At 53.7% G+C, this 57,308-nt stretch carries 51 protein-coding genes, 3 tRNA genes and 3 pseudogenes (2 of these 57 running past the window's edge); 30 read left to right on the plus strand and 27 right to left on the minus strand.

The genetic code is table 11. The features are described 5' to 3' along the window. From pheT to QZ516_RS07755, 10 genes are all read left to right on the plus strand, one after another. A protein-coding gene (gene pheT / locus QZ516_RS07710; RefSeq protein WP_297188156.1) for a phenylalanine--tRNA ligase subunit beta crosses the window boundary here: on the plus strand, nt 1-933 show its 3' end. 1,449 nt of this gene lie to the left of the window's left edge; the window shows 933 of its 2,382 coding nt (coding positions 1,450-2,382); its start codon lies off the left edge, out of view; its stop codon occupies nt 931-933. A gap of 7 nt (nt 934-940) precedes the next feature. Then, complete coding sequence (ihfA, locus tag QZ516_RS07715) at nt 941-1,243, plus strand: integration host factor subunit alpha (protein WP_036860585.1); 303 nt, start codon at nt 941-943, stop codon at nt 1,241-1,243. After that, nucleotides 1,224-1,580, plus strand: a complete 357-nt coding sequence (locus QZ516_RS07720) for a MerR family transcriptional regulator (RefSeq protein WP_036860584.1) — start codon at nt 1,224-1,226, stop codon at nt 1,578-1,580. The genes ihfA and QZ516_RS07720 overlap by 20 nt, the downstream gene beginning before the upstream one ends. A 51-nt stretch (nt 1,581-1,631) precedes the next feature. Continuing rightward, nucleotides 1,632-1,708 (plus strand) — tRNA-Pro (locus QZ516_RS07725). Nucleotides 1,709-2,584: 876 nt separating this feature from the next. Beyond that, complete coding sequence (locus QZ516_RS07730) at nt 2,585-3,412, plus strand: hypothetical protein (RefSeq protein WP_297188159.1); 828 nt, start codon at nt 2,585-2,587, stop codon at nt 3,410-3,412. Then, nucleotides 3,399-4,253 carry a hypothetical protein gene (locus QZ516_RS07735; RefSeq protein ID WP_297188160.1) on the plus strand — a complete coding sequence of 285 codons (855 nt, stop codon included), beginning with the start codon at nt 3,399-3,401 and terminating at the stop codon, nt 4,251-4,253. Before QZ516_RS07730 ends, QZ516_RS07735 begins: the two co-directional genes overlap by 14 nt. Continuing rightward, entirely contained in the window at nt 4,243-5,562 is a 1,320-nt protein-coding gene (gene mgtE / locus QZ516_RS07740) for a magnesium transporter (RefSeq protein WP_297188162.1), read from the plus strand. Before QZ516_RS07735 ends, mgtE begins: the two co-directional genes overlap by 11 nt. Before the next feature lie 218 nt (nt 5,563-5,780). Beyond that, on the plus strand, nt 5,781-6,713 hold the full coding sequence (gene galU, locus QZ516_RS07745; RefSeq protein WP_297188163.1) for a UTP--glucose-1-phosphate uridylyltransferase GalU: 933 nt from the start codon (nt 5,781-5,783) through the stop codon (nt 6,711-6,713). A gap of 59 nt (nt 6,714-6,772) precedes the next feature. Next, a complete protein-coding gene (locus QZ516_RS07750) occupies nt 6,773-8,125 on the plus strand; it encodes a phosphomannomutase CpsG (RefSeq protein ID WP_297188165.1) in 1,353 nt (450 codons plus the stop codon). Between the two features lie 78 nt (nt 8,126-8,203). Then, nucleotides 8,204-9,106, plus strand: coding sequence for a TIGR01777 family oxidoreductase (locus QZ516_RS07755; protein WP_297188167.1), 903 nt, complete (start codon nt 8,204-8,206; stop codon nt 9,104-9,106). On the opposite strand, the gene thpR is transcribed toward QZ516_RS07755, so the two are convergent. Together thpR and queD are read right to left on the minus strand one after the other, a co-directional pair. After that, a complete protein-coding gene (gene thpR, locus QZ516_RS07760; protein ID WP_297188168.1) occupies nt 9,103-9,621 on the minus strand; it encodes an RNA 2',3'-cyclic phosphodiesterase in 519 nt (172 codons plus the stop codon). The two genes, QZ516_RS07755 and thpR, sit on opposite strands and share 4 nt — an antisense overlap. 12 nt (nt 9,622-9,633) lie before the next feature. Continuing rightward, a complete protein-coding gene (queD, locus tag QZ516_RS07765; RefSeq protein ID WP_297188373.1) occupies nt 9,634-9,996 on the minus strand; it encodes a 6-carboxytetrahydropterin synthase QueD in 363 nt (120 codons plus the stop codon). 118 nt (nt 9,997-10,114) lie between these two features. On the opposite strand from queD, the gene QZ516_RS07770 reads away from it, so the two are divergent. Continuing rightward, nucleotides 10,115-10,190: transfer RNA gene (locus QZ516_RS07770), tRNA-Val, on the plus strand. A 20-nt stretch (nt 10,191-10,210) separates the two neighbouring features. Continuing rightward, nucleotides 10,211-10,287 (plus strand) — tRNA-Asp (locus QZ516_RS07775). 423 nt (nt 10,288-10,710) lie between these two features. On the opposite strand, the gene QZ516_RS12770 is transcribed toward QZ516_RS07775, so the two are convergent. The 6 genes and pseudogenes from QZ516_RS12770 to QZ516_RS07800 form a co-directional block, all read right to left on the minus strand. Continuing rightward, nucleotides 10,711-10,878 (minus strand): carbon storage regulator, encoded by a 168-nt coding sequence (locus QZ516_RS12770; RefSeq protein ID WP_365333264.1) that lies wholly within the window; start codon nt 10,876-10,878, stop codon nt 10,711-10,713. 48 nt (nt 10,879-10,926) lie between these two features. Then, nucleotides 10,927-11,298, minus strand: a complete 372-nt coding sequence (locus QZ516_RS07780; protein ID WP_297188169.1) for a hypothetical protein — start codon at nt 11,296-11,298, stop codon at nt 10,927-10,929. Between the two features lie 9 nt (nt 11,299-11,307). After that, complete coding sequence (locus QZ516_RS07785) at nt 11,308-11,955, minus strand: DUF4202 domain-containing protein (protein WP_297188171.1); 648 nt, start codon at nt 11,953-11,955, stop codon at nt 11,308-11,310. A gap of 447 nt (nt 11,956-12,402) precedes the next feature. Beyond that, nucleotides 12,403-12,627, minus strand: a pseudogene (locus QZ516_RS07790) (transposase); the annotation flags it as partial. Nucleotides 12,628-12,823: 196 nt separating this feature from the next. Further along, nucleotides 12,824-14,497, minus strand: a complete 1,674-nt coding sequence (ilvD, locus tag QZ516_RS07795) for a dihydroxy-acid dehydratase (RefSeq protein WP_297188173.1) — start codon at nt 14,495-14,497, stop codon at nt 12,824-12,826. Nucleotides 14,498-14,963: 466 nt separating this feature from the next. After that, entirely contained in the window at nt 14,964-15,734 is a 771-nt protein-coding gene (locus QZ516_RS07800; protein WP_297188175.1) for a ferredoxin--NADP reductase, read from the minus strand. 117 nt (nt 15,735-15,851) lie between these two features. Here QZ516_RS07800 and QZ516_RS07805 point away from each other — a divergent pair, with 117 nt between their 5' ends. After that, nucleotides 15,852-16,721, plus strand: a complete 870-nt coding sequence (locus QZ516_RS07805) for a LysR family transcriptional regulator (protein ID WP_297188176.1) — start codon at nt 15,852-15,854, stop codon at nt 16,719-16,721. Nucleotides 16,722-16,899: 178 nt separating this feature from the next. Here the strand turns inward: QZ516_RS07805 and QZ516_RS07810 are convergent. Continuing rightward, a pseudogene (locus QZ516_RS07810) lies at nt 16,900-17,329 on the minus strand (ATP-binding cassette domain-containing protein); the annotation flags it as partial. A gap of 85 nt (nt 17,330-17,414) precedes the next feature. On the opposite strand from QZ516_RS07810, the pseudogene QZ516_RS07815 reads away from it, so the two are divergent. Beyond that, nucleotides 17,415-17,519: pseudogene (locus tag QZ516_RS07815) on the plus strand (transposase); the annotation flags it as partial. A gap of 97 nt (nt 17,520-17,616) precedes the next feature. On the opposite strand, the gene QZ516_RS07820 reads toward QZ516_RS07815, so the two are convergent. Together QZ516_RS07820 and QZ516_RS07825 are read right to left on the minus strand one after the other, a co-directional pair. Further along, nucleotides 17,617-19,371, minus strand: coding sequence for a protein adenylyltransferase SelO family protein (locus QZ516_RS07820; protein ID WP_297188178.1), 1,755 nt, complete (start codon nt 19,369-19,371; stop codon nt 17,617-17,619). 606 nt (nt 19,372-19,977) lie between these two features. Next, a complete protein-coding gene (locus tag QZ516_RS07825; protein ID WP_297188180.1) occupies nt 19,978-20,220 on the minus strand; it encodes a hypothetical protein in 243 nt (80 codons plus the stop codon). 250 nt (nt 20,221-20,470) lie between these two features. Between QZ516_RS07825 and QZ516_RS07830 the strand changes: the two genes are divergently transcribed. The 6 genes from QZ516_RS07830 (at nt 20,471) to pepN (ending at nt 27,221) form a co-directional block, all read left to right on the plus strand. Beyond that, nucleotides 20,471-21,202: a helicase associated domain-containing protein gene (locus tag QZ516_RS07830; RefSeq protein WP_297188182.1), complete on the plus strand. Its 732-nt coding sequence runs from the start codon at nt 20,471-20,473 to the stop codon at nt 21,200-21,202. Between the two features lie 402 nt (nt 21,203-21,604). Next, nucleotides 21,605-22,525, plus strand: a complete 921-nt coding sequence (locus QZ516_RS07835) for an NAD(+) kinase (protein WP_297188184.1) — start codon at nt 21,605-21,607, stop codon at nt 22,523-22,525. A gap of 5 nt (nt 22,526-22,530) precedes the next feature. After that, nucleotides 22,531-23,394 (plus strand): rhomboid family intramembrane serine protease, encoded by an 864-nt coding sequence (locus QZ516_RS07840; RefSeq protein WP_297188186.1) that lies wholly within the window; start codon nt 22,531-22,533, stop codon nt 23,392-23,394. A gap of 81 nt (nt 23,395-23,475) precedes the next feature. Then, entirely contained in the window at nt 23,476-23,748 is a 273-nt protein-coding gene (locus QZ516_RS07845; RefSeq protein ID WP_297188188.1) for a DUF1315 family protein, read from the plus strand. A 3-nt stretch (nt 23,749-23,751) separates the two neighbouring features. After that, nucleotides 23,752-24,579, plus strand: coding sequence for a DUF2797 domain-containing protein (locus QZ516_RS07850; RefSeq protein ID WP_297188190.1), 828 nt, complete (start codon nt 23,752-23,754; stop codon nt 24,577-24,579). Nucleotides 24,580-24,587: 8 nt separating this feature from the next. Further along, nucleotides 24,588-27,221 carry an aminopeptidase N gene (pepN, locus tag QZ516_RS07855; RefSeq protein WP_297188375.1) on the plus strand — a complete coding sequence of 878 codons (2,634 nt, stop codon included), beginning with the start codon at nt 24,588-24,590 and terminating at the stop codon, nt 27,219-27,221. A 218-nt stretch (nt 27,222-27,439) separates the two neighbouring features. On the opposite strand, the gene QZ516_RS07860 is transcribed toward pepN, so the two are convergent. The 7 genes from QZ516_RS07860 to QZ516_RS07890 form a co-directional block, all read right to left on the minus strand. Continuing rightward, nucleotides 27,440-28,234: a ParA family protein gene (locus QZ516_RS07860; RefSeq protein WP_297188192.1), complete on the minus strand. Its 795-nt coding sequence runs from the start codon at nt 28,232-28,234 to the stop codon at nt 27,440-27,442. Nucleotides 28,235-28,504: 270 nt separating this feature from the next. Further along, complete coding sequence (locus QZ516_RS07865) at nt 28,505-30,217, minus strand: BatD family protein (RefSeq protein WP_297188194.1); 1,713 nt, start codon at nt 30,215-30,217, stop codon at nt 28,505-28,507. Between the two features lie 6 nt (nt 30,218-30,223). Beyond that, nucleotides 30,224-32,095: a VWA domain-containing protein gene (locus QZ516_RS07870; RefSeq protein WP_297188197.1), complete on the minus strand. Its 1,872-nt coding sequence runs from the start codon at nt 32,093-32,095 to the stop codon at nt 30,224-30,226. Then, a complete protein-coding gene (locus QZ516_RS07875; RefSeq protein WP_297188199.1) occupies nt 32,095-33,084 on the minus strand; it encodes a VWA domain-containing protein in 990 nt (329 codons plus the stop codon). Before QZ516_RS07875 ends, QZ516_RS07870 begins: the two co-directional genes overlap by 1 nt. Continuing rightward, the gene (locus tag QZ516_RS07880) at nt 33,078-33,569 is read right to left on the minus strand and encodes a DUF4381 domain-containing protein (protein WP_297188201.1); all 492 of its coding nucleotides are present in this window, start codon (nt 33,567-33,569) and stop codon (nt 33,078-33,080) included. Before QZ516_RS07880 ends, QZ516_RS07875 begins: the two co-directional genes overlap by 7 nt. Then, on the minus strand, nt 33,566-34,501 hold the full coding sequence (locus tag QZ516_RS07885; protein ID WP_297188203.1) for a DUF58 domain-containing protein: 936 nt from the start codon (nt 34,499-34,501) through the stop codon (nt 33,566-33,568). Before QZ516_RS07885 ends, QZ516_RS07880 begins: the two co-directional genes overlap by 4 nt. 3 nt (nt 34,502-34,504) lie before the next feature. Next, nucleotides 34,505-35,464, minus strand: coding sequence for a MoxR family ATPase (locus QZ516_RS07890; protein ID WP_297188205.1), 960 nt, complete (start codon nt 35,462-35,464; stop codon nt 34,505-34,507). Between the two features lie 199 nt (nt 35,465-35,663). Here QZ516_RS07890 and QZ516_RS07895 point away from each other — a divergent pair, with 199 nt between their 5' ends. Beyond that, nucleotides 35,664-40,532: an NAD-glutamate dehydrogenase gene (locus QZ516_RS07895; protein ID WP_297188206.1), complete on the plus strand. Its 4,869-nt coding sequence runs from the start codon at nt 35,664-35,666 to the stop codon at nt 40,530-40,532. A gap of 132 nt (nt 40,533-40,664) precedes the next feature. On the opposite strand, the gene QZ516_RS07900 is transcribed toward QZ516_RS07895, so the two are convergent. Beyond that, a complete protein-coding gene (locus QZ516_RS07900) occupies nt 40,665-40,871 on the minus strand; it encodes a ribosome modulation factor (protein ID WP_036860551.1) in 207 nt (68 codons plus the stop codon). Nucleotides 40,872-41,090: 219 nt separating this feature from the next. On the opposite strand from QZ516_RS07900, the gene rlmKL reads away from it, so the two are divergent. From rlmKL to QZ516_RS07915, 3 genes are all read left to right on the plus strand, one after another. After that, nucleotides 41,091-43,250, plus strand: coding sequence for a bifunctional 23S rRNA (guanine(2069)-N(7))-methyltransferase RlmK/23S rRNA (guanine(2445)-N(2))-methyltransferase RlmL (rlmKL, locus tag QZ516_RS07905; RefSeq protein WP_297188209.1), 2,160 nt, complete (start codon nt 41,091-41,093; stop codon nt 43,248-43,250). Next, nucleotides 43,247-43,489 carry a glutaredoxin family protein gene (locus QZ516_RS07910; protein ID WP_297188210.1) on the plus strand — a complete coding sequence of 81 codons (243 nt, stop codon included), beginning with the start codon at nt 43,247-43,249 and terminating at the stop codon, nt 43,487-43,489. Before rlmKL ends, QZ516_RS07910 begins: the two co-directional genes overlap by 4 nt. A gap of 84 nt (nt 43,490-43,573) precedes the next feature. Further along, nucleotides 43,574-45,220 carry a SulP family inorganic anion transporter gene (locus QZ516_RS07915; protein WP_297188212.1) on the plus strand — a complete coding sequence of 549 codons (1,647 nt, stop codon included), beginning with the start codon at nt 43,574-43,576 and terminating at the stop codon, nt 45,218-45,220. 90 nt (nt 45,221-45,310) lie between these two features. On the opposite strand, the gene QZ516_RS07920 is transcribed toward QZ516_RS07915, so the two are convergent. The 6 genes from QZ516_RS07920 to QZ516_RS07945 all read right to left on the minus strand — a co-directional run bounded on the left by QZ516_RS07920 (nt 45,311) and on the right by QZ516_RS07945 (nt 50,805). Continuing rightward, nucleotides 45,311-45,775, minus strand: a complete 465-nt coding sequence (locus QZ516_RS07920; protein ID WP_297188214.1) for a hypothetical protein — start codon at nt 45,773-45,775, stop codon at nt 45,311-45,313. A gap of 31 nt (nt 45,776-45,806) precedes the next feature. Beyond that, entirely contained in the window at nt 45,807-46,769 is a 963-nt protein-coding gene (dmeF, locus tag QZ516_RS07925) for a CDF family Co(II)/Ni(II) efflux transporter DmeF (protein WP_297188216.1), read from the minus strand. Nucleotides 46,770-46,799: 30 nt separating this feature from the next. After that, nucleotides 46,800-47,318: a DUF3365 domain-containing protein gene (locus QZ516_RS07930; protein WP_297188218.1), complete on the minus strand. Its 519-nt coding sequence runs from the start codon at nt 47,316-47,318 to the stop codon at nt 46,800-46,802. 163 nt (nt 47,319-47,481) lie between these two features. Next, nucleotides 47,482-48,303: a TatD family hydrolase gene (locus QZ516_RS07935; RefSeq protein ID WP_297188220.1), complete on the minus strand. Its 822-nt coding sequence runs from the start codon at nt 48,301-48,303 to the stop codon at nt 47,482-47,484. Further along, nucleotides 48,300-50,267: a transglycosylase SLT domain-containing protein gene (locus QZ516_RS07940; RefSeq protein ID WP_297188221.1), complete on the minus strand. Its 1,968-nt coding sequence runs from the start codon at nt 50,265-50,267 to the stop codon at nt 48,300-48,302. The genes QZ516_RS07935 and QZ516_RS07940 overlap by 4 nt, the downstream gene beginning before the upstream one ends. A gap of 109 nt (nt 50,268-50,376) precedes the next feature. Then, nucleotides 50,377-50,805, minus strand: coding sequence for a universal stress protein (locus QZ516_RS07945; RefSeq protein WP_297188223.1), 429 nt, complete (start codon nt 50,803-50,805; stop codon nt 50,377-50,379). 61 nt (nt 50,806-50,866) lie between these two features. On the opposite strand from QZ516_RS07945, the gene QZ516_RS07950 reads away from it, so the two are divergent. From QZ516_RS07950 to QZ516_RS07965, 4 genes are all read left to right on the plus strand, one after another. Next, nucleotides 50,867-51,391 carry a hypothetical protein gene (locus tag QZ516_RS07950; protein ID WP_297188225.1) on the plus strand — a complete coding sequence of 175 codons (525 nt, stop codon included), beginning with the start codon at nt 50,867-50,869 and terminating at the stop codon, nt 51,389-51,391. Nucleotides 51,392-51,506: 115 nt separating this feature from the next. Then, nucleotides 51,507-54,140, plus strand: coding sequence for a type I DNA topoisomerase (gene topA / locus QZ516_RS07955; RefSeq protein ID WP_297188227.1), 2,634 nt, complete (start codon nt 51,507-51,509; stop codon nt 54,138-54,140). Between the two features lie 12 nt (nt 54,141-54,152). After that, nucleotides 54,153-54,665: a DUF6586 family protein gene (locus QZ516_RS07960; RefSeq protein WP_297188229.1), complete on the plus strand. Its 513-nt coding sequence runs from the start codon at nt 54,153-54,155 to the stop codon at nt 54,663-54,665. Between the two features lie 112 nt (nt 54,666-54,777). After that, the gene (locus QZ516_RS07965) at nt 54,778-55,026 is read left to right on the plus strand and encodes a hypothetical protein (RefSeq protein ID WP_297188231.1); all 249 of its coding nucleotides are present in this window, start codon (nt 54,778-54,780) and stop codon (nt 55,024-55,026) included. Between the two features lie 75 nt (nt 55,027-55,101). Here QZ516_RS07965 and lexA read toward each other — a convergent pair whose 3' ends face one another. Continuing rightward, nucleotides 55,102-55,719, minus strand: a complete 618-nt coding sequence (lexA, locus tag QZ516_RS07970) for a transcriptional repressor LexA (protein WP_297188233.1) — start codon at nt 55,717-55,719, stop codon at nt 55,102-55,104. A 225-nt stretch (nt 55,720-55,944) separates the two neighbouring features. On the opposite strand from lexA, the gene QZ516_RS07975 reads away from it, so the two are divergent. Then, on the plus strand, nt 55,945-56,601 hold the full coding sequence (locus QZ516_RS07975; RefSeq protein ID WP_297188235.1) for a TIGR00730 family Rossman fold protein: 657 nt from the start codon (nt 55,945-55,947) through the stop codon (nt 56,599-56,601). Nucleotides 56,602-56,630: 29 nt separating this feature from the next. On the opposite strand, the gene QZ516_RS07980 is transcribed toward QZ516_RS07975, so the two are convergent. Continuing rightward, nucleotides 56,631-56,948: a DUF6763 family protein gene (locus QZ516_RS07980; protein WP_297188237.1), complete on the minus strand. Its 318-nt coding sequence runs from the start codon at nt 56,946-56,948 to the stop codon at nt 56,631-56,633. Between the two features lie 321 nt (nt 56,949-57,269). Here QZ516_RS07980 and nagZ point away from each other — a divergent pair, with 321 nt between their 5' ends. Then, on the plus strand, nt 57,270-57,308 hold the 5' portion of the coding sequence (gene nagZ / locus QZ516_RS07985; RefSeq protein WP_297188239.1) for a beta-N-acetylhexosaminidase. Its footprint extends 978 nt past the window's final position; the window shows 39 of its 1,017 coding nt (coding positions 1-39); its start codon is at nt 57,270-57,272; the stop codon falls past the right edge of the window.

A 57,308-nucleotide genomic window follows, 5' to 3' on the forward strand; every position in this document is an offset into this window, starting at 1 on the left:
CTGCCGATTGAGGTTTGTCGCGAAACCCGCACCGGTTTGCCTTTGTTGCGCCAGCAGTTGGTTGCCCGGGGCTACCGCGAAGCCATTACCTACTGTTTTGTCGATCCCGATGTCCAGAAACACCTGCTGCCAGAGATAGAGGGTGTCGCACTGGCCAACCCCATCGCCAGTGATATGTCGGTGATGAGAACCACCCTCTGGTCCGGCCTGCTGCCGGCGATACGCCGCAACCTCAATCGCCAGCAATCCCGTGTCAGGATTTTTGAGTCCGGGTTGAGCTTCATGCCCGAGGCGGGTGGCGTGAAGCAGGAATCCATGATTGCCGGTGCCGTCACCGGCACTCGTTTGCCTGAACGTTGGTCAAACCCGCGTGATCTGGTGGATTTTTTTGATATCAAGTCCGATGTGGAAGCGCTCCTCAAGCAGAACCATGTGTTTGATCAGTATCGCTTTGTACCTGCTGCACATCCCGCGCTGCACCCCGGACAATGTGCCGCCATTGAGCGAAACGGTGAGCCAGTGGGTTATATCGGTTTGCTGCACCCGCGTGTTCAGAAGCTGCTGGATATATCCCAGCCGGTGTACGTTTTTGAGCTTGCCCTCGGTGCTGTGGTCGAAGGTGAGCTACCCGCTTTTCGGGGTGTCAGCCGGTTCCCGGAAGTTCGCCGTGACCTGGCGGTGATTGTGGATCGGGACCTTTCCGCCAGTACGCTCTGTGAAACCATTCGAGAGGCGGCGGGCCGTTACCTCGTCGACTTAAAGATATTTGACGTCTACCAAGGGAAAGGTGTTGAAATCAATAGAAAAAGTATCGCGGTTGGCTTGACCTTTAGAGAGAGTTCGCGCACTCTTACCGAAGAAGAAATCACAGCGGCTGTCGACCGGGTGGTCAGCACCATAAAAGAACAACATTCAGCGAGTCTCAGGGGTTAAGCGAGTTATGTCAGCACTTACCAAAGCCGACCTTGCAGAAATGCTTTTCGAAGACCTGGGTTTGAATAAACGCGAGGCCAAGGAAATCGTCGAATCGTTTTTTGAAGAGATCCGCACGGCCCTTGAGAAAAATGAACAGGTCAAACTATCAGGTTTTGGTAACTTTGAACTGCGCGACAAAAAAACCCGCCCCGGTCGCAATCCAAAAACCGGTGAAGAGATCCCCATTTCTGCCAGACGAGTAGTGACGTTCAAACCCGGACAAAAACTTAAAGCGAGAGTAGAAAGCTATGCTGGAACCGAGCAATAACGATCAGTTGCCGGCCATTCCCGGCAAGCGTTACTTCACCATCGGTGAAGTCAGTGAGCTCTGCGATGTCAAACCCCATGTGCTTCGCTACTGGGAGCAGGAGTTTCCCACCCTCAGCCCGGTAAAACGCCGTGGTAATCGCCGCTACTACCAGCGCCAGGATGTCATCCTGATCCGGCAGATTCGTTCATTGCTCTATGAGCAGGGTTTTACCATTGGCGGTGCCCGTCAGCGCATGACCGGTGAGGATGCCAAGGAAGAGGCCACGCAGGTCAGGCAGCTGATCGACCAGACAGTCGGCGAGCTGGAAGACCTGTTGCAGGTACTGAAGGGCTGATTTTATTCTTGAATTGTGGGGTGCATCCGGTATTATGTGCGCCTTCCTATTCGGGGCGTAGCGCAGTCTGGTAGCGCACTACACTGGGGGTGTAGTGGTCACAGGTTCAAATCCTGTCGTCCCGACCAAAATTGAATGAATTAGCCGCTTACAGCCTAGCTTGAGCGGCTTTTTTGTGCCCGTTCGTGCCATCCAGCAAGCGGGACTTTTGTGATTAGGTGATCAGGCAGGGCGGATATTAGCCGGACTTCTTTATCTTTTTTGAATGGGAGCCAAAAGCACCGACGAATGGTATTAATGGTATTATTGTAGTGTCACTAAATATGGACGTTTAGTTATTCGCTAATAGCTATATCGGAGAACGTCCATGAAAAAGTTTTTCCTACTCATTTCAATTGTAGTTTTTTCGTCAGCGGTTCTAGCTCACAGTGGGGGTTGCCGCAAAGATAGTCCTCCAGGGCTATGTTGCCATGCAGGTTCAAAGCCATATCACTGTCACTAGCAATCAAAAGCGCAAGATTTTGGTAGTCGCGCTCCATAACGTGTGATAAGTCGAACCAGGTACAACTTTCTTCTGGAGCGTCTTACTGGCTTCGCCATAGCAGTTCTGTTCGGTTTTCTTGATCATCATAGGCGGCAAAGGCCACGTTCCCCCGGGGCATATCGCCTAAGCATTAACTTGTTATAGCCCTCTCTGTTTCCGCTATCTGCGGCGTCCACAACCTCCTTAAGCTATTTCGAAAAACAGGATAGGTGGCAATACCGACAGGCTATTTTCCAGCTCCAGCGGGGGGTAAATTCATCACAGAAGCAGTCAATGGTCATATCTCTTGTGATATCTTCGGCTTGCTAGGGTATTTCCATTGGTCATATAAACAGTGCTAGTCTCATATCAGGTTTAAGGTGCCTGTTGACGGTGGTTCCGGGTTGGTGGGTGTCGGGTCAGTTTTGACACAGGCAGATTGGTTTCAACAGGCAGATTGAATCTGACAAAGGGGCTTTCCATGCTCGAATCAATCCAGCAACAAATTCTGGATGTTTTAACTTCGGTGATCGTTCATATTCCCAATCTGGTGGGTGGATTACTGTTATTGCTGGCCGGTTGGCTGCTGGCCCGGTTTTTACATCTGCTGGTTACCCGCTTTATCCGCACCCTCAATCATCTGCTGGATCGCCAGTTACAAAACTTAAACCTTCACTTTGTGCGGATACCGGCTGCCACGGAAAGGTTGATTGGTTTTGTGGTGTACTGGGCCACTATTCTGATATTTGCCATTGTCGCAATTCGGGTGGTGGGTGTTGCCGGGGCGACTGTCTGGCTCGACCGTTTAATGGTGTATCTGCCCTCCCTGATGGCGGGTGGCCTGATTATTATCAGCGGCTATATTCTCGGCAGTGTAGTGCGCCATCTGATCACCCACGCGGCGGCCTCAGCGGATATTGCCCAGGCAGTGCTGCTCGGCCAGATTGCACAGATCTCCTTTTTTATTGTCGGCGTGGTCATGGGTCTTGGCCAGGTGGGCGTCGATGTCAGTTTCCTGGTCATTCTGTTTGGCATTGGTTTTGCGGCCGTTTTGACAGGGTTTTCCCTGGCCTTTGGCCTCGGTGCCAGACCGCTGGTGGAAAACCTCATTGCAACGCGTCATCTCAAGGAATTTGTCCGCCCCGGGCAGATTGTCGAGACCGGCAATGAGCGGGGCAGGGTATTGGAGTTCACTGCCACCGGAATGGTGGTGGAAACAGCTGATGGCCGAAAACTGATTCCGGCCCGGCTCTGTATGCAGCAGTCTTTCAGTGTGATTACCCGGGAGTCGATGGATGACAAACTCTAATCCCCTGAGTCTGGATTTTCTTATCAGTAAGCCCGAGGCCGCAGCCCAGGTGTTGCAGTCGCTGGAGGATCAAGAGGCGGCAATGTACCTGCAGGAAGTGCCGGTCCGGATTGTTGCCCCGGTGCTGCAGGAAATGCAGGTGTGGCCGGCATCGCGTATTCTGGACCAGTTATCGCTGGAGCAGAACGCTGCTATTTTTGCCCAGCTCCCATACCAGACAGTCGCTGCGTTATTGCGATTGCAGCAGCGCGAACGGCGCACCGAGCTGCTGGCGGTGCTGCCCGCCAAGCTTGCCCGGTCTTTGAGTATGTCGCTGATTTATCAGGAAAATACGGTCGGTGCCTGGATGGATATGTCCACGCCGGGCTTTTTCCCCGAGCTCACGGCCGCTGAGTGTTTGGCGTTACTGAAAAAGTCTGCGGATTCATTTGGTACCAGCTTGGTGATTATCAATCAGTCGCATCAGGTGATTGGCATGGTGGGCCTGGATAAGTTGCTGGCCAGCCCCGATGAGAAAATATTGGGTCAATTGATGGATGCGGCGCAGCAACCGCTGGCCGCAGAGATGAGCATCCAGATGGCTGTCAATCTGTCTGATTGGCATTGTTACCCGTTGCTGCCGGTCCGCAATTCGAGTGGTGTTTACCTCGGAACAGTGACGCGTTCGGTATTGCGCACGGCACTGAAAAAGGCTCCCTCGGCGGATGCCTCACTGGGCGATTCACTGTTGTCCCATCTTGCCCGTGCCATGATTGTCACTGCGACCGGGATGGTGCAAATGGCACCGGACAGTCACGCGTCCTGGTTGTCTGACACAGGAGGGTCATACCATGACGACTAATGCCTCCCCGGATCCCCGTACGGTTGATATGGCGCTGACCCGCAAATTTCTGCTGGATTACCCCAGGGATGCAGCCCTGAAAATTGAGGCTCTGGCTCCCCGGGATGTGGCCGCAGTGCTGAGCCTGCAGCCCGTACATGTGCTTTTATTTCTGTGGCGGTATTTGACGCCCAATGTCGCCGCTGAGATTCTGGTTTGTTTGCCAGAAGAGCACAGTCGTCAACTGCTCAGCGAACTGCCACCTCTGGATTCAGTGCGGATGATCGGTCAGCTGGATGACGAATCGCGGGATGCCCTGCTGAAGAACCTGGATGCATCGATCCGCAGGGAGTTGGCGGAACTGATGAGCTACCCGGAGAGCAGTGCCGGGCGATTGATGGATACCCGTGCTCTGGTATTTCGGGACAGCATGACTATTTCCGAGACGCTGGAGATTCTCCGCAAGCGCCAACTGAAGACGGCGCGCAGTGTCTTTCTGGTTGATACCGAGGGTCGCCTGAGCGCCAAGGTTCACTTGCAGGACATCGCCATTGCCGATCCCGGCACGTCTCTGGGGGAAATTGCCAAGCCGGTTACGGCGGTGGTTGCCGGTACCGCGGGAAAAGAAGAAATCTCCGAGTTGTTCGAAAAACATCAACTGCTCGATTTGCCGGTGGTTGAGATTGATCAGCGTTTGTTGGGCATCATCCATCACAGCAGTCTGGTTCAGGTTTCCCAGGAGGATATGTCATCCGATGTGTTGGCCATGGTGGGTGCCAGCCGTGAAGAACGTGCCCTGTCGAAACCACTGTTTGCCGTGAAAAAGCGCATGCCCTGGTTACAGGTCAATCTGCTCACGGCTTTTTTGGCCGCTTCCGTGGTGGGAATATTCGAAAGTACGATTGCCAGTTTTACGGCTCTGGCCGTGCTGCTGCCGGTGGTCGCCGGTCAATCGGGCAATGCCGGGGCCCAGGCCCTGGCGGTTACCATGCGAGGTCTGGCATTGCGTGAGATCACGGTCCGCCACTGGTTCAGGGTGATGTTCAAGGAAGTGCGGGTGGGCCTGATAAATGGTATTGGTATTGCGGTCACCTGCGGCATCGGCGTGTTCGTCTGGAGCCAGTCAATAGGGCTGGTGCTGGTGATCTGTTCGGCGATGGTGCTGGCGATGATTGCGGCGGGGTTTGCCGGTGCGGTGGTACCGATTGTGCTGGTGCGGCTGGGTCAGGACCCGGCGCAGGCATCTTCCATTATTCTTACCACGGTCACCGATATCATCGGCTTTTTTGCCTTTCTGGGGATCGCGGCACTGCTGTCGGGGCTGCTGTAGAAACTTATCCGGTAAAGCGGGAGGGTAGTAAGCTTCTGCCGAGGTCAGTCGTCGCTGATAATCAGGTTGGCTTTTGCGGCCCTGGCGCCTGCAAAGAGTGGCCTACTGCGGCATAATAGCCGCCGATGGGTGCTGCCAACTGCCGGTGCTCGACTCATCAATACGGTGTCTGCGATGGTGCAGCACCTTTAATTACCCAAAAATGGATTTCTCCCGATATGACCCTAACTGTACGCAAAGCTGTTATTCCTGTCGCCGGGCTGGGCACTCGTATGTTGCCGGCCACCAAGGCTATTCCAAAAGAAATGTTGCCGGTGGTGGACAAGCCGCTTATCCAGTACGTCGTTAATGAAGCTATTGCGGCGGGCATTACCGAAATCGTGCTGGTCACCCACGCCAGTAAGAATTCCATTGAGAACCACTTCGACACCAGTTTTGAACTGGAGGCGCAGCTGGAAAAGCGGGTCAAGCGTCAGCTACTTGACGATGTCCGCTCGATCGTGCCCCAGGAGGTGACCATCATTTCGGTCAGACAGCCCTATGCAAAGGGTCTTGGGCATGCAATCAGCTGTGCGAGGCCGGTGGTAGGTGATCAGCCTTTTGCCATTCTGTTGCCGGATGTTTTGGTGGACAAGTATCGGGCAGACTCGAAAAAAGACAATTTATCGTCCATGGTGAAAAACTTTACCGCCACGGGTCACAGCCAGATTATGGTGGAGGCGGTTCCCTGGGAAGAGGTTAACAAATACGGCGTTGTCGATTGTCAGGGCGTTGAGCTGATGGCCGGCGGTGTGGCGAGAATCCACAGCATGGTCGAAAAGCCGAAACCGGAGAATGCTCCGTCCAACATGGCTGTTGTGGGACGTTACGTGGTGTCACCGACCATTTGGGATCTGCTGGAAAAAACGCCACTCGGGGTGGGTGGTGAGGTCCAGTTAACCGATGCCCTGGAAGAACTGCTCAAGCAGGAGGTGGTCGAGGCCTACCGGATCGTAGGTTGCAGCCATGATTGCGGCAGTAAACTCGGCTACCTACAGGCCAATATTGCCTATGCCCTGCAGCACGATGAAATTGGTGAAGGGGTGAAAGACTACCTCAAAAACAATCGCCATGTTGACGCTGCAGCCACATTCGAAAAACCGCGCCGATAACCTGCCCTTTGTGATGACCCATACCGGTTTTGGGTGGGTGTCCCTGTGATGTGAGTACTATGAAAATTACCTGCTTTAAGGCATATGACATTCGGGGCAGGCTCGGTTCCGAGCTGTCCGTAGAGATTGCATACCGTATTGGCCGGGCCTATGCCCGCTGGTTGAAACCTGAAACTGTGGTGGTTGGCGGGGATATTCGCACCTCCAGCCCGACGTTGAAAAGTGCGCTGGCCTCGGGGTTGCGCGATGAAGGCGTCGATGTGCTGGATATTGGGCTGTGCGGCACCGAGGAAATCTATTTTGCGACGGCGCACCTTAACCTGTCCGGTGGCATCATGGTGACGGCCAGTCACAATCCCATTGATTATAACGGCATGAAAATGGTGCGGGAGGACTCCAGGCCAATCAGTGCCGACACCGGCCTGAAGGCGATCCAGGCATTAGCCGAAGAAACAGATTTTCCCCCGGTAGAGCTCAGTCAACGTGGGACTTATCGTCGTATCAGTTGTTCCGATGCTTATATTGAACATCTGCTCTCGTATGTGGAGCGAAGCAAACTTCGGCCGTTGAAAATCGTCGTCAATGCCGGCAATGGTGCTGCCGGTCCTGTGCTCGATGCGCTGGAAAGCTTTTTACCCTTTGAGCTGATCAAGGTGAATCATGATCCGGACGGGGAGTTCCCCAACGGTATTCCAAACCCACTGTTGCCTGAGAGCCGCCATCACACCAGTGATCTGGTGAAGTCCTCCGGTGCTGACTTTGGTCTGGCCTGGGATGGTGATTTTGACCGTTGTTTTCTGTTCGATGAACAGGGCGAATTTATTGAGGGTTACTATATTGTCGGGTTGCTGGCAAAAGCGTTTCTGCGCAAGCATCCGGGTGAAAAGATTGTCCACGACCCTCGTCTGATCTGGAACACCCAAGCGGTCTGCCGGGAATTTGGTGGTGAGGCGGTGCAAAGTAAATGCGGTCACGCCTTTATCAAACAGGTCATGCGTGAGCAGGATGCTGTCTATGGCGGTGAGATGAGTGCCCATCATTATTTTCGGGATTTCTTTTATTGCGACAGCGGTATGGTTCCCTGGCTTTTAGTGGCCGAGCTGCTGAGTGTGACCGGTCAGCCACTGTCAGACATGATCCAGTCGATGGTGGAAGACTATCCCTGTTCCGGTGAACTGAACCGCCGTATTGATGACCCCCAACGGGTGATGACACTACTTGAAGAACACTACGCCAATGGCGCAGTGAGCATTGAGCGGGTGGACGGACTGAGTGTGGCCTATACTGACTGGCGGTTTAATCTGCGCAGCAGTAATACCGAGCCAGTTGTCAGGCTCAATGTGGAAGCCAATGACCGGGCCTTGATGGAACAGAAAACCCTTGAGCTGCTCAGCCTGATGGGTGCCGATTGAGGTAAGTGGTATGGCTCACTGGGTGCGATTGGCCTGTTCGGAACCAGTAAACTAACCAAGCACTTCCGGGAGCGTGTCATGCAGGATAAAACAGTATTGGTGACTGGTGCCACCGGGTTTATCGGCAGCCGGTTCTGCCGTGAGGCCCTCTCCAGGGGTGCTCGGGTAATCGGTCTAAGCCGGGATGCGCAACAGGCACAGAAAAAACTCCCCGGCGTCGAGTTTGTTGAGAACCTTGACGTTCTGTCTCCGGAACAACCCATCGACTATATCGTCAATCTGGCCGGTGAACCGCTGGTTGCCGGTCGCTGGAATGACCGGCGCAAACAGGCCTTCATGGACAGCAGGGTTGGCACTACCAACCGGTTATTTGAGCATTTTAAGAAAGCATCTGCACCACCTTCGGTATTGGTCAGTGGTTCCGCCGTAGGCTATTACGGCCCTCACCAGGACGAGCCGCTGGGGGAGGATGGCGCTCAGCACGATTGTTTTGCCAGCCGTCTTTGTCTGGAATGGGAACAGAGCGCCTCACAGTTTGCTGCGCTGGGAACCCGGATATGCTATCTGCGGACCGGCATTGTCCTGGGGGCAGGCGGTGGCGCACTGAGCCGAATGCTGTTGCCTTTCCGCATGGGGCTGGGCGGCCGCCTGGGTTCTGGAAAACAGTGGATGCCCTGGATTCATATAGCCGATGAAGTGGCGATCATTTTTCATTGCCTGGAACAATCCACCATGCAGGGAGCGGTCAACGCCACGGCCCCGAATCCGGTGACGAATCGTCAATTTACTGCGGCGCTCGGTTCGGCGCTGCACCGTCCAACCATCTTCCCCATGCCGGGGCCCGTGGCAATACTGCTGTTTGGTGAAATGGCCAAGGAGTTATTGCTGACGGGGCAGCGGGCGTGTCCACGAAAACTGCTCGAGTGCGGCTATTCCTTCCGTTTTGCCGAACTGGATAAAGCGCTTGGGGATATTGTCTAGCACAGGTTAGCTGTCGACAGGGGGCTGTACAAAGGTCCGCTGGCTGTCAGTTGACTCTGAAACAGGACTATCTGCCTAACGGGTAAACAAATGTCGATTTCCAGGTCGATTTTTGTAACTGATGTTCGGGCGACTTTCCCCAGCGTAATGTGCGGCCTGAATCCCCGTTGAACCGATTCAAAGCCGCCGGCAGCCAGTGACGTGGAAAGCTGCTGATACAGTGCCATTAATGATGTCGAATATTCGGGAATGGCGGCAATAGTCCGACTTTCTCTAGCGGGAAACCGCTCGATAGCTTTCAGTGATAATTCAAATTTTTTAACGCGGAGGGCTTGGACGATCTGTACGGCAACGGCGGTCTGCTCGACTGTTTGCTCCCCGAGAAACCTCAACGTTAGATGGCGGCGTTGTGCGGGTACCCGGTTAGAATTGGCATCGCTCAACCGTTGCTGGCAAATGTCATCCAGGAGTTGATTCACTGTTTTAGTCAGTGTCAGGGCGATAAACAGTCGCACAGGATTACCAACTCAGTCGCCGCAGTAAATGCAGCCGGAGGTGCAGGTTTCACGAACCTCGATTTTGCTCAGCAGGGGGAGGGTGGGTTTTAACCGTGCCCAGATCCACCGTGCGATATTTTCACTGGTAGGGTTTTCCAGTCCGTCGATTTCGTTGAGATAATGATGATCGAGTTGGTCATAGACCGGTTTGAAGTAATCTTTCAGATCGCCAAAATCCATTACCCAACCGGTTTTGTCGCCGACGGTGCCGTCAAGATAAAGTCTGATATGGTAAGAGTGCCCGTGCAGCCGACCACATTTATGTCCCTCTGCCACATTGGGTAGAAGGTGTGCCGCCTCAAAGGTAAATTCCTTGAAAATTTCCATGGGTATGCCGGTCATTTAAAAAGTTGGCCTATGGTAATTTGCAGATCTTCCCTTGTACACAAACCAGTGACTGAAATGTTTGACACCGACCGATATTTCGGTAGAATGCGCCTCTCTCTGAGGAGGGTGGTTAGCTCAGTTGGTAGAGCGACGGCCTTACAAGCCGTAGGTCACAGGTTCGACCCCTGTACCACCCACCAGTGTAAAAGTAGCATTTTGCGGACCGGTAGTTCAGCTGGTTAGAATGCCGGCCTGTCACGCCGGAGGTCGCGGGTTCGAGTCCCGTCCGGTCCGCCATATTTTAAAAAGCCACCCACCCGGGTGGTTTTTTTATGGGAAGAGATTTCAGGGACGAGAACCCGCGAAGCGGTTCGACCGATTGGCGCAGCCAATCAGGGCGCCGGAGGAACGACGGCGGGGTTTACCCCGAGCGCCCCTGGGCGCGAGTCAGTCCGGTCTGGTCCGCCATTATTATAGGGTTTATGAGGTTTTCAGAGAGATAGATAGGCTCCCCCCCATTTACCCACCACGACTTAAAAGGGCTTGCAGCAATGTTGGCCCTTTTTTGTTCCCTTTTAAAACCTAACTCCTGGCAGTCAGTGGTCATATTCCAACCAGCACAAAAACGTGGTCATGGTGAGTGATCCGGAGTCTTTTGAGTGCTTCGTGAAAAGCATGTTGTTGCGGCTTCTAACTAGTCATCAGAAATGGCGGAGAGTTTCAGTCAGCCTCTTTTTCTACAAGCCAACTCCTGAGTACCTCAACCTCCGCCGGGGCGTCAATCGCCAAATTGAACTGCCGACCATCCAGTCCAAACTCAATTCGCACTAGGCCGTCAGCAGTGTTAGGAATCAAAGTCTCGCCTGACCTTCTTTTGATCTTTAGCATGTAAATACCTCCTTGTATTAGCTAAAGCTATTGACCTGCCCCCGGTATTTAATCCAACATCAGCTCGCCGATCGGGTCGATATGATGCAGGGCATTATGTTTGCTCTGATATACCCGGATATGATTGGGGGTGATCAATAATACCTTGCCTTCTGACAGGCCGACATAACCCGCCTCATGTTCCTGCATGATTTGATTGTTTGACCAGGCAAGCTGTTGTTCTGTCGGTAACTCGACATAGGCCATACAGCCGCTACCTAACGGGTCAAAGAAGGAATCCAGTGAACGGTAAAGGGCAATGGCATCCGGCTTTAGAATCAAGGTTAGTCCATCCCTGAGCTCCAGCGCCTCGGCGGCTTCGCCGCTTTCCAATTCGATCAGCCGCCGGTTTTGAATAATATCAGAGTTAGAAAGTAGCATAAGGAGTTTTTAATTTATTAAAGCTTTCTTGAGAAGCACCTGCAGATGCTTGGGTAGTTCATCCAGCATGGCCAGCGCCTGTTTATGTCCACTCTCTGACATTTTATCCCAGGTGCGGGTGATGATGCGCATCCATTTCTCCAGGTCGTAATCTGTGTGTTCCTGATAAAACGGCTCCAGGTAACGCTGCAGGAACACTAGGCAGGCTGCGTTCTCCATAAGCTGTGTAACAGCGTCTTGCTTGATTTGCTTCTTGCTGAGAATAGATTTTATGGCCGCGCAATCCTGTTCATTATAGCCGTTTTCTGTCATCAGTTCGGCGGTGCGCTCGCCGTGAAATCGCCCGCAGGCTTGGCGCCAGCGGTAATAGCCGGATCGACCTTCAGGGTACTCATCACGCGGGATGGTCCAGCGTTCGATATGCTGTGCCCGGCAGGCGATCTGTGCCAATTCCGAAGGCTGTTCCTCCAGGCGAAACAGCCATTGACTCATGCGAATACTGTAGGCCAGCTCTTTCGGCAACGATTCGCCGTCTAGTGTTTCCCGGCGCGGGTCGGCGCTGTTGGCATGGTCGATCGCTGCCAGCAGCCGCGCCAGACTGGAGTCAGCAGCCGGCGTTACCGGGTAATCAATGATATTGGTGTCAGGTTTCTTCATAGTCTGATTATGCCGGACAAAAGCCGTGCAGGTGGCCGATTGACGTTGCCGTGGCGCTTCATAGTAGCAAGGCCCATATCCCACTAGCGTTTCATTGTGATGGACTTATCTTTAACACGCTCAGGCTCTTGTTCAACCGGCGGCGAATCAGCGTGGCTGTTTTGCTGTTAAGTCGTCGCTATTATCTATCGAGCCCACTGTCCAGCTTATGCACGATGTGTCTACCCTGCAGCGGTATATTTACTGACTAACTGAAAGTAACCGGTCTTCAAGGTAACGTGGATCAGCTGGGCTTTAATTTAGTCGGCTCTGACTGCACCAACCCGATCGGCATGGGCGTCATGCCCCTGTAGTTCCAGGATGGCACAGTCCGACACGGTAGTGCTCAAGGCTGATTCCGCCATAAATCGTGGAAGTGGTGCAATGGGCCTTGGCCGTACTGTCACCACGTGCCAGCTTACGCTTGAGACGCGCCACTTCCTCATCTGTGGATTTGCCGGCACCATCAAAAGCCTCGCGACCTTCGACTTCTGATCCGCGCTTCCAGCGCATCAGCAAATTGGACGCAATACCCAACTCTCGGGCAACCTGAGTACAACTAACACCCAGCTGACGGATTTGCCCAATTGCTCCTCGCTTGAACCCGGGGCTGTGTTTTCTTCCCTTCGACAGAAACACTCCTTTTGCCCATTATCGGGCTTCTTTGAAGTGTCCGTAAATTGGTGTAGAACCCGTTCTGTTTTGGGTGTGGTGTGTTGCTTTAGAGGCTTTATTGTTTAACCGCTACCGTTTGTTGCGGGAGCGAAACGGACAAGGTTTACTCGCATTCACGGCATAACTGCAAGCGACTAGAACTGGCCGGTTTATATCACAGATCTTTGTCGGTGACGGCGCCTTCTGAAGCCGATGATACGGTTTTAGCAAATTTGGCCAGTACGCCCCGGGTGTAGCGTGGCGGTGGTGCTTGCCACTGTGTCAAGCGTCCCTGAATGTCCGATTCGGATATATTGAGGCTGACCCGAGCATTATCCGCATCAATGGTAATCTCGTCGCCATTTTCGATAATGGCAATCGGCCCGCCGTCCATCGCTTCCGGTGTTATGTGGCCCACCACAAAACCGTGACTGCCACCGGAGAAGCGACCGTCGGTTATCAGCGCCACATCGTTGCCCAGGCCTTTGCCCATGACTGCGGAGGTAGGGCTGAGCATTTCCCGCATGCCCGGTCCGCCTCGCGGCCCTTCATAACGGATTACGATCACATCACCTTTTATCACGATGCCGCCCAGTATGGCCTCCAAGGCTTCTTCCTCGGAGTTGAACACTCGTGCTGTTCCGGTAAATGTCAGGCCTTCTTTTCCGGTGATTTTTGCCACGGCACCGTCTGGTGCCAGATTACCCCTGAGCACCACCAGGTGACTGCTGTCTTTAATGGCATTGTCAAAGCCGTGAACAATGTCCTGTTCTACCGGGTATGGCTTAATATCCGCTAAGTTTTCTCCCAGGGTTTTACCGGTGACGGTCAGGCAGTCGCCATGGAGCAGGCCTTTATCCAGCAGCATTTTCATCAAGGGTTGAATACCACCAATGGCGATCAATTCAGACATCATGTATTTACCGCTGGGGCGCAAGTCAGCGAGCACGGGAACCTTTTTGCCGATCCGAACAAAGTCATTCAGAGTCAGTTCCACATCAACGGCGTGCGCCATGGCCAACAAGTGCAACACGGCATTGGTGGAACCACCCAGTGCAATGATGACGGTAATGGCATTTTCAAATGCCTTGTGAGTCATGATGTCGGTGGGTTTGATGTCACGCTCTAGTAACGATAGAACCGCGGCTCCGGCACGACGGCTATCTTCCGATTTGGAAGACGACACCGCTTCCTGTGACGAGCTGTCCGGCAGGCTCATGCCCAGTGCCTCAATCGCGGCAGCCATGGTGTTCGCCGTATACATGCCACCGCAGGATCCCGGACCGGGTATGGCGGTCTCCTCGATCTGTTTGACTTCAATCGTTGAAAGGTCACCGCGGGCATGCTGACCGACGGCTTCGAATACCGAGATAATATCAGTATGGTGTTTGCCTGGTTTTATGGTGCCACCGTAAACAAAGACCGATGGACGGTTGAGACGGGCCAGCCCGATAAGGCAGCCGGGCATATTTTTATCGCAACCGCCAATGGCCACAAGCCCATCGAAGCCTTCGCAGCCGGCTACCGTCTCGATAGAATCGGCAATCACTTCTCGTGACACCAAAGAATATTTCATGCCCTCGGTGCCGTTTGAGATACCATCGGATATGGTGATGGTGTTAAAGATAACGCCTTTGCCGCCGGCCTTGTCAGCGCCATGGCAGGCTTCATCCGCCAGTTCTTTGATATGCATATTGCAGGGCGTGACCATACTCCACGTCGATGCGATGCCGATCTGGGGTTTTTTAAAATCATCATCGTTGAAACCCACTGCCCGAAGCATGGCTCTGGCGGGTGCTTTTTCAATACCGTCGACCACTTTGAAGGAGTGCTTGCGTTTGTCAGTCATTTGTTTGTCTGTTTGTGTAGGTTGTTTGCCAGTGTGTATTGGATAAGCTTTGTTAAGTCTCTGGATCTTTTGCCATCCAGTCCTTGTCCAGCTATTCCATACTCGATCGCCTGTCAATTGACATAAGCTGTTCCAGCGTCGCATTGTGCCTTTGATACGCGGAAATATAACTATCGACATCCTTGTTTCGCCTATCATAAAGCTCTGGCACCGTATCGTTATCTATTTTCTTGAAGATTCGGGCTAACGGTAGGCTTAGAATATTTACCGCATCCTGCCCCAGTTCCAGAGCAATTCCTGGAGTTCTACCCCGTTTCCACGGACGGTTGTGAAAAGGCTGGAAACTTGGAGATTAAGCGGTAAAAGTGTTTAGGAATTTCGGGTAAAATGAAAGCATCGAAGAAAAAACGGGTTTATATTCCCCGCACTCCTTTTAACTTTCGACTTCAACAACCAACAACTTCTTTTACCCTACGAACGCCCGCTCAATAACATAATGCCCATAATCCCCATGCCGGGTTTCCTTGAAGCCCCAGTCATCCAGAATCTTGGAGGTGTCTTTCAGCATGGCCGGGCTGCCGCACAGCATGAAGCGGTCGTCGTCCAGGTTTGGTTGCGGCATGCCCAGGTCAGCGAACAGTTTGCCGGACAACATCAGGTCGGTAATTCGGCCCTGGTTGCGGAACGCTTCGCGCGTGACCGTTGGGTAATAGACCAGCTTCTCCTGCACCCAGTCGCCTAAAAACTCGTTGTTTGGCAGGTTCTGAGTAATCTCTTCCTGATACGCCAGTTCGTTCAGGTGCCGTACGCCGTGGATCAGAATGATCTTGTCGTACATCTCGTACGCTTCCGGATCTTTGATAATGCTCATGAACGGTGCGAGGCCGGTACCGGTGGCCAGCAGATAAAGATTCTTGCCCGGCAGCAGGTGGTCGGTGATCAGGGTGCCGGTGGGCTTGCGGCTGATCAGAATTTCATCACCGGGTTTGATCAGCTGTAACCGAGAGGTCAGCGGACCATCGGGCACCTTGATGCTGAAAAATTCCAGCTCTTCCTCGTGATTGGCGCTGGCAATACTGTAGGCGCGGAGCAGTGGTTTGCCGTCCACCTCAAGACCGAGCATGGTGAAATGACCATTCTTGAAGCGGAAACCCAGATCACGAGTGGTTTTGAAGCTGAACAGCGACTCGTTCCAGTGGTGAACGTCCAGAACCGTCTCTTTTTCTAAAACTGCCATTTATGCCGCCTTCTCTGGGACAACCAGAGCCTTGTCGAATGATTTGCCAAGAGCATAGACAGAACTTTATTATAAGAAAAATGGTTTATATGAATAATTGCAATCGAATTTATCTATATGCGTTTTACTCTGCGGCAATTGGACGTCTTTCTGGAAACAGCCCGGACCGGCAACATCAGTCGGGCAGCTGACTATCTGAGCATTTCCCAGTCTGCAGCCAGTAGCGCGTTAAAAGAGCTGGAGCGGCAGTACGACATCATGTTGTTTGACCGCCTGGGCAAACGCCTCGTACTGAACGACCTGGGCCGCGCCATCCGACCTCGGGCCGAGGCCCTGCGCGACCAAGCCCGGGAACTGAATCAGGATCTTAAGCAGGAATCTGACCTTGGGGCATTGAAGGTAGGCGCCACATTGACCATTGGCAACTACTTGGCCGTGGGCATACTAACTCAGTACCGCGGTGAGCACCCGGAGGCGGAAGTGGTCCTGGAAGTGGCCAACACCGCTACCATCGTCGAAAAGGTTGCCAATTTTGAGCTCGACATTGGCATGATCGAAGGCGAACTGAATCACCCGGACCTCTCTCTTCAGCCCTGGCAGAAAGACGAGCTGGTGATCATCTGCGCCCCGGATCACCCCTGGGCAGGCAAGCCCTGGCTGAGGGATGACGATCTGGTAAGGGCAGACTGGATATTGCGCGAAAGCGGCTCCGGCACCCGTCAGGCGTTCGATCGCGCCATGCACGGCCTGTTGCCACAGTTCAAGCCACCGCTGGAGCTACAGCACACGGAGGCCATTAAAAGAGCTGTAGAGTCTGGCATGGGGCTGGGCTGCCTGTCGCGGCTCTGCCTACAAGACGCCTTTGACCGTGGCACCCTTGTGCCACTGCCTGTACCCGAACGCCCTATGGACCGACAGTTTTACCTGGCGCTGCATAAACGAAAATTCAGGAGCCGAGCTATTCATCAGTGGATTGAATTGTGCTGAGGTCCAATGCGGTTCTGAGAGCGACTGAGCGGCATCCCGAACCGGTCGCGACTGATGCTCGGTGGTCCCGAGAAATCGCATTTTCACCCCTAGCCACTCTGGCTGTTGGAAAGCGTTAGAGTGCAGGACTGACAGATTATTGGTAAATCAACGCCAACGGCTTGTCATCTAAGTGTTGCGGTGCCACATCAAATACCACCCGGGCATTGGCCAGACCAATGATGCGATCCGCAAAGCGTTTGGCGTATTCGAGTTGATGTAAGGAAACCACTACAGTAATGCCGTCTTTCGCACAGATTTGTTTTAGTTGGGACAGAACTTTTTCTGAGGTGGATGGATTCAGGCTTGCCCCCGGTTCATCGGCCAGAATAATGGTTGGTTGTTGAGCCAGTGCTCTGGCGATACCCACCCGTTGTTACTGACCGCCAGGTAATTGATCTACCCGTGCCAACTCTTTATCAGTCAATTCAACCCGATCCAGGCAATGCAATGCCAGTGCCAATTCATATTGGGGCATCGGCAACAGGCTGCGTAAGAATAAGTGATAACCGAGTCGCCCCTTACACATTCTGCAGCGCAGTGTGGCGTAAAACAAGCTGGTGATGTTGGCACGCCGAACTCGGCTGAATGTAGTGGTTCAATGATTCTGGACACCAACATAGGGGGTAGTATCGCCACCATAAGCGGTGTCTGCTGGCCAGGAAACGACGATCTTTTACGCCTGAGTTCAAACGGAAAGCTGCCTGTCTGTTGCTTGACCAGGGTTACAGTGTTGCCGAAGCCCGCCGCTCTTTGAATTGTCCGTAAAATCGGGGAAGAACCCGTTTTATCTTGGTCAGCGTAGTCTTTGGGCGTTCAGATCAAGTGGCCTTTGATCATTTTTCTGTTATTTATGTCACGACGAGCAGCTGTAATGTGACAATCCACCGACCCCAAACAATGCCGACGGCTTCAGCCGATAATATTTTTCTTCCACCTCTTTTGATTGCTCCGCGTAGGGGTGTGACATGACTTCCTGCAGCTCCCGAAGTTGAGCATAGTGACCCGTATTCGCTTGCTGATACGCTAAAACAACCAGCCATTCCCGCAAACTGTATTTTGGGTTAATGCGTTTCATCTGGCTGGAAATTGTTTCATTAGAGCGACCTGGGCTGCCTGCACTGATTAGCGATTTCCATTTTGTGAGCCACGCTGTCCATCGCTCGTCAATTTCCTTGTTATTTATTTCAGGCCTTGATTGTATTGGCTCACCAGAAGGATTCGTGTCTGTATAAAAGCTTTTTTTAAGTGGACCAATATCATCAGGCACCCACGAGAGCTCGCGAAAGAAGAGGGTGTAATCAACAGGTGTTTGCCTCATTAGCACGATGAGTTCGTTAAATAATTCTGTGTTAAAAGCGTCAAGGCCCAGTTTGGCTGCCCACATTTTTTCCATTGCCACTTGCATCAACGCTGGAAACTCAATTTGAAGCGCATCGAGCTGTTTTAAAGCGTCTGGGTGTGACGCTAGCAATGGCCGTAAAGCGGAACAAAACATCTGAAAGTTACGTTCTGCTGCAACATGTTGGTTCAGGAAAGAGAAATGACGTCCGCCTCCCGTCCATGGCTGGAAGTATGGGTTGAATACCTCACAGAACCCGAAAGGGCCATAGTCAAGTGTGAAGCCACCGGCTGCGCAGTTGTCACTGTTGAAGTTGCCCTGGCAGTAACCGACGCGAATCCAGTTTGCCACGAGAGAGATGAGTCGGCTGCGAAACTCACGTGCAAGTACCACTGCTTTTTTTTCGATGCCTAGATTTGGTTCGATAACGTCATCGTATTCTCGGTCAATCAAGTGCAATACAATTTTTTCAAGTTCCTCCATCGCCTGCGGATATTCTTTCTTGCGGGCACGACGACCGAAGAGTTCGAGTTGGCCTACCCGGATGAATGAAGGTGCAACCCGTGTCAAAACGGCGACTGGCTCCGAGATAAGTATGTCCGGATCGGCTGCGCGGGAACCCTCCGAGTACCACGGCCGCTTAACCTTCTCTGTTTTCGAAACGTACAAACTCAGAGACCGTGACGTTGGCACCCCGAGTGCGTGCATGTACTCCTGCGCCAAGAACTCCCGCACACTTGACCGCAGAACAGCTCGACCATCGGCGCCACGACAGTATGGCGTTCGGCCACCACCTTTTAGCTGCATCTCCCAGCGTTGACCATTGATAACGACTTCAAGTATGGAAATCGCGCGACCGTCACCGTAACCGTTACCAGTTTGGAACGGACACTGCTGGGTGTATTCAGTGCCGTAAATTGACAGTGCGTAACCACATGCCCAGCCAACCTTTCTCATCGGGACTGGAACAAAAGAAATGTCACCGGAGAACACGCGGATGAAGTCTGCCGACTGCGCCATGCTGTCGGCGAAGCCTAATTCGTGAAACAGGTTTTGGCTGTGGGCGATGTAATCAGGGGCTTCGATTGGTGTAGGGGCGACAGGGACATAGTGGCCCCTGAAAACTTGGCGTGAGACATGATCATCTCCATGCTTATTTGCGTCAGGATCGCAGGTGAGAAAATCCATCAGTGAATAATTTGTCAACTTTGCGAGATCTTTTAGGGTCGAGACGATAAAGGGGATTTTTTGAAGCGGTTGTTTTTTCATTGAGCTTCCCATTGGACAGCTAGATTCGACTTCAATCATTATTTCGGATAATGCATCATTCTCCCATTCTTCTGATTTGGATCTTACTGTATCAATGGGTTACATAACATCGCTGGCCGCTTGCGAGACTGACTGCTTTGTTATAATTAAAGATGCATCAATATAGAAGATAATATTGTGACAGTTCGTTTCACACATTATTCATACCTTCCATCAATAAGCCGGATGCTCAGTGCGACTGTTGTCTCCTCCTGCTGTAGAACCGGCAAAGCAACTAGGTATGAAGACATCATTTTTGAAGTCAAGCAGAGGATACTAATTGGCAGACTCTCACAGGAATGATGAACTTTAAGAGAGACTTCTGCTACTTTTAAACTGATATATGCGAGAGTAAGCGTAACGAGATTTTGGGTCAGCGAGCCCTGGTTAAGGCTAAGACTATGACGAAACCGAAAATACATAACCTACGGTTAGCAGGCAAACTGGAGAAGCAACCGGCAGAGGAGTGTCTCTTGGAAATAGGGTCAAATGGTTCCATGAGGTCTGACGACGTACAGTAGTCCCATTACCACCAACCCTGATTATCTGCCCATCTGGGCAAATTTTTTAGGCTTTTTGCTTTTTCCTTATGTGAGTGACGTTGCTGCTTGCTGAGTCGACATACGCCGCCCAGGCATTCATCATTTTGAAGCGCTTCTTCAGCAGCTCGCCTCGCGCGTATGCTTTCTCCGCTTCATCTGTTAGGACATGGGCTATGGCAAACTCCGCGATTTTGTGGGGAAAGCCGGTTTCCTCACCGATATAGTCCCTGAATGTTGACCGGAAGCCACTTGTCGGATTTTGTGCCATTTTACTGCACTGTAGTACGGTTTCCAGTGATTCTGGTGTTTTATCCGTATACCTGGTCCGGTCATGATAATCAGGGTAACGGCAAGAACTGCGCGGTTTTCATCCTGTTGCTGTTAAATTATCGGGTTGGTCCAGCAGCCCCTTTTCAACCCGTATGGGCAAATGATCCCTTTCCTTTCAACGTCTTTTCCTCTACCTTGAAGTAATTCGTTCCTTTGATTTAACCCAGTTAATCTGGAAAGGTATATTCATGAAAGACCTTGATACAAAAATGGAAGAGACTACTGCGACCCCATGGGATCAGTGGTTTGAAATGCTGACGGCCTTTAAAGCGGAAAAGGGCCACTGCCTGGTGCCTCATAACTACAAGACCCCGGAGGGATATCCCCTGTGGTATTGGGTGAGGAAGATGTGCCGGGATAAATCCAGTGGCGAGCTTTCAGCGGGTCAGATAGAACGACTCAACAGTCTGGAGTTTGTCTGGGACCTGCAAGACCTGTCCTGGGAGAAGGGATTTGCTGCATTGCAGGCCTACAAAGCAGAGTACGGCGATTGTCTGGTCCCCGATGGTTATGTGACCAGGGATGATTATCCCCTTGGCATATGGGCGCGGGATCAACGTTATTTTGATGGCAATTATCCACGAGAAAAATATCATCGACTCGCCGAGCTCGGCTTTGTCTGGGATTTGCGTGAATACGCATGGGACCGGATGTACGCCGCGCTTGAGGCCTATCAGAAAGAGCACGGCGATTGCCTTGTGCCGAAGGGTTATCTGGTTGAAGGGGGCGTCGATCTCAGTATGTGGGTAACCAGGCAGCGTTCAGATTTGGCAAACAATTATCTCACACAGCAAAAGCTGTCAAAATTGAACAAGCTGGGTTTCTGCTGGGCGACAGCCGATGACTTGCCCCATGTGCTGTTTGTACCGAGCGACAAGGATTCGATAAGTAGCACTTCAACCTCAAGCCGCTCGCTTTAATACGAGCTGGTAGGAGATGGCTGGTCTGGTGGCGCTGAGACTTTGTGACCCTGTACCCAATGGGGTTCTCAGTCACCAGATTGCATCCATAAAGGACAGCGAACGTTACTGCACTGTCGACCATCGTTGGTTTTTTCAGGCAGGTAGTTTTTATTGTCCTGGGACAGGGATGCCTTCATTTATCGCGACGCTTTGGCTAAAAAGCAGTCTGGTCTGAACTTTGGCATAACAGGGTCTTGCCGGGCCACGCAGTATGCTCCACCCTCGACTGTTTGGATTGGCCCATCAGCGGCCTTTGTCGTATTTCAGCAACGGATCTTTATCACCCTTTTTGGGCGAAACCGACAGGATTCTGGGTATATAATCCAACGGTATTCCTAGAGGGGCTCTTCCGGTTACTCCATGACTGACTTCAAACACATCGCACTGGTGGCCAACATCCAGTTGCCCGAGATTATCGATTCCCTGAAACGACTGATCACTTTTCTGACGCAATCCGGCTATCAGGTGTTGCTTGAGCAGAAAACGGCGGAACTGGTCGGCGACAGCCAATTACCGGTATTTGATAGTGATAGCCTCGAGACGCCTGTCGATCTGATCATTGTGGTTGGGGGCGATGGCAGTATGCTGAGCGCTGTACGCAGCTTGGTGAGATACGATGTACCGTTGCTGGGTGTCAATCGGGGGCGATTGGGTTTTCTTACCGATATTCTGCCGGATGAAATGGAATCACAGATGAAACGGGTGCTGGCCGGGGAGTTTATTCTTTCCAGCCGTTTTCTGCTGGATGTTTCCATTAGCAGAAAAGGTGCTGTTATTGGAACCGGTGCCGCGCTTAATGATGTGGTGCTCCACCCGGGGAAATCCGTCCGGATGATGGAGTTTGAGCTGTATATCGATGGGCAGTTTGTCTACAGCCAGTGTTCCGATGGCCTGATTGTTTCTACCCCGACGGGATCTACAGCCTATGCGCTCTCGGGGGGTGGACCGATCATGCACCCCAACCTGGATGCGATTGTTCTGGTGCCGATGAATCCCCATACGTTGTCCAGTCGACCTATTGTCGTGGGCGGTAAGAGTGAAATCGAAATCCGGGTGGGGTCCCGCAACGAGCTGCACCCACTGGTCACCTGTGACGGCCAGACCGATTTGCAGTCCGAGCCCGGTGATATCATCCGGATCCACAAGAAAACCCGCCAGGTGCAGTTGATTCATCCAGTGGCCCACAATTTTTATGAAACCTGTCGTACCAAGCTTGGGTGGGGCAGCAGACTGGGCATTGATGAGCGCACCAGTGAGCGCATCAGTAAGCCGGTCAACTAATTGCCATGAGTGAACTGGATTCAACCTGGACGCATGTGGCAGACATCCCCTCTCAGCTGGATATGGGCGATCTCTATGCCCGCTTAAACAGCCTGAGTATATCCCATCGGCTCAGACCCCATGGTGAGTGGGTTCAGCTGTGGATAGAATATCCCGAGCAATTGCCACAGGTTATCAGCCTGTTGGAGGAGGCGAGGTCAACATCTTCTCCCGCCACACCGGCCCCCCCCGCCTTGGGCTTTCAGCAGCAGTTACAAAAAGCCCCGGTGGTCTTGACGCTGCTGTTGTTCAGTGTCATCGGTGCTGCCATGGTCAGCTATGCGTTTCCTCTGGTGCACTGGCTGACCTTCCAGGACTACCTTCTGATTGGCGAAAACATCCGTTTTGAGTATGCGGAGATCGCTCTGGGTCGAGGTGAATACTGGCGGCTGGTGACGCCGGTTTTCTTGCACTTTGGCATTTTCCATCTGGCGTTCAACGGTCTTTGGTTGTGGGAATTGGGGCGACGAATCGAAACCCTCGCCGGCAGCCTGCACATGCTGATGATTGTTCTGTTGATGGCGATTGCCTCTAACCTGGGGCAATATCTGTGGAGCGGTCCCGCGCTGTTTGGCGGTATGTCCGGTGTGGTTTATGGTCTGCTCGGCTATATCTGGATAAGAAACCGGGTGTCTCCCAGGCCAATACTCTCTCTTCCCGGGGGCTTGCTGGGCTTTATGCTGATCTGGCTACTGGCCGGTATGAGTGGTTTTATGGAGCTATTGATGGGGGTCAATATCGCCAATGCCGCCCATGCGATCGGTCTGATTAGTGGCATGGTGCTGGGCGGCTGGGCCGGGTCTATCGATACCGGCGGACGGCGTCAGTAGCTGGTATAATTTTCCACAGATATAAATCCTTGAAGTAGTGGTTGGGTGACAGCTGCTACCGAGCTGTCACTGAGGTAAACCATGGATTTTCAGCAACTGATCGACTCCATCACTCCCGATATTTACGAAAGTCTCAAACTGGCTGTGGAACGGGGCAAATGGCCCGATGGCAGAAAGCTTACCGCAGCTCAGCGGGAACACAGTATGCAGGCAATCATTGCCTATGATCTCCGCCACACACCTGAAGACCAGCGCGTTGGCTATATTCCGCCCAAGAAAAAAACTGAACCCTGTGACACCAACAAGCGGCCTGATCACAGCGATGACCCGCAGCCCCTCAAATGGCAGTCGTAATTAATGCCTGATTATTCGGGACACCTCAAGAAGATGCGGGTAGCTCTGGCGGACGGCTCGGTGCAGTACGGTTTGCCGCTGGACGATGATTGCCTGCCATTGAACGATCTGCTTGGCAAAACTCTACGTATTCAGTACAGCGGTACGATTCACTGTCTTCATTGTGGCCGGCGCAGTAACAAGAGTTTCAGCCAGGGCTACTGTTACCCGTGTTTCACGAAACTGGCGCAGTGTGATAGCTGCATTGTCAGCCCGGAAAAATGCCATTATTTTGAGGGCACATGCCGGGAACCGGAATGGGGTGAACAACATTGTATGGTGGATCATATTGTCTACCTGGCCAATTCATCCGGGGTGAAAGTTGGCATTACCCGCGAGAGCCAGCTACCGACCCGCTGGATTGATCAGGGAGCCTTGCAGGCACTGCCCATCATGCGAGTGAAGACCCGTCAGCAATCCGGCCTGGTGGAGGATGTTTTGCGTCAGTATGTGGCAGACAAGACTAACTGGCGAACCATGCTGAAGGGCGAGATTGTTCCCGCCGACCTGCCGGCTATCCGGGATGCACTGTTCGACCGAACTGAAAAACAGCTGATTGCTCTGGAAGACCGTTTCGGTCTTCAGGCCCTCCAGCGGCTCGATGATGTAGCCCCCATGAATATTGATTACCCGGTGCTGGAGTACCCCACAAAAGTGACCAGTTTCAATCTGGATAAGGTGCCCTTGTTAGAGGGAACCCTGCTGGGTATAAAAGGCCAGTATCTGATTTTTGACAGCGGGGTCATCAATATTCGCAAATACACAGCCTACCATGTAGAAGTGACCCATTGATTATGATGATGAGAGATGCCCAGCCGGGCAATATTTACCTGAAAGACTACAGGGCCCCACGCTATCTGATCGATAAAACGGTGTTGCGGGTAGAAATCCGCCAGGATGACACCGTTGTTCTGGCCACGCTGGAAATGCGGCGCAACCCCGATACCAATGACCGGGAAACCGGCCTGGTGCTGGATGGCCAGGGCCTGTCGCTGCAATCTCTGAGCATCGACGGTAAGCCGTTGACGCCCGAGCAGTTCAGTGTGACAGCCGATGAGCTGTTGATTCACGAGGTGCCCGATCAGTTCACCCTGACCTCGGAAGTGATTATTCGTCCGAAGGAAAATTCGTCACTGGAGGGTTTGTTCAAATCCCGCACCATCTACTGCACCCAGTGTGAAGCAGAAGGTTTCCGAGGTATCACCTACTATCTGGATCGCCCCGATGTGATGTCGGAATTTACCACGACGGTGGTGGCCGACCAGGCCGAGTGTCCGGTCTTGCTGTCTAATGGCAACCTGTTGGAAACCGGCGAGCTACCCGATGGCCGCCACTGGGCAACCTGGCACGATCCCTTTCTCAAGCCCGCCTACCTGTTTGCGCTGGTGGCTGGTGAATTGTCGGTGGTGGAAGACAAGTTCACCACCTGCAGTGGCCGCAACGTGGTGCTGCAACTCTATGTGGAAGCCAAGGATCTGGAGAAATGTGATCACGCCATGACCTCCCTGAAAAACGCCATGCGCTGGGATGAGGAGGTCTATGGTCGCGAGTACGATCTCGATCTGTATATGATCGTGGCGGTGGACGACTTCAATATGGGGGCCATGGAAAACAAGGGGCTCAATATTTTCAACACCTCCTGTGTGCTGGCCCATCAGGCCACTACCACCGACGATGGCTTCAATCGGGTAGAGTCTGTGGTGGCCCACGAATACTTCCACAACTGGTCCGGCAACCGTGTTACCTGCCGGGACTGGTTTCAGCTGAGCCTGAAAGAGGGCTTTACCGTGTTCCGCGATTCACAGTTCTCTGCGGACATGGGTTCCCCGGTGGTCAAGCGGGTTGAAAATGTCACCATGCTCCGCACGGTGCAGTTTGCCGAAGACGGCGGTCCGACGGCTCACCCGGTGCAGCCCGCTTCCTATATGGAAATCTCCAATTTCTACACAGCCACCATTTATGAGAAGGGGGCTGAGGTGGTGCGGATGATTCATACGCTGCTGGGTCCGGACCTGTTCCGTCGCGGCTCTGACCTCTATTTTGAGCGCCACGATGGCCAGGCTGTCACCATCGAGGATTTTGTAGCCGCCATGGCTGAGGTCAGTGGCAGGGATTTCAGCCAATTCATGAACTGGTACCGCCAGGCCGGCACGCCCCGCCTGACGGTCACCGGTGATTACGATGAACAGCAGCGACAGTTCAGCTTACACTTTTCGCAGAGCTGTCCGTCCGCTCCCGAGAGCCAGAACAAACAGCCTTTCCATATTCCGGTAACGGTGGGACTGGTGACAGAAGCGGGGGATTTGCCGCTGAGTCCGACGGGCGAAACCAGTCGGGTTGTGGAAATTACCGAAACCGAGCAGACGGTGGTTTTTGAGCACATCGATTGTCGCCCTGTGCCCTCCCTGCTGCGCAATTTTTCGGCTCCCGTAAAACTGAATTATCCCTATAGTTATGATGAGCTGGGTTTTTTAATGGCCCATGACAGCGATGGCTTCAACCGTTGGGATGCCGGTCAGCGGCTCTCCATTGCGTTAATGCAGTCGCTGATGAAAGATTTTCGTACCGGTGAACCACTGCAGCTGGATAGCCGTTTGTCAGAGGCATTTGCCAAGGTGCTGGATGAAACCGGGGTCGATCAGGCCATGCAGGCATTGGTGCTGACTCTACCCACTGAGTTTCTGCTGGCGGAGTTGGCCGACGTTATTGATGTGGAAGCCATCCATCAGGTTCGTCGTTTTGTCTGTGGTGAGTTGGGAAAAACCCTGGCGCCCGCTTGGCGTAAAGCCTATCTGGATAACGTGCAGCCACAATATGCGCTTTCCGGTGTTGCCATGGCGCGGCGGAGTCTGAAAAACCTTTCCCTGCGCTACCTGTTGAATAGCGGTGTCGAGGATTCCCTGTCGCTGGCCCATGACCAGTTTATGACAGCGGACAATATGACCGACCGGTTGGCGGCATTATCGGGCCTGGTTAATGACCCGCGGGACGCGGCGGTGATGCTGGCAGAGAAGGCGCTGGACAAGTTCTATCAGGACTGGCAACAGGAGCCGCTGGTGTTGAACCAATGGTTTCAGGTACAGGCCTCCTGCATGCGTCCAGGTGGTCTGGAGCGGGTGAAAAAACTCATGAAGCACCCTGCATTTGACTTCCATAACCCCAACAAGGTGCGCGCGCTGGTGGGTGTATTCTGTAACAGTAATCCGGTTAACTTTCACCGGCAGGATGGCGCTGGCTACCAGTTCCTGGCTGATAATGTGCTGGCACTGGACAAGCTGAATCCGCAGATCGCTTCCCGTCAACTGACGCCGCTGACCAAGTGGCGACGCTATGACCTGTCGGCGCAGTCACTGATGCAGGAGCAACTTTCCCGTGTGCTGGCAGCGCCTGGCTTGTCCAGAGATACCTATGAGATCGCTTCGAAAAGTCTCTGAGAGATGGCTGCTGGGCCCTGTCGACTTGATACGGGTCAATGACAAAGGTGATGGATTGGCAGACACTGGCCGGGTAGATGTGCCAAGGAGGCGCGTCTCCGAAGTGACAGCCAACCCCTGATGAAGGGGTGTTCCATCGTCAATATTCAGGAGAGCCTCTGGCTCTCCTTTTTTTTGCCCTCTATTCAGAACGGCTCTGAATGTCCCCTTTGAGTTGATTACCTGGCCGCGGGTTTTTTTGGCCGCTTTTTGTTGTTCAAATGCTCATGAAGTGCCAGGAACTGCTGGGTCAGCGGGTGACTGGGCGCAAAGTGAATCAACGGTTTCCCCGCCTGATGCGATTCGCGCATTTTTACCGACTGGTTCAGATAAATTGGCAGTACCGGGTGCTTCTCTGCAATCAGCTCATTGATGATTTGTGTCGGCAAATTGGCCCTCGGCTGAAACTGATTGGCGATAATTCCTTCGATCAGCAGGTCTTCATTGTGATCATCCCGAATTTCGCCAATGACATGCAGAATGTTGTACAGCGCATGTCGTGAAAATGCATCGCAATCGAAGGGGATCAATACCCGGTCGGCACTCACCAGTGCTGAGGTGGTATAAAAGTTCATTGCCGGTGCCGTGTCTATAAACACCTGATCAAAATGCGGTTCCAGCTTGTTTAGCAGGTCACGCAACTTGTAGATTTTGTGGCGGGATTCCAGTTTTTGCTCAATCTCTTCCAGTTCGGGGTCTGACGCCATGATCGACAGATTGGCAAAGGGGGTTTCAGTGATAAATTCAGCCGGTTTCTTTGGCGAGAGGTTAAAAGACAGGGTCTGAGAAAAATAATCGGCAATGGTGTTGGCCGTATCAGGGTTTTCACCCAGTAGATACTGGGTAGAGTTGCCCTGTGGATCGAGATCGAGCAACAGCGTCCGCTTGCCACTGTGGGCAGCGATAGCCGCCAGATTGCAGGTGATGCTGGACTTGCCTACACCGCCTTTTTGATTGAAAACAACTCGACGCATACTCTGGATCCTTGCCTAGCGTTGAAATGAGTGACTTTTCGGTAAAGCATCCTGCATGAAAAATGCCAAATTGTCATTTTATTGAATCCCTTGGCCGGCGCGAAGCTTCTTCGCCCCCGCTGTGGATAAGCGCTCATCAATGGGTGGAAAGCAATTTACTTCACAACAGGAAAATGCACAAAAGAGCAGCATTTCTTGAATTTCAGTGCACTTTTTACAGGCGCTATTCATTACAGGCGATATTCCCGTCAACAGAAACCCGCTGCCGGTTTACTTGCCATACAACGGTGCCAGTGGCGTCCCTTTTTGTTGTTTGCCCAGGTTTTTTCGGTTTTTTCTGAGCTGTTTTAATTGTTCAAAGATCGCCGGCAGGCTGACCGTGTCCGGGGCGGTGCCGCTGTAGAGCGTGCGATCCAGCGCATCCAGTGTTCCGGCCAGCTCGTCACTGTGCGCTGTGGTGGCCACATCCTGCAGGGTCAATAAGGGTGTGTCCCAGTATATTCTCGCCCAGCGCAGCAGAGCATGGCGGAATGCCCGCGGGTTATCGCTTTTGGATTGTCGCTGGAGCTCGGCAAATAATGTGGTTTCTTCGGGCTCATTCAGTGTTTCTACCGGGGTGACTTTCAATGCCGGTTGACGACGGCTATTGCGCCACAGCAAAAACAGTACTGCCACGGCGATCAGGAGCAAAAGATTCACCCCGATCAATATCCATATCAGCAGGCCGGACTCCTGAGCGACAACGGGTGCAACTATCGGTTCGGTTGCGTTGCTGTTGTCGGTTTCATCCGTTCCGGTCACGTCCGGCACCTGGCCTGCAGCGGCTTTCACTGTCAGCGTGCGTTGTTCAAGGACTGCTTGCCTCGGTTGCTGACTGACGGTGTCCCACCATTGGACGGTTACCGGGGGCAGTGTGATGGTTCCGGCTCTGGATGGCACAATGGCCATTGATTCCACCCGTGATCCGATCACGCCACTGCTGTCGCCACTGTTATCCATTTGAGGCTGGTCGGGGTAAATTTTGTAACCATCGCCATTGGGGATTTGCAAGGGGGGCAGCTGAGTAGCCGCCAGTTCCTGGGCGGTCAGTGTGATGGTACGGGTGATCGGTTCCCCTGCCACCAGTTCATCGGGCGGGCGGCTCCAACGCTCGGTGAGACTGAGCCCCTTGGCTGGAAGCCAGGCCCCACCACCCGAGTTGGTGGGGCGGGGCAGAACAGTCACGCTTTGCTCGTCCGAATAGAGCAGGACACGCTTGCCCCGGTTTCCGAAAAGAGAGCCCGAGAAAGGATCGCGGCGATCCGGAATAGCCGTATTCAGACGAATCTGGGGTATGACCAGTTCGCCACTGGCCTCCGGGAACAACACGTATTTGATTTCATTGACCTGATAAACCACGCCATTTTCGCGGGTCTGATACTGGTTTTCCGCCAGTTGTAGTATGGAGGTGTTGTCTATTGACAAGCCGTCACTGCTGAGGCCGAGCAGGGGTTCTGATGTGAAAATCCGCAGAGTCAGTAACAGCTGTTCCTGAACATAGGCGGTGGTTTTATCCAGCTCGGTTTCAACAAATATCGGATCCCTGTTTTTCGCTGCAGGGCGGCGATCTTCCACCTGCAGGGTGATTGCCTCGCTATTCACGCCTTTAAAATCAAGCTCCGGGATCAGTATTTCCCCCGTTTCTCTGGGCAGCAGCTCCAGAAGCCACTCTGTGTAGGAGATCGCCTTGCCATTGATCAGTGAAAACTGGTTTTGCTGGCGGCGGGAGAGGATCTCAAAGTTCTCTTCCAGCACAGAGAAGTCCGGCTCGCCAGATGTCTGGCTGTCGAATCGAACCCGCAACTCGACCGTTTCACCGCGATTGAGCTGGTTGCGGTCCACTGTCGCCGACAAGTCGTCAGCAGTGGCCCCGGCGCTGCCCAGCAACAGTAACAGCGGAACAAAAACGTAAAATAACAGTGATCTACCCCAATCAGCGTTCATCAACTTTTACCACCTCTGTTCCTGATCGCCGGGCGGGTTAATACCGCGGCGTTCCTCGAATTCACGCTTTCTTGATTCATAGCGAAATTTTTCCCGCAGCAAGCCACCGGGGTCATCCGGGATTTTTCTCAGCCACTGCTCCATGGCCTGTTTTTCTTCCTCGCTCATTTCCGGCAGTGACCCCTGTGAGGGCTGTTCGCTTTCCTCCGCATCGCCGGGAGAGGGTTGCTGGTCGGTCGCCTGTTCGGAGGATTCTGGCTGGTTTTCCGTCTGCGGTTGTCCGCCTTCCTGTTCTCCTTCTTTTTCCCCTTCCTTTTTTCCAGAGTCAGGTGGCTCGGCACTATTCTGGTTATTGCTTCCGGACGGATTGTCAGAACCGTCATTGGCATCTTCGGGGTCCTGTTCGCCGGGCTGTTGCTGATTTTGCTGATCTTCAGGTTTTTCCTGGGGGTCTTGTTTTGGCTGATCCTGAGGACTTTGCTGATCTTGCGGCTGATTCTGTTGCTTGAGTTGTTCCACCAGTTCACGATTAAACTGGGCATCTTCCATTTCCGGTACCAGCGCCAGGGCCTGGTTGTAACTGGCAATGGCTTCTTCCAGCTTGCCGTCTTTTGCCAGTGCATTGCCGCGATTGTAGTGATCGATGGCTGAATCACCCTGATACAGTTTGGTGGCCTGGTCGTATTGACCATTGCGGTAAGCGGCGGCCGCTTTCCATTGCGTGTTATTGAATTTTTCCTGGGCGGTGGCGGTATCGCCTTCCTGCAAGGCCCGTGATGCCTGTTGGTCAGGTGTCAGCCAGAGATCATCCCAGCTCAGGGCCTGGGCGGGCACGGGTAGACCAAACAGTGGTGTCAGTATCAGACAAGCAAGGACTATGCCGCGACGTGAAGCCAGCACCAGTATCGGTAATAACAGCAGCACCAGCCAATAGCCCGTGTCATGCCAGCTATCGAAGTTGCGCTCAAGCTGACGGGTGGAAGAGTCTGGTCCGATTTTGAAGCCCTCCAGCAGGTAGTTGATATCGGTGTTATCTGCCGTGATGGCGGTGTAGCGGCCATCATGCCGGTTTGCCAGTTGTTTTAGCCCCCGCTCATCCAGATGCGGCACAACGATAGAGCCGCTGCTGTCCTTGGCAAATCCGCCGCCGCCAATAGGGATGGGCGCCCCCTCTGCAGTACCAATACCGAACACCGAGAGGCGGAAATCGCCCATACCGCGAAAGATACCACTCAGCTCATCCCGGGCGCGCTCGGCGACACCATCGGTTATTAACAGTATGTCCGCTCGGGTGGCTCCTGCATTGAGCGCCAGCTCCATGGCTTTTTGTGCGGCGGATTCAACATGGCTACCGGGGCCGGGCATGATGTTGGGGTCCAGAGCCGGAACCAGTGCTGCAAGCGTGTTGGCGTCGTCGGTGAGAGGGCTGACCACAAAGGCGTCGTCAGCGTAGGCGATCAACCCCGTTGCCCCCTCTTTGCGTTGCTGCAACAACTCGATCAGTTTCAGCCGTGCACGGGTAAGCCGGTTGGGTTTTTGATCTTGGGACAACATGGAGGGCGAGAGATCAAACAGGATAATCAGCGCGCTTTCCTGTTTGTGGATTGGCAGGGGTGTTCGGTCCCAGGTGGGACCAGCCATGGCAAGCGCAGCGATGATCCAGCCGAGGAGTGAAACCGCGACCAGTGAACGCCGTTTGTGGTGGGTGGATTCATCCAGTAGCAGTGGTAGCAGTTCCGGTGCAATGACCCGATGCCAGTTGCCCCGCCTGATCTGGGAGCGGTGTAACCACCAGCTGGTGAGCAGTGCCGGCAGAATGGCCAGCAACCAGGCCGGTCGCAGAAAATGAAAGTCGGACAGCGCTTGCAGCATGCTCATCAGCGGTTATCCCCGCGATTTGTCAGGGCTGCCATTGCAAAGCTGCAGAGCAGTGCGAACCCCAGCGGCCAGTAGAATAATGCTTTGGTCGGTCGCAGGGTTTCCGCTTCCTGGGCGATCGGTTCCAGCTTATCAAGCTGTCTGTAGATCGCCTCGAGCTCCTCCGGGTTGCGGGCACGGAAATACTGGCCACCGGTTTTCTCGGCGATGGCAGTCAGGGTCGCTTCGTCCAGGTCGCTGGAGGGGTTGATCCGTCGCGTGCCAAAGAGGCTGCGCTCCAGCTTGACTTCTGCACCAATGCCGATGGTATGGATGACAATATTTTCCCTGGCCGCGATGTCGGCCGCTTCGAGTGGTTTAACCCGGCCGGCAGAATTGGCGCCATCCGTCAGCAAAATCAGGACCCGATGACTTTTGGGTCGAGGCTGCAGGCGTTTCACCGCCAGACCGATGGCATCACCAATGGCGGTGCGGTCGCCGGCAAAGCCAATCTGGGCTTCATTGAGCAGCACATTCAGGGTCCTTCGATCAAATGTCAGCGGCGTCTGCAGGTAGGGGCGGGTACCGAACAGAATCAGCCCCATGCGGTCGCCCTGTCGGCGCTCGACAAATTCTCCGATTACCTGTTTGACGGCAGTGAGCCGGTCAACGGTATTGCCGCCTATCTGCATATCGGTTTCTTGCATGCTGCCGGAGATATCCACGGCCATCAGCAGATCCCGGCCAGTGCTGGGTATGGCAATGGGGTCGCCAACCCAGGTGGGACGGGCAGCCGCTGCGAGCAGAGCAATCCAGGTGGCTGTCAGCAGTGCCAGTGCAAACCAGTGCCAGCTGCCGCCATTTTTTTGCACCGATACATTCCTCGACAGCGCCGAGTAGACGGGCACCTTCAGGGCCGGTGTCGTCGCCTCGGCTCGGCTGCGCAGCATCCGGTAAAGTACCGGCACCGGTAACAGGATAAACAGCCAGGGCCATTCAAACGTCAGCATGATTTACTCCGCTGATGTTGTTCAAGCCATCGTTTGATAGCGGTGTGCAGGGAAATAACCAGGTGGTCGATATTTTCCGGGTCAGCCCGATAGGGCAGGACTGTCAACTGTTGCTGTAGTGTTTCGTCAAACAGCGTTCGCCGACATTGCTGGTTAAGCCGTTGCAATAACTGTGGTGTCAGCTCCGACTCGAGGGCCTGATCCGGATAGGCTGTTTTCGCGGTACGGCGCAGGAGTGCCAGCATGGCGTGGCAATATTCGAGCGGTTGTCCCGCCAGGGATTGCTCCAGCTCGGCCAGGCAATGCAGTGCCTCCCGTCGATAGCGATTGTCCTGGTGCCGCTTTTTCAACCTCCAGAGACAGTAAGTCATTGCGCTCAATAGCAGTAGTGCCAGCAACCACCAGCCCGGGGCAGGGGGCCACCAGCCGACCGGATCGGGCAGGTGAATGTCGCGCAACTGTGAGAGTGGATCCTGGGGATTCATGAGTGACGGCCGGTTTTTTTTCTGCTGTAAGTCTGTTGCAGGGTCGGTATGACAGAGGTTCCTGTTTCAAAAGTCATCAGCCCCATGCGCAATTGCGTGCACAGCTGTCGCAGCCGTGCCTGATGACGGAGAAAGTGCTGTTCAAACTCCTCGCGTAATTCACGACTTCGGGTGTTCAGTGAAAATTGCTGGTTACCGTCATTGACCTGGTAGAGGGCCGGGGGTGGCAACTGCTTTTCCAGTGGGTCATGGATTTGGCACAGGTTGACGTCACAGTGTCTGGCCAATTCGAAAAGGTGTTGTTCGCAGTCTTTGTCCAGGTCATGAAAGTCACTGATCAGAAACAGTGTTGAGCCGGGTAGTGCTACCCGCCGACTGTCCCGCATGATATCGACCATGCTGTATTTGCCGGGCACGGAGCGGGTCAGCAGTGCACTGAAGTCCCTTAACTGGTGGATCAACTGCAAGACGCTGTGGCTGCTGCGACGCGCGCGGATTTCGCGATGCTGCTCCGCACCGATAATCAGTCCGCCAACCCGATCATTGGCGTTCAGCCCGGCCCAGCCGAGCGCTGCGGCCAGCTGACAGGCGGTGATGGATTTCAGCATTTTTGAGCCAAAGAACATGTTGGGGCGCAGGTCAGTAATCACCAGGATGGGTCGCTCCCGTTCTTCCCGAAACAACTTGGTGTGGGGCGTCAGGGTGCGGGCCGTGACACGCCAGTCGATCGAGCGGATATCGTCACCGGGCTGGTATTGCCGGACTTCTTCAAAGTCCATGCCCCGGCCTCGCGTCCGCGAGTGGTGCCCTCCCATCAACGAGGTTTTCGCCATTCGCCGGGGGAAGAATTTCAGGTCGCGCGTGCCGAAGCGCATGCCTACCAGGGTGGTGACATCGGCGATGGCGGGATTGTTGAGATCGGGGTCGTCCATTGATCAGGCAGAGGGTACGTTGCTGATCAGGGTATCGATTGCCCGGTCCGGATTGATGCCGCTGGCCTCTGCTTCAAAACTCAGAATAAGGCGATGGCGCAAGACATCGTGAATCACGCTGCGCACATCGTCCGGGGAAACGTAGTCGTGGCCCTTGAGCCATGCGCAGGCCCGGGCACAGCGGTCCAGCGATATGGTGGCTCTTGGGCTGGCACCAAAATCAAGCCAGCTGCCCAGTTTTTCGCAATAATCGGTGGGGTTGCGGGTGGCGAGGATCAACTGGACGATATATTCCTCCACGGGTTCTGCCATGTGGACTGACAAAACTTCCTTGCGGGCTTCCAGCAGGGTCTCCTCTGAGACTTTATCGATGGCCGCTATCGGTTCGTGCAATGCCTCGTTGCGAGCCAGGCGCAAAATCTGCCGCTCGGCCTCTGCTTCGGGGTAGTCTACGTTGACGTGCATCAGAAAGCGGTCCATTTGCGCTTCCGGCAGCGGGTAGGTGCCCTCCTGTTCGATGGGGTTCTGAGTGGCCATGACCAGGAAAAGCCTGGGCAGTGGGTAGGTGCTGCGGCCCACACTGATCTGGCGCTCTGCCATGGCTTCCAGCAGTGCTGACTGGACTTTGGCCGGCGCCCGGTTGATCTCGTCGGCCAGTACCAGGTTGTGAAAAATCGGTCCCGGCTGAAATTGAAAACTGCCATCTTCCGGGCGATAGATATCACTGCCGGTGATGTCGGAGGGCAACAGATCGGGCGTGAACTGGACACGGTGAAAATCACCGGTAATGCCATCCGCCAGGGTTTTGATGGCTTTGGTTTTTGCCAGCCCGGGGGCGCCTTCCACCAACAGGTGACCATCTGCCAGAATGGCAATAATCAGCCGGTCTATCAGGTGGGGCTGACCGACAATCTGGGTATTGAGATAATCGCGGAGCTGCAAAATTTTTTGCTGATGAGTCATGCTGATGCTTACTTCTTGTTATAACGGTGGTCAGAGATTGTAATGCCTGGTGGCCGCTAACCCAAACAGGGCAATCATATGAGGTTAATCTAGACTGTAGGTAGCAGATGAAGTTCAGTTATGGCTTATTCTGTCGCGCTGAGCACCGGGAATGATCAGGTAGCGGGCTTACTCATAAAAACACGGGAAAGGGGTGATCATGCAGCGAGTTTTTGAAGGTGATTTTTTTGCCTCCCTTGAAGCGCAGTTAATCGAAAAATATCCGGCGGAACTGGCAGAGCAGTTAGTGCCATTCTCCAGAAAAATCTTCGAACTGTTTCCTTTGCACGAGCTGGCCCATGAACAGCTGGATGATGTTCAGGGTTTTGTGTTCAGTCTGTACAACTTTACCCGCAAGGTGGTGCCAGATCGTCCTACTGTTCGCGTGTTCAACCCGGTCCTGGAGGAGGATGGCTGGGTCAGTGATGCCACTGCGTTGTTCATCCTGCAACGGGATATGCCGTTTCTGGTGGATTCTGTACGCATCCAGCTTAACCGTGCAGGACTCAATATCCAGCTGATCAAGAGCACGGTGTTTCAGGTTGTTCGCGATCAGAATGGCGTTCTGGTCGATCTGTTTGCCGACCCGTCAACGCCCGGTAGCCGCGCTGAAGCGCTGATCTATATCGATGTGGATCTGCGCACGTCGGGTGACGAGCATCAGTCGCTGGAGCACGACATACTGGATGTATTGCGCGATGTCGAGGTGGTGACCGACGATTTTATCCCGATGTCGGAACGACTTGATCACGCAATAGCCGGTGTCAGGGAAAATCATGCAAACCTACCGGTATGTGAGGCGGATGAACTGGCTGCCTTTCTCGAGTGGTTGCGTGACGGCGCTTTTATCTTTCAGGGTTGTTCGGAGTTTCGGCTTTTAAAAGAGCGCGGCTCGCCCGCGCTGAAACATCTCCCGGAACGGCAGCTCGGCATTTTTCGTCGCCATCAGATCGATATTGAAAAAAAGGCACTGAGCGAACTCAGCCCCGGTATCCAGGCATTTTACGAGGGCGATGCCCCGATGGCTTTTACCAAGTCATCCCTGCGCTCCAGGGTTCACCGACAGGCCTACTCGGATTTTATTGTGCTGAAACACTATGACAAAAAGGGGGTTGTCATTGGTGAATACCTGTTTATGGGGCTTTATACTTCAGCGGTTTATAACGTCAGCCCATTCAAGATCCCGTTGATCCGCCAGCGCGTTCAAAACGTGCTGGATCGTACCGGTTTCAGTCCGGGCAGTCATGACTTCAAAGCGATCTCCCAATTGATTGAAGTTCATCCGAGGGACGAGCTTTTTCATTCCTCTGCCGATGAGTTGTACGAAACATTGGTCGGTATCTGGCAGATCAGTGAACGGCGTCTGGTGCGGCTCTTCATTCGGGTTGATCCTTTCGAGAAATTCGTCAACTGTCTGGTATACATGCCGCGGGATATCTACCGCACTTCCATTCGGACCGCGATTGAACACATGCTCAAACACGAATTTGATGCCACCGAGTGCGAGTTCAATACCAGTTTCTCCGAGTCGCTGCTGGCTCGAACCCGGTTTGTGCTGAGGGTCAATTCCAGTCGCTACCGGGAAGTTGACCGGGAGCAACTGATCGGTCGGATTATTGAGCTGACTCTCGATTGGAATGACGAGTTAGAACGTGCGGCGCTGGATGAGTGGGGTGAGTCACTGGGCAGGGATATGGCCCGCATTTATCGGGATGCCTTCTCCGCCAGCTATATGGATCACTTTGATCACCGCTCGGCCATTCATGATATTCAGCTGTTCCATGAGCTGAGCAATGATGCGGAAATTGCCACCGGTTTTTATCAGCAGGCGGGTGCAGACCAGAATGTCATGCGCTTCAAGCTGTTCCATCGCCACCACCAGTTAGAGCTCTCCAATCTTGTGCCGATGCTGGAAAATCTTGGTTTCAGGGTGTTGGGAGAGCATCCCTACCAGATTGCGCCGCGGCGGGGTGGCGAGATATGGCTACATGATTTCACACTGCGCTTCGGGCTGGACGTGGATGTGGATGTATCACTGGTCAGAAATACCTTTCAGGATGCGTTCAAAGCCGTCTGGTCCCAGCAAACCGAAAATGATCGCTTCAATCATCTGGTAGTCGGTGCCCGGCTGGACTGGCGAATGGTTTCCCTGTTGCGGCTGTATGCCCGCTACATGAAGCAATTGGGTAGCAACTTCAGTCAGGATTTTATTGCGGATACACTCGCGGCCAATCTCGACATTACCCGAAACCTGGTGGCGCTGTTCCGCTGTCTGTTTGATCCCAAGATTGTGACCCCTCAGAGCGAAGAATATGGTCGTGCCGAGCGCCTCAATCAAAAAATTCTCGATGCGCTGGAGCAGGTCAGCAACCTCAATGAGGACAAGGTGTTGAGCAGCTACCAGCAACTGATCAATGCCACCAAGCGCACCAATTACTTCCAGCTCAGTGCTGATGACCAACAAAAGCCCTGTATTGCGGTAAAACTCGCCCCCAGAGAAATCGCCGATGCGCCGGAACCGCGGCCGCTTTACGAAATTTTTGTCTATTCCCCACGGATGGAGGGTGTTCATCTGCGAATGGGCAAGGTGGCGCGGGGTGGACTGCGCTGGTCCGACCGTCTGGAGGATTATCGCACCGAGGTGCTGGGTCTGGTGAAAGCCCAGCAGGTTAAAAATGCAGTGATTGTTCCGACCGGTGCCAAGGGTGGTTTTGTGGCGAAGCAGATGCCGCGCAATCCGGGTCGGGAAGAGCTGATGCAGGAGGGTATTGCCTGTTACCGTTTATTTGTCTCAGGGCTCCTCGATCTTACCGATAACGTGGTTGGTGCTGACATTGTTCCGCCGCCCTGTGTGGTCAGGCGCGATGACGATGACCCCTATTTGGTGGTCGCGGCAGATAAGGGAACAGCCACTTTTTCCGATTATGCCAATGAGTTATCGTTGGCCTACGGTCACTGGCTGGGTGATGCTTTCGCCTCCGGTGGCAGCCACGGCTACGATCACAAAAAGATGGGTATTACTGCCAAAGGCGCCTGGGTTTCAGTACAGCGCCATTTTCGAGAATTGGGGCTCAATACTCAGGCAGAGGATTTTTCGGTCATCGGTATCGGCGATATGGCTGGCGATGTGTTTGGCAACGGTCTGCTGATGTCCCGGCATATCAAGCTGGTGGCCGCGTTCAACCACCAACATATCTTTATCGACCCCGACCCCGATCCCGAGGCGAGTTTTGCAGAGCGGGAGCGGTTGTTTCACCTCCCGCGTTCAAGTTGGGAAGATTATGACCAGACGTTGATATCGCCCGGAGGTGGCGTTTTTTCCCGCAACGCAAAGCTACTCGAGTTGACCCCGGAAATTCAGGCGTCGCTGGATATCAGCCAGACGGCACTCAAGCCCAACGAGCTGATCAATGCCCTGTTGAAAGCACCGGTTGATCTGATCTGGAACGGTGGTATAGGCAGTTACGTGAAGGCGGCAGGGGAAAGCCATCAGGACGTTGGTGATCGCGCCAATGATGCCGTTCGTATCGATGGCCGGGAATTGCGCTGCCGTGTATTCGGCGAGGGCGGCAATCTCGGCATGACCCAACGGGGCCGCATTGAATATGCGCTCAAGGGGGGTGCCTGTAATACTGACTTTATTGATAACTCGGGAGGAGTGGACTGCTCTGACCATGAGGTCAATATCAAAATTTTGCTGAATGGGCTGGTGCAAAGCGAAGATCTCACCACCAAGCAACGCAACCAGGTGTTGGTGAACATGACGGAGGAAGTGTCCGAACTGGTGTTGGCCAATAATTATCGCCAGACCCTGGCCATAAGCCTTGCGCACTACCGTTGTAAAACCAATTTTTCAGAGTATTGGCGGGCGATCGTGGACTGGGAAGCCAGTGGCCTGGTCGATCGCTCACTGGAGTATTTGCCCGACGACGAGACGCTCAAGGATCGTGAGAAACGTCAGCTTGGCCTGACGCATCCCGAGCTGGCGATTCTGGTGTCCTATGCCAAAATCCTGATTAAGGATGAGGTGCTCAAATCCGATGCACCAGAAGACCCCTATCTGACCAAAATGATTGCCGGGGCGTTCCCCAAGAGCCTCTCACAGAATTACCCCGACAGACTGTTACAACACAGTCTGAAGCGCGAAATTATAGCCAATCAGCTGGTCAACGAGATGGTCAACCTGATGGGGGTCCCCTATTTTCAGCGGCAGATTGCCTCCACTGGTGCCAGTGTCAGTGATGTGATGCGGGCATTTGCTGTCGCCAGAGACCTGTTGCGCATCGACCATTTCTGGAGACGGGTCGAATCCCTGGATTACCTGGTCCCGGCAGAGGTGCAATTCGAGCTGTTTCACGCCCTGATGCGTATGGGGCGTCGAGCCTCGCGGTGGGTATTGCGGAATCGCCGTTCCTGCCTCAACCCACAACAGGAAGTGCAAACGCTCAGGCCTAAACTGGTGGAGCTGCAGCTCCTGTTGCCGACGCTGTTTCTTCGGGAAGAAGCCAATGACTGGCAGGAAGAAGTGCAGCGTCTGATCGAGCTCGGGGTGCAGGAGGATGTGGCGATGCTGGTGGCCAGTGCCAATTTTCTGTTTTTCGGCTTTGGTATTGCTGACCTGGCAGCCACCGACAGGAAACCTGTTGGCTTGGTATTGGAGCTTTATTTTAAACTGGGCACGGAACTGGATCTCGATTGGTTTGGCGAACAGATTATTCATCTCGAACCGGACAATCGCTGGCAGGATTTCGCCCGTGAATCTTATGTGGATGATCTGGAGGGGCAGCGCCGCGCGTTGTGCGGGGCACTGCTGGCCGAGGTTAATGGCGTGAGGGATATCGATGGGGCGATCCAGGCCTGGAAAGCGACACACCCGCACCTGATTGCCCGCTGGATGGATATGATGCATGAGCTGCACACTACGCCAGGTCGGGATTTTGCCATGTTCTCGGTGGCGCTGCGGGAGTTATTGGACCTTGTTCAGGCAACCATTAATCACCGTGAAACAGCGCCTTTTTGCGCGATTTGAACGTTGCTTGGGGATGGCGGCACGGTACTGGTTGGAAGCGGCGGGAGGCTATTTGCCTCCACAAGCCGCTTCCTGAGTCCGGTCAGGACTTTTCAGGGGGACAGTGCCCCGTTAGGGAAAATGGGTAGAAATTTACAGGTTGCTGACTTTCTGCTGAACGGCCTGTTCCTTGTAGCCGCTCCAGTTATCTTCACGACCTTCCCGCCAACCGTTGCACCAGTCCTGAGCCAGTGTGGTTTCTTCTGAGTGAGGACATAGTGTCTTGTTTCGGCCATGGTAGCCTGCTTGGTAACCTTTGATGAAAGCGCGGTGGGAGGAATCTCGTTTTTGTCTTTTCATATGACATGAACTCCTGATTTCTAGGGCCACTTTCTGTGATTAAAGTGGTTTGCTGGTTTTTCTGTCTAGCCCTTCCATCACACCAAAAGTTGTCAACGCTGTCGAAGATTTTATTTGTCTATAAGTAGTAGTTTTTAATTCCCTTATGTAATCAATCGATTTTGTGTTTCCATTGCTCTCCTGATATGACGGCTTGATTCGTGGGTTGGAACATTTTTTATGGGTATGTGGTTTGCCAGTTGTCCGAAAGGACTTGAATCCCTGTTGGCCAGTGAACTGACCTCGCTGGGTGCGGAAAAAACCCGGGAGACAGTGGCGGGTGTTTATGTGGAGGGCACACTGGCATTCGCTTATCGGGCCTGTTTGTGGTCACGTCTGGCCAATCGGGTGCTCCTGCCCCTGGAGAAGTTTGAAGTCAGCAGTGCCGATGATCTGTATCGCGGCGTCAGATCGATTCCCTGGGAAATGCATCTGACCCCCCGACAATCCATCGCGGTTGACTTTATTGGTACCAACGATGCCATCAGGCACACCAAATTTGGTGCCCAGCAGGTCAAGGATGCGATCGTCGACCAGCTCCAGGATTGTTTCGGTGAACGGCCGGATGTGGATCTGCAAAACCCGGATCTGCGGATCAATGTGCGGTTGGCGAAGGATGCTGTCACCGTCAGCCTCGACATGTCCGGCGGCAGCCTGCACAAGCGGGGCTACCGTGTGGCCATGGTGCCGGCACCGCTGAAGGAAAATCTGGCCGCAGCCCTGTTGTTACGGGCGGGTTGGCCGGAGATCGCGGCACGGGGTGGCGCGTTGATTGATCCCCTGTGCGGCAGTGGCACGTTTTTGATTGAAGGTGCGATGATGGTCGCCGATATGGCCCCCGGGCTGATTCGGGAACGATTTGGTTTCCACGGCTGGGCGAAGCACGATGACACATTGTGGCAAGACATCAGGCAGGAGGCGCTGGTTCGCTGCGAGGCAGGCCTGTCCCGCGAGATACCTGAAATCCGTGGCTATGACAAGGATACCCGGGCCGTAAGTGCAGCCCAGGAAAATATTGCCTGTGCGGGATTGGAAAAGTGGGTGCGGGTCATGGCGAAACCCATCGAGGCGTTCAAAAAGCCCACACACCGTGAAACGGGAGATGGACTGATTATTTGCAATCCCCCCTACGGTGAACGCTGGGGCGAGATGGAAGAATTAAAACCGCTCTACCAGACATTGGGTGAAGTGGCTAAAAGGGAATGCCCCGGCTGGCGTATGGCGGTGATTACCGGTAATACCGAGTTGGCCGGCGAGCTGCGTTTGCGCGCCGACAAGAAGTACCAGTTTTTTAACGGCACGATTCCCAGTCAGCTATTGCTCTTTCAGCTTCGGGAGGCTGATGACCGGAACCCGCAGCCGCGCTCCGAAGAGTCTGCAGCGGCGCTTGGTGAAGGCGCGCAGATGTTTGCCAATCGGCTGAAAAAAAATGCCCGAAAACTGGCGGGCTGGCTGAAGGCTTCAGGGGTGAGCTGTTACCGTCTGTACGATGCGGATATGCCGGAGTATGCCGTGGCTATCGATGTCTATCAGGACGCCATCCATGTGCAGGAGTACGCCCCACCCATCACTGTTGATGAGGCGAGCGCCAACCGCCACCTCACCGAGATCCGTCAGGCGCTGCTATCGCTTTATCCGGAAAGCCGCGGTAAATTATTTTTTAAAGAGCGCCGCCGCCAGAAGGGTGATAACCAGTACCAGCGCCAGCCCAGCGGCTCCAGTCATAATGCGGTGCAGGTAGTCACAGAGGGTGCTGCCCGCTTTGAGGTGAATCTGTCAGATTATCTCGATACCGGCCTGTTTCTCGATCACCGACCGGTGCGCCGGATGATCGGTGCCATGGCCAGGGGCAAACGGGTGCTCAATCTGTTTTGCTACACCGCAGCCGCCAGTGTTCATGCGGCGCTTGGCGGGGCGACAAGCAGTCTCAGCATCGACATGTCAAACAGCTATCTGGAGTGGGCCGGACGCAATTTCGCCCTGAACGGACTGGACCTGAAGCAACATCAGTTGCTGCGGGCAGATTGTCTGGAGTGGCTGGAGAGAGAGCAGGGTGCCTTTGATCTTGTGTTTCTCGATCCCCCGACCTTTTCCAACTCCAAGAAAATGGAACAGGTACTGGATATTCAGCGAGACCATGGGGCATTGATCGGGCATGCCATGGCTGTGCTGGCGCCGGGCGGTACCCTGGTGTTTTCCAATAACTTCCGTAAATTTTCCATGGATCAGGCGGTGCTGCAGAACTGGCAGGTGGAGGCGATCACCGAGCAAACCTTTGATCCGGATTTTCAGCGCGATCAGAAGCTTCACAATTGTTGGTTGATCAGGCATCCACAATGAGTGACATTCTGACGCTATACAGCGGTACCCACTGTCCTCTCTGTGATCAGGCCAAGGCGCTGCTCTATCCGGTTCTCCAGGAGAAGGGTTGGCGTCTGCATGAGGTCAATATCAATGAGGATGAGGTGCTGACGGCAAAATACGGTATTCGCATCCCGGTGATTGTCACTCCGGATGGGCGTGATAAAGGGTGGCCCTTTACTGCTGGCCAGGTGCGGCGCCTGATTTCAGGCCCCTAGACCGGGTGACAAACCCCGACCACTGCTGTCAGTGGCGGTATGTCTGGGGTATGTTGTCACTTCAGATGTCGGTTAGAGGCTGTCATGCGCGGGATTACGTTTTTCAATTCTCTTTCCACTCGTCACTTACCCAGGGATTTTGCCGGTGGGCTAACCACCGCTGTGGTTGCCTTGCCGCTGGCGTTGGCGTTTGGGGTGGCATCCGGCGCGGGACCTGCTGCGGGTGTTTACGGTGCCATTTTTGTCGGTTTTTTCGCCGCGCTGTTTGGTGGTACGCCCGCCCAGGTATCCGGCCCTACCGGCCCCATGACGGTGGTGATGGCCGGTGTGTTTACCTCAATTCAGGCGAAACACCCGGAAGCGGGCCTGTTGATGGGCTTCAGCGCCGTGATTCTTGCCGGCATTCTCCAGATCGGCTTTGGGTTGCTGAAGTTGGGCAAGTATTTCATTCTGGTTCCCTATTCGGTTATTTCAGGTTTTATGACCGGGATAGGCGTCATCATCATCGTGCTGCAACTGGGTCCCATACTTGGGCACACGGGCACCCCTTCACTGCTGGCAACGCTGGACTATTTTCCCGAATGGCTAACAGCGATCAGCTGGCATGACCTGACATTGGGTTTGCTGGCGATCGCGGGTGTCTGTTTATGGCCCCATCGCTGGAATGTCTGGCTGCCATCGCCTCTGCTGGTGCTGTTACTCGGAACGCTTTGTGTGCTTTGGCTCCCCGAGGGGGCCGTGGCGACAATCGGTGCAATTCCCTCGGCATTTCCGTCGCTGCAATGGCCAATGTTCTCGTTGGACATGTTGGATGATCTCTTGTATGCCGCAGTCTTACTGGCTGTACTGGGTTCCATCGATTCTTTACTCACGTCACTGGTGGCCGACAACCTCACCAAACAGCAGCACGATTCCGATCGTGAATTGATCGGGCAAGGTATTGGCAATACGGTGGCCGGTTTTTTCGGCGGGTTGCCCGGTGCCGGTGCCACCATGCGCACAGTGGTCAATATACGAACGGGCGGCAAGACTGGCTATTCGGGCATTATTCACTCGCTGGTGTTGCTGGCGGTGATGCTTGGCGCGGGTCAGTACGCGGGTTATATACCCCTGGCGGTGCTGGCGGGCATTCTGATCAAGGTGGGTATCGATATCATCGATTGGCCCTACCTGCGGCGGCTTGGCAAGCTGCCTCTGGATACTGCGGCACTGATGGTGCTGGTGCTGTTCCTGACGGTTTTTGTCGATTTGATTACCGCCGTGTTGGTGGGGGTATTTTTATCCAACATGATTACCGTCGAGCGTCTGACGACTATTCAGTTGGATAATGTCCATTTTAAAAGCGGTGAGGTGACAGGGCCTGATCCGGATCCTGTCGACGAATGGCTGGCGGCTCAACAGGGCCGGGTTGCCCTGCTCAGTCTCGCCGGTCCCCTCAGTTTTGGGGTGGGGCGGGGGTTGCGCCGTCGCCTCGCGGGTCATGTTTCTCACGAAATTATTATTGTGGATCTGACTGGTGCCCAGCTGGTGGGTACTTCGACCGCAATGATTCTCGATGAGCTGATTCGCAACGAACAGCATCACCAGCGCTATGTGTTGCTGGTAGGCATTTCCGAACAAACCAGCGCCGACCTGAAAAGACTGGGTGCGCTGCAGTTTCTCGATGAACGGCATAGGTTTGCTGTGTTGCGCGATGCGATGGATTACATCGAGCGGGACGGACTCCATTGACCGGGATAGCTGTTGCGGGAGGCGTCAAAGTGGTCATTAACAACGAGTGATAAAAGACGGTCAGCGAACAGGTCCGGATTTGACCGGAGGCTATTGCCCTGTGGTCAGATAAAACACATCGAGAACGGTATTTGTTGCATCCATGACTCTGAAAATACGATCATCAATTTGTCGCAGCGACGTGCCATCCAGTGATCTGGGTAGCCGTCCCAGTAGATCCTCTGGCAGGTCCCGACTCATCAAATAAAGTTCGCGATCGAGAACTTCACCCCGTGCAACCTTCTTCTGCCAACCCGGTGGCAGCTCACCACCGCGTTCCAGTTTTTTGCGCAAACCGGGGGGCAGACTCTTCTGCTTGCCGCTGCCCTTGTGGTCGTCGCCAGAATAATCGCGGCGCAGGTACTCGCCGAACACCCGTTTTTCGGTTTCGCTAAACAGCGCATTGGCCATTATCCCGGCAGCCAGACCGACCGATTCTGATGTGTCGCTGTAACTGACGGGGGGCATCGCCAGCAGTCCGCCGAGCAGAATAATTGATAATTTATTGATTCTCATGAATTTTTTCCTTGATGGAAGTTCTGGTCAATCATTTAATGCCGGACTCGGTAAGACGATTGTCCTCACAGTGGTGCACCTCAATGGTCAGATGTGAGAGCCACTTAAAGTCGGCCAGTAGTGATCTGTAATAATCCGTGGGTCTGGGGTGGTGGGTGACAAGGGATATAATCGCCGCGTAGTCGTGCTCACTGATCTTCCAGATATGGAGATCCGTGATTTGATTGTCGGCATCCTCTTCAATGGCCCGGGTAATTCGCTCCTGATAGTAATCGCTCATGCCGCCGTCCAATAAAATCGGACTGGATTGCCGGATCAGACCGATTGCCCAGTAGGTGATAATCGCTGCACCGACAATTCCCATCACGGGGTCCAGTGCATACCAGCCGAAATACTTGGCCGACAATAACGCGAAAATGGCCAGCAACGAGGTGAGAGCATCCGCCAGTACATGCATATAGGCGGCATAAAGGTTTTGGTCGCGATGACCTTCGGCAGTCTGCTGATGCGTATCGTCACCGTCCTGGTGCTGGTGTGAATGGTGATCTTTTAACAACAGGGCGCTAATGATATTGACCACCAGTCCCAGCACAGCCACCGCGATAGCGGCATCGAGTTGAATCGGCTGTGGAGATGCCAGTCGCTGTAGCGACTCGACCAGCATCATCAGGGCGACAACTGCCAGCGCCACTGCACTGGCAAAGCCCCCCAGCACACCGACTTTGCCGGTACCGAAACTGAAGGCCGGATTGTCGGCATTTTTTCGGGCATAACGGTACGCAAAAATCGTAATCATAAAGGCAGCCACATGGGTGCCCATGTGCCAGCCGTCTGCCAGCAGGGCCATTGAACCAAATACCGTACCGGCAGTGATTTCCGCTACCATCGTGACGGCAGTCAGTATCAATACATATTTGGTGCGGCGCTCGCCATGAGCGTTTGCCGTGGAAAAGTCGTGCTGGTGTTGCCAGCGATGTAAGTGTTCCTGGTGCATAGGGGAAATCAATTCGTCAGATTGGCTAGATTACTGCGGAGCGGACAGGCTGAATGCCCCTCGGATTTCGCCCAGTTGATAGCCTGTGGCGGCGTCGTCCGGGTAATGGTTTTGCAGTGCTTGTGTAACGTCTGGATCGAGCGCGCTGCCATGGCAGTTGAGGCAGAGTGGCTGAACAATCTGAGCCTTCATGTAGCGGAACCGCCCATCGACCTGTTCGGCCCGGGTCAGTTGTGCAGGCATCTCTCCTGCGGCGAGGCGAGATTCAAAGTGCAAAAGGGTATTCCGTTCCCAGTGGTCGGGTTCAGCGGATTTGTTGCGGGCCTTGAGGCTGACTCGCTTGACGGACCAGCCGGTTTCCCGACTAAGTCGATTGGCTATTTCCGGTGCCGCCGTGGCGCAGACGCTGATGGCTTCCACCGGCCCACCGGTCTGGATTGCCTCCAGCAGACGTGGTTGCAATGAGCCGGCAAACTGTTTGACGATGCTTTCCGCTTGCTGTTCGAGTGCTGATACAGGGTCACCGCCCGCATTTATCAGCGCGGGCATCGTGATAACAGCACAAAAAAATACACTCCGAAATACTGTCTTGCAAGCCATGGGCGCGCTCCATTCAAAGCTACAGTTTCTGTACCAGTTTAGCTTAATCGATCTGGCCGTCCAGAGGCGCGGGTAAATGAGTCGATCGGTATTGAAGAGGGGTGAGCAGGTCCTAGCTTAATCTGAAAAAACGTTTGGCCGTCACAGTGGTTTGTTCGGCGATAACGGCCGCTGATTGCTGTCGGCATCTGGCAACTTCCTCCAGTACCCAGGGCAGAAAAGCGGGCTCATTGCGACGTTTTTTGGGTCGCGGCTGCAGGGTTCTGGGCAGTAGAAAAGGGGCATCAGTTTCCAGCATCAGCCGGTTGAGTGGGATGCTGCTCACCAGTGCCTGAAGTTGCTCGCCGCGCCGTTCATCACAGATCCACCCCGTGATGCCGATATGCAGGTCCAGATCGAGATAGTTGAACAGCGCCTGCCGATCGCCGGTAAAGCAGTGGATCACGCCGTCCGGCAGCTCATCGCGGTAGTTCTTGAGGATCTCAAATTGGCGCTGGTGGGCATCCCGCTCGTGCATGAAAACCGGCAGCTGTAATTCGATGGCCAGTTCCAGTTGTGCTTCAAAGGCCCTTTCCTGGTCACTGGGTGGGGAATAGTTGCGATTGAAGTCGAGCCCGGTTTCCCCAATAGCCACGACCTGGGGTGCCTCAGCCAGCGAGCGCAGCTGAGCGCCTGTCTCGGCGGAGTACTGCTTTGCCTCATGGGGATGGACGCCGCAGGTGCTGTAAAGCATGTCGGGGAAGTCGTCGCCGGATTGTTGGCAAAGGCTGAGCACCTGCTCACTCTCAGCCAGATTTGTGCCAGTCAGAATCAGCTGGGTGACATGGGCATCCAGTGCTCGCTGCAGCACACTCTGCCAGTCATCCTGAAAGCAGGGGTTGCTCAGGTTTACCCCGATATCGATCAGTGGCGTGCTGTTTGGCGTGTCATTCATAGCCGATGCTGTTTTTCTTTTTCCGAGAGGATGCGTGCTTCACTTTCCAGGTGGTGGGCATAGATCATGGAAAACGCCAGGACGTTCTGTACATAGTTGCGTGTTTCCAGGAAGGGAATTGTTTCAATCCACGCATCAAAGGGCAGTGATCCCTGGCTTTTGTTCAACCAGGTGCTGACCCGGTGGGGGCCGGCATTGTAGGCAGCTGTGGCAAGAATTCGGTTGTTGTCGAAGCGCTGCAACATTTCCCGGTAATAGCGACTGCCCAGCGTGATATTGATTTCCGGCTCAAACAGCTGGTGGCTACCACGGTAGCTGATACCGTTTTTGCGCGCCGTTTCCCTGGCTGTTGCCGGCATCAGTTGCATCAATCCCTTTGCCCCGGCGCGGGATTGTACGTCCTGTGCGAGTGCACTTTCCTGGCGCGCTACGGCAAACAGCAAATGCACCGGAACACCAGTCTTGTCGGCATGACTGTAGAACGCTTCCTTGAAAGCCAGAGGGAATCTCAGGTCGATATCATCCCAAAATCCGGCACTGATCATGCTGGTGATGGCCCCGTTGTGCCATTGCCAGCTGCTGGCAATATGGGCCGCGGTAATCCACTGCTGTTCGGTGAAATTGCGTGTGGTGTGATACCAGTCCCGACGGGCGGCCAGATAATCTTTGTGAAAGACGAATTCCCGGGTTCTGAGGATTCCCGGTTGTTTTTCCAGTTCAGCGATGTCGGTTGGGGAAACACGGGCTTTTTTGAACGCCATTGAATAGCCATTGGCGGTCCATTCGCTGGCAAGAAAACCGTAGAAACTGCGACTGCGGGACAGTACCTGATAGGCGCTGTTTTGCTGCGGTGGTTGTTTGGCGGTGTGGTTGAGATCTGCCGCCCGGGCCCGCCAGTATAGCCAGCGATCAGTCTCCCGGAGCTGGAGCGGCATGCGTTCTATCCAGGTGAGAACACTTTGCCAATCCGCCTGACTGATAAATTCCCGGGTACGCCATTCCAGCAGGGTCGGATCAGCAATGTCGAGATAATCAATCAGATAGTTGTCTGCAATATCAGGGTGTTCCTGGTTATAAAGACCCTTGATCAGGTCTGTCACGACCTGTTTTCTTTGCTCGTTGGTAAAGGGGTGGATCTGTTGGTAATAACTCCAGTGTTTGAGTGCAGTGGTTGCATCGGTTCTTGCCAGGTGAGTCAGTCCATGGGCAATGATGGCATGCACTTCATCACCGCTCAGTGCGTCGTTGAAATCACTGAACAATGAGTAGTTGCCTATGAGTTCGTGCTCAAGATCTACCTTCAGGAAATTCCTGGCCAACAGTTGGTAGCGATCCGACGTAAAAAAACGCTGGAGGTAGCGTGCCAGCCGGTACTGATGGTTTAGAACAGCGGCCGAGTAACGATTCCAGGCAATTTCATCAGTGATGTACTGGTTGGCAATCAGGTAATCAAAAAGTGGGTCACAGCCATTGGGCTGGGATTTCCCCACGCTCCAGAGGTTAATGGCTTCTGCCAGAAAAGGTTCCTTGTTCCCTCTGCTCAGGTTTATGTGGTGAAAATAACACTGCTGTTTCGTGCTGGCGCTGGCTGGTCGGTAATAGGCCAGAAAATCCTGTTCACGCCCCTGGCTGCGCAGGGTGTCGAGCCAGCGATAGCGTAGCCGGTTGGCCAGGGAGCTGTCTTCGTAGTTATTGAGAAAGGTCGAAACCTCACTGGTTTTCGCATGCCTCAACCGGTCGCTTAACCATAAAAATTCGATGTGCGGTTTAAGGGGGTAGTTTCCGAGGGCACTGACAAGTCTTCGGACATTGGCTTCGCTGCCCCTTGCCACTGCAATTTTGGCCTCTCGGTAGAGTGCCCGCTGTTCGTCTAAAGTCGGGCTTCCTGCAAAAGAAGTTCCGGGTAATAGCAGGCATGCTGCCAGAAAGAGTGTACCGACGACGCTGCCATGACATTTTTTCATAAAGGTTTGTTTGGTGTTCCTTGGATGGAAAGAAGTGGATTCAGCTGTGACCATGTTAGACAGGTCTTGTGAAATTAGATACTCGGATCAATAAGCCTGGATGCCCGGCTTATACCCGGACCGCCAGCACATCACAGTGGGATCCGTGCAGTACACCGGTCGCCGTTGAGCCCAGTATCAGACTGATACCATGACGGCCGTGGCTACCGACTACAATCAGGTCCACGTTGTTGTCATTGGCAAACCGGTGCATCTCCTGGGCGGGTTGGCCGATGATCACATGTTGGCTTTCAAGGGGAACTCCGAGATCTTTGCCGATAACAGTCAAACGCTGTTTCGCCTGCTCCTCCAGCTGGTATTGGACCTCGGTAAGGTCCATCGGGATATCGCCGCCATAGGCAAATGACAGCGGCTCCTGCACATGGACAAGGCTCAATTGGCACTCACCGTTGCCAAACAGGGACTTGACTCTCTCGACCACTTGCTGTGATTCTGGAGATAGGTCCAGACCGATCAGGATGTGTTTGTAGGCGGACATGAAGTATCTCCCGTAACTGGTTTATCAACGCTTTCTCAAGTATATAAGGTTGTAGCAGATAATGACCTATTTGTTAATTCTACTGATACTGGCGCTTATCATTTCACCGCTGCTCTGGTTTCGCCAGAGCCCCCGCCAGAAAATGATCACCGAGATGCGACGCCTGGCCTCGTCCCGAGGACTTCGGGTTCGCCTCGTGCATGCCCCGGATGCCAGAGAGGGAGAAGGTCGCCTTGAATACGCAGGTTATACCCTGCTTTGGGTGCCAGACTCCAGTCCATCGCCATTTTCCCGGATGGAAAAGTGGCTGTTGGTTCGGGGTACCCGCCGTGGCGACCACTCGCCCTGGGAGGGCTGGCAATGGATGGGCCATGAGGCCAACGACCGGTTAATACCGGTTATTGGGGCAGCACTGTCGGCCCTGCCAGCTGACGTAATCGCTGTTGAGGTCAACCGTGAGGGTGTAGCCATTGTCTGGCAGGAGCGTGGTGAGCTGGCGGATATTGACCGGATAGATGCCCAGTTGAAACACCTCAGAAGTGCGATCCGGCCCGAACAATCACTCGACAGATTGACAACTGAGTGAAAAATTACCTTGACCAAACCACCGGCGGCACATGTATATTCGCTCCCTTTCAGGCTTTGGTGGTGCCACCTGGTAGCACTTTAGGCAATCAATTTACAGGATAAACGGCTGCTTCATGGGTAAATCACTGGTTATCGTCGAGTCGCCGGCCAAGGCGAAAACGATCAACAAGTATCTCGGCAACGATTTCATCGTGAAGTCGAGTATCGGGCATATTCGGGATCTGCCTACGGGTGGTGGTAAAACGGTTGACCCAAAAGAACGGGCCAGGACGGCTGCGGCCACCCGCAAGCTGTCGGACGATGAAAAAGCAAAACAGCGCTCCAGAAGAGCCAGGGAACAGCTGGTCAATCGCATGGGAATAGACCCCGAGCATGGTTGGAAAGCGCGCTATGAGATTCTGCCCGGCAAGGAAAAAGTTGTCGCTGAGTTGAAAAAACTGGCCAAGGACGCGGATCATATCTATCTCGCCACGGACCTTGATAGGGAGGGGGAGGCGATTGCCTGGCACCTCATGGAAGCCATTGGCGGTGATCCCGAGCTATATCAGCGTGTTGTCTTTAATGAAATCACCAAAAAAGCGATTAAGGCGGCTTTCGAAAAACCGGGCAAGCTGGATACCAATCGGGTAAGTGCCCAGCAGGCCCGCCGTTTTCTCGACAGGGTCGTTGGCTTTATGGTGTCGCCACTGCTCTGGAGTAAGGTGGCCAGAGGGCTTTCTGCGGGTCGCGTGCAATCGGTAGCAGTTAAACTGATTGTTGAGCGCGAACGTGAAATTCGTGCTTTTGAACCGGAAGAGTACTGGACGGTGCACGCCGATCTGGAGACCACGGCTGAGGACATGGTCCGCTTTGAGGTGAAGAAGCAGGGCTCCGATCAGTTCAGGCCTGTCAGCCAGGGCCAGACAGACGCCGCGCTGGCCGCGCTGAAAAATGCTTCCTACGAAGTGATTGCCCGTGAGGACAAACCCACCTCCAGCAAGCCGTCGGCGCCGTTTATCACTTCAACCCTGCAACAGGCCTCCAGCACCAGGCTCGGTTATGGGGTGAAAAAAACCATGATGCTGGCCCAGCGCCTTTACGAAGGCGGTTATATCACCTACATGCGAACAGACTCCACCAACCTCAGTGCTGATGCAGTGACTGTCTGCCGTGACTTTATCAAAACGCGCTATGGTGCTGACTACCTGCCTGAAAGCCCCACGATTTATGGCAGTAAAGCCGGGGCCCAGGAGGCGCACGAAGCGATAAGACCCTCCAATATTGATATCAAGCCAGGTGACCTGGATGCGATGGAAGAGGATGCCAAAAAACTGTATCGGTTAATCTGGCAGCAATTTGTCGCCTGTCAGATGGTGCCGGCACAATTTACCAGCACCACGGTGACAGTGAAGGCAGAGGACTTCGAACTTCGTGCAAAAGGTCGGGTCACGCTGTTTGACGGCTATCTGAAAGTGCTGCCTGCGATGTCAAAAAAAGGTGACGACATCGAGTTGCCTGAAATGTCCGTTGGTGCCCGGTTGCTGCTCAACAAGCTGATCCCGATGCAGCATTTTACCAAGCCCCCGGCTCGCTACTCAGAGGCCTCCCTGGTCAAAGAGCTGGAAAAACGCGGTATCGGTCGCCCATCGACCTACGCATCCATCATTTCCACGATTCAGGATCGTGGCTATGTGCGGGTCGACAATCGCCGCTTCTACGCCGAGAAAATCGGTGATGTCGTTACGGACCGTTTGAACGAAAACTTTACCGACCTGATGGACTACGGTTTTACGGCCACAATGGAAGCCTACCTGGACGAAATTGCCCAGGGAAAACTGGAATGGAAGCAGGTGCTCGACCAGTTCTATTCGGATTTCTCTGCCAAGCTGAACCGGGCTGAAGCTGATGGCGGCATGCGCCCCAATGAGCCATCGCTCACGGATATTCCCTGTCCCCAGTGTGGTCGACCGATGATGATTCGCACGGGTACGACGGGAGTTTTCCTCGGCTGTTCCGGTTACAACCTGCCACCTAAAGAGCGCTGCAAAGGTACCCTGAATCTTATTCCCGGTGATGAGGCCGTCAACGTCGACGAGGACGATGAGGCTGAATCGAGGCAGTTGATGCATCGCCACCGTTGCCCCCTCTGCAATACGGCTATGGATGCCTACTTGATTGATGAGGGACGAAAACTGCACGTCTGTGGCAACAACCCCGACTGCGATGGCTTTGAAGTGGAAACCGGTGTTTTCAAGCTCAAGGGGTATGAAGGTCCGCTGATTGAATGCGATAAATGCGGTAGTGACATGCAGCTCAAGTCGGGCCGTTTTGGCAAATATTTCGGCTGTACCAACGATGACTGTAAAAATACCCGCAAGCTACTCCGGAGTGGTCAGCCAGCTCCCCCCAAGATGGATCCTGTCCCGATGCCAGAGCTGACCTGCGAAAAAGTAACGGATCATTATATCCTCAGGGATGGTGCATCCGGTCTGTTTCTGGCGGCCAGCCAGTTTCCCCGGCATCGTGAAACCCGTGCGCCATTGGTTGTCGAACTGTTGCCCCACACAAAAGAAATTGATCCCAAGTATCAGTTCCTCTTTGATGCTCCCGTCGCCGATCCCGATGGTATTCCCACGGTGATTCGCTTCAGTCGTAAAACTGGCGAGCAGTATGTCCAGTCTGAGCAGGAGGGTAAGCCCACTGGATGGAAAGCATTTTATGACCAGGGTGCCTGGCGGGAAAAAGATGACCGCAAGGGTAAGAAATAGGAGGGGCTGCCAGTGAATCCCTTTCTGCCGGCCGTCAATCAGAAGCTCTACTTCTGTGACTTGTTGTTGCACCAGATTGACCGGGATCAGACTCATGTTGTTGGGCCAGCGGCAAACCTGCAACTGGCGCTTTGCCAGTCAGCACTGTTCCAACTCGAAGCAGCCTATCGCCTCTATTTGCGCGAGGTAGCGACAACCTACCGACACAGGGCCGCCGAGACAATTTCTTCTGTTGGGGAGCTGATTGCGGCCATGGCGTCCATTGGTCAATCGCCGTCTGAGGCCGGGGAGCTGGCTAACCTGGAGGCGGATAAAGGGAGCTGGCTTGCCAATATGCTGAATGCCCGTGATCGTCTGCTTGAGGTTTGCCCGCAGGAAGTGGCCAATGCTGCTTCGCCCATTGCCGTCGTGCAAATTGAGCCGGGTGAGGACAGACGTGAATTGAGTGCTGATGTGCTCAACGGATGGTTGGAAGCCTTTCGGAGCATAATTGAGCGTCATCGCGAGCACATGGTTGAATGCTGACCGATATAGGCTGAATTAGCTCCCAGGCTAATTCCTGTTGTCGGGTTAATAATGCAGTACCCCTCTGGTACAATGCAGGGATGTTATTTTTGAAAACCCGATGGAATACTCAATGGCTATCTCCCTGTTTGAAATCGTAATTTTACCTGATGGAGATATTGCCCTGCAGCGGACGGATGAAGAGGACGCGCCGTTGATCAGAATCAGTTTTTCGGGAGAGGCCAAGGCGTTTCTTCAGGAGGCCAAGGTTGATGTCGCCAAAGCCATGATCGATGCGGGAATCGAGGTCTTTGAGGAGTTGGGTGCAGACAATTTTCAGATGGAGGAGGGCACCATGATCAAAAACCGGGTGCTCCACTGATATCAGACCGCCGAGGATAGCCGTTCGCAGTGCTGTCGGTTCAGCGAACTTACAGCGCCTGTAACTGGACCAATACTATTGGGTATTTGTCCGAATAACACCGACCCCCAGGCCTTCAATGACAAAACTCTGTTCCCGCAGGTCGACCACAATAGGGGACATTTCTTCGTTTTCCGGTTCGAGCAGGACCTCATGGCGTTTCAGGCTTTTGCCCAGGCGCTTGACGGTCACATCATCTTCAATGCGCGCGACCACAATCTGACCTTTCTGGGCCTGCCCCGTTTTGTGAACAGCCAGTAAATCGCCGTCCATGATGCCGGCATTCTTCATGCTCATCCCGTGAACCCGCAACAGGTAGTCCGCTCTCGGATTGAACAGGTTTGCGCCGATGTCGAGATAGTCCTCAATGTTTTCTGCTGCAAGAACAGGATCCCCGGCGGCGACACGGCCAATCAATGGGAGGCCGGCGGGCTCCTCATCCAGCAGGCGAATACCGCGGGATGCGCCTGAAACCATCTCGATCATTCCCTTGCGCGCCAGTGCCCTGAGGTGCTCTTCTGCGGCGTTGGGCGACCTGAATCCCAGTTCGGTGGCAATCTCCGCCCGGGTTGGGGGATACCCCGTTTCATCAATATGCTGTTTGATCAGGTTCAGGATTTCCTGTTGTCGGGCAGTCAGTGATGTACTCGCCATTCTCTAACCTCGGGGCTTATCGGGATGCATTGCAGCAGTCGGCACGTTGCTGTCCAGACTGCTGTAAATAAATATAGCCTGTAATTATTTACAGTATAAAGTTAAATTGATAGCGGGAAAAACCTTTTTCGACGGTATATTCTCAGAGTATCACTATGATCGCTGATCGAAGTGGATCATTGACACAGGGCGACAGCGTTTTTTCGGTCATTGGAGAAATAGTCTATGGAAGAAATCAAAGTCCCTGAAGCGTGGCGTGTCCTGCGTATTCAGTCTGAACTGGTGGATGGCATTGAGTCGCTGTCAGGCCTCGGTGGCGCGGTATCTGTGTTCGGTAGTGCGCGTCTTCAGCCCGACTCCCGCTACTATCAGGAGGCCATAGAACTGGGTGAAATTCTTGGAAAAGAGGGTGTACCTATCATCACCGGTGGCGGGCCCGGCATTATGGAGGCAGCGAACAAGGGCTGTTACGGCACCGGTGCAACTTCAGTGGGTTTGAATATTTCCCTGCCGTTGGAGCAGAATCACAATGCCTTTCAAGACGTATCACTGGATTTCCGCTACTTTTTCGTGCGCAAGTTCATGTTTGTGAAACATGCGGTGGGATTTGTCATATTTCCCGGAGGCTATGGCACCCTGGACGAATTGTTTGAGGCTTTGACACTGGTTCAGACCAATAAAGTGCGGCCCTTTCCTATTGTTCTATTGGGAACCAGTTACTGGCAGGGTCTGCTTGATTGGTTGAGAGAGACGATGTTGACGCACGGCTGTGTATCGGAAAGAGATTTACATTTATTCAGTCTGGTTGACGATGCCGAAAGTGCGGCAAAGATCATCCTGCAACATGCTCGCATGTTGCAGGCACAGGAGATCGCTGAATAACCCGGGTATCAGGAACGACCACCGACACTCTAAAAATCATCGAGTCCGTAAACAGTATCGGCATCAATGTCCGTCAATGGGTCATTCCAGTTATCAGGGATATAGATGTCATCTGGAAAGTGGCTGTCTTCGTTGCTCAGTTCGTACGATGCCCGCCAATCCTCGGGTTGCTCAGCCGGTAGCAGTATCAATTGCTGCCAGGTTTCGAAGTCAATTTCACTGACCTCGCCACCGACGTGCTGGATTTCTATGGAACCGCTGTGCTCATCCAGAGCGACAACTTCGAAAATGTCATCCTGGGAGGCGTCCTCGTACCAGACGCCGATGACTGGAACTTGTGAAGCCATGGTTTAATCCTCCTCATTGTTCATTGAACGTATCACCAACGGGGGGAAAGTGCACTGGCTCACGGGCGTGTTTCGGACGGATGGAGCAACCGGTGACCGTGAGGAAAGTCGCTTTTTAATGAACTTCTATTTAAAAAACCGATGTAACTACCTTTCCTGGAAAGAGATAATTTCTCTGGTTGCTCGGAAATAAAAATTCCTTAAGTGCTGAATGTCATAACAGATTGTTTTTAAAATGAAAAATTTGTCTAATTTGCCAAAAGGTTGACAAGTCACCGCAGCCTTCTTATGTTGCGCCCCCTGCTAACAAAGGTTTAAGACATGACGCTTGGCCCATTGATGCTCGATCTGGAAGGACTG

Origin of the sequence: uncultured Porticoccus sp. (assembly GCF_913061305.1) — a bacterium.
Classification (GTDB): Bacteria; Pseudomonadota; Gammaproteobacteria; order Pseudomonadales; family Porticoccaceae; genus Porticoccus.

Coding starts and splice junctions, on each gene's coding strand:
- ihfA (WP_036860585.1), top strand. CDS start 941: ATGTCAGCACTTACCAAAGCCGACCTTGCAGAAATGCTTTTCGAAGAC.
- QZ516_RS07720 (WP_036860584.1), top strand. CDS start 1,224: ATGCTGGAACCGAGCAATAACGATCAGTTGCCGGCCATTCCCGGCAAG.
- QZ516_RS07730 (WP_297188159.1), top strand. CDS start 2,585: ATGCTCGAATCAATCCAGCAACAAATTCTGGATGTTTTAACTTCGGTG.
- QZ516_RS07735 (WP_297188160.1), top strand. CDS start 3,399: ATGACAAACTCTAATCCCCTGAGTCTGGATTTTCTTATCAGTAAGCCC.
- mgtE (WP_297188162.1), top strand. CDS start 4,243: ATGACGACTAATGCCTCCCCGGATCCCCGTACGGTTGATATGGCGCTG.
- galU (WP_297188163.1), top strand. CDS start 5,781: ATGACCCTAACTGTACGCAAAGCTGTTATTCCTGTCGCCGGGCTGGGC.
- QZ516_RS07750 (WP_297188165.1), top strand. CDS start 6,773: ATGAAAATTACCTGCTTTAAGGCATATGACATTCGGGGCAGGCTCGGT.
- QZ516_RS07755 (WP_297188167.1), top strand. CDS start 8,204: ATGCAGGATAAAACAGTATTGGTGACTGGTGCCACCGGGTTTATCGGC.
- QZ516_RS12770 (WP_365333264.1), bottom strand. CDS start 10,878: ATGCTAAAGATCAAAAGAAGGTCAGGCGAGACTTTGATTCCTAACACT.
- QZ516_RS07780 (WP_297188169.1), bottom strand. CDS start 11,298: ATGCTACTTTCTAACTCTGATATTATTCAAAACCGGCGGCTGATCGAA.
- QZ516_RS07785 (WP_297188171.1), bottom strand. CDS start 11,955: ATGAAGAAACCTGACACCAATATCATTGATTACCCGGTAACGCCGGCT.
- ilvD (WP_297188173.1), bottom strand. CDS start 14,497: ATGACTGACAAACGCAAGCACTCCTTCAAAGTGGTCGACGGTATTGAA.
- QZ516_RS07800 (WP_297188175.1), bottom strand. CDS start 15,734: ATGGCAGTTTTAGAAAAAGAGACGGTTCTGGACGTTCACCACTGGAAC.
- QZ516_RS07805 (WP_297188176.1), top strand. CDS start 15,852: ATGCGTTTTACTCTGCGGCAATTGGACGTCTTTCTGGAAACAGCCCGG.
- QZ516_RS07820 (WP_297188178.1), bottom strand. CDS start 19,371: ATGAAAAAACAACCGCTTCAAAAAATCCCCTTTATCGTCTCGACCCTA.
- QZ516_RS07825 (WP_297188180.1), bottom strand. CDS start 20,220: ATGGCACAAAATCCGACAAGTGGCTTCCGGTCAACATTCAGGGACTAT.
- QZ516_RS07830 (WP_297188182.1), top strand. CDS start 20,471: ATGAAAGACCTTGATACAAAAATGGAAGAGACTACTGCGACCCCATGG.
- QZ516_RS07835 (WP_297188184.1), top strand. CDS start 21,605: ATGACTGACTTCAAACACATCGCACTGGTGGCCAACATCCAGTTGCCC.
- QZ516_RS07840 (WP_297188186.1), top strand. CDS start 22,531: ATGAGTGAACTGGATTCAACCTGGACGCATGTGGCAGACATCCCCTCT.
- QZ516_RS07845 (WP_297188188.1), top strand. CDS start 23,476: ATGGATTTTCAGCAACTGATCGACTCCATCACTCCCGATATTTACGAA.
- QZ516_RS07850 (WP_297188190.1), top strand. CDS start 23,752: ATGCCTGATTATTCGGGACACCTCAAGAAGATGCGGGTAGCTCTGGCG.
- pepN (WP_297188375.1), top strand. CDS start 24,588: ATGAGAGATGCCCAGCCGGGCAATATTTACCTGAAAGACTACAGGGCC.
- QZ516_RS07860 (WP_297188192.1), bottom strand. CDS start 28,234: ATGCGTCGAGTTGTTTTCAATCAAAAAGGCGGTGTAGGCAAGTCCAGC.
- QZ516_RS07865 (WP_297188194.1), bottom strand. CDS start 30,217: ATGAACGCTGATTGGGGTAGATCACTGTTATTTTACGTTTTTGTTCCG.
- QZ516_RS07870 (WP_297188197.1), bottom strand. CDS start 32,095: ATGAGCATGCTGCAAGCGCTGTCCGACTTTCATTTTCTGCGACCGGCC.
- QZ516_RS07875 (WP_297188199.1), bottom strand. CDS start 33,084: ATGCTGACGTTTGAATGGCCCTGGCTGTTTATCCTGTTACCGGTGCCG.
- QZ516_RS07880 (WP_297188201.1), bottom strand. CDS start 33,569: ATGAATCCCCAGGATCCACTCTCACAGTTGCGCGACATTCACCTGCCC.
- QZ516_RS07885 (WP_297188203.1), bottom strand. CDS start 34,501: ATGGACGACCCCGATCTCAACAATCCCGCCATCGCCGATGTCACCACC.
- QZ516_RS07890 (WP_297188205.1), bottom strand. CDS start 35,464: ATGACTCATCAGCAAAAAATTTTGCAGCTCCGCGATTATCTCAATACC.
- QZ516_RS07895 (WP_297188206.1), top strand. CDS start 35,664: ATGCAGCGAGTTTTTGAAGGTGATTTTTTTGCCTCCCTTGAAGCGCAG.
- QZ516_RS07900 (WP_036860551.1), bottom strand. CDS start 40,871: ATGAAAAGACAAAAACGAGATTCCTCCCACCGCGCTTTCATCAAAGGT.
- rlmKL (WP_297188209.1), top strand. CDS start 41,091: ATGGGTATGTGGTTTGCCAGTTGTCCGAAAGGACTTGAATCCCTGTTG.
- QZ516_RS07910 (WP_297188210.1), top strand. CDS start 43,247: ATGAGTGACATTCTGACGCTATACAGCGGTACCCACTGTCCTCTCTGT.
- QZ516_RS07915 (WP_297188212.1), top strand. CDS start 43,574: ATGCGCGGGATTACGTTTTTCAATTCTCTTTCCACTCGTCACTTACCC.
- QZ516_RS07920 (WP_297188214.1), bottom strand. CDS start 45,775: ATGAGAATCAATAAATTATCAATTATTCTGCTCGGCGGACTGCTGGCG.
- dmeF (WP_297188216.1), bottom strand. CDS start 46,769: ATGCACCAGGAACACTTACATCGCTGGCAACACCAGCACGACTTTTCC.
- QZ516_RS07930 (WP_297188218.1), bottom strand. CDS start 47,318: ATGCCCGCGCTGATAAATGCGGGCGGTGACCCTGTATCAGCACTCGAA.
- QZ516_RS07935 (WP_297188220.1), bottom strand. CDS start 48,303: ATGAATGACACGCCAAACAGCACGCCACTGATCGATATCGGGGTAAAC.
- QZ516_RS07940 (WP_297188221.1), bottom strand. CDS start 50,267: ATGAAAAAATGTCATGGCAGCGTCGTCGGTACACTCTTTCTGGCAGCA.
- QZ516_RS07945 (WP_297188223.1), bottom strand. CDS start 50,805: ATGTCCGCCTACAAACACATCCTGATCGGTCTGGACCTATCTCCAGAA.
- QZ516_RS07950 (WP_297188225.1), top strand. CDS start 50,867: ATGACCTATTTGTTAATTCTACTGATACTGGCGCTTATCATTTCACCG.
- topA (WP_297188227.1), top strand. CDS start 51,507: ATGGGTAAATCACTGGTTATCGTCGAGTCGCCGGCCAAGGCGAAAACG.
- QZ516_RS07965 (WP_297188231.1), top strand. CDS start 54,778: ATGGCTATCTCCCTGTTTGAAATCGTAATTTTACCTGATGGAGATATT.
- lexA (WP_297188233.1), bottom strand. CDS start 55,719: ATGGCGAGTACATCACTGACTGCCCGACAACAGGAAATCCTGAACCTG.
- QZ516_RS07975 (WP_297188235.1), top strand. CDS start 55,945: ATGGAAGAAATCAAAGTCCCTGAAGCGTGGCGTGTCCTGCGTATTCAG.
- QZ516_RS07980 (WP_297188237.1), bottom strand. CDS start 56,948: ATGGCTTCACAAGTTCCAGTCATCGGCGTCTGGTACGAGGACGCCTCC.